The sequence below is a fragment of the Butyrivibrio sp. WCD2001 genome (genome assembly GCF_000424485.1).
In the GTDB taxonomy this organism is placed as follows: domain Bacteria; phylum Bacillota; class Clostridia; order Lachnospirales; family Lachnospiraceae; genus Butyrivibrio.
Genome location: NZ_AUJZ01000016.1, coordinates 1 through 57,671, shown reverse-complemented (window position 1 = coordinate 57,671; position 57,671 = coordinate 1). Strand labels below are relative to the sequence as shown.

Sequence of the window (57,671 nt, the reverse complement as noted above, 5' to 3'; positions counted from 1 at the left end):
GTGTAGCTCTTGCAGTCAGCATTGCAGTTGTCTCTGAAAGGCTTATTCCGAGAGTCTCCTGAACGATATTCTCGGACACTGCGGATGAAGCAGCGATAAGCTGTGAGTCTGCGGTGGACATTGTTGAAGCAAGAATACCTGCAATTATCATACCTGCGATAAGAGCAAATACGAAGTTATGCTCACTAATCTGATTGGCAAGTACAACTATAAGTGTCTCTGCCTTGGAAGCACTTGTAGGATCCTCAATAAGAGATTCCAGAACTCCTGACTGAGTCATTGCACGACCTACAATACCAAGAACTACTGCAATACCGAGTGAAAATACAACCCATACGGATGCAATTCTTCTTGAGAGCTTAAGCTCCGAGGATTTACGGACTGCCATGAATCTGAGAAGGATATGCGGCATTCCGAAGTATCCGAGTCCCCAACAGAAGGTTGTAATCTTACTGAAAACACCGTAAGAATCGGCTGAACCCGTCGCATTATTATAAGTGGCATTTACATCAAGGAAGCCCTTCATATTCTCAAGATTGGATGCAACAGCTGACATTCCGCCCGCTGCCACAACTCCGTATCCAACTACGAAAACCAGCGCAGCCGTCATTACGATTGACTGGATAAAGTCAGTCTTGGATGCAGCCAGGAAACCACCGGTTGTCGTATATCCGACGATGATAACAGCTGCAACGATCATTGCCAGCTGATAGTTTACACCAAAAAGTGATGAAAACAGTTTGCCGCAGGCTGAAAAGCCGGAAGCGGTATATGGTACAAAGAAGATCAGAATAAAAGCGGCTCCGATACACAGGATTACATTACTGTCATCCTTGTAACGCTTCTTAAAATAATCCGGAATCGTGATCGCATCCAGCGCCTCTGTGTAATTTCTTAGTCTCTTTGCTGTAAGAAGCCAGTTGAGATAAGTACCTACAATAAGACCGAACGCTGTCCATCCGGCATCAGCGATACCTGAGAAATATGCAACTCCGGGAACACCCATGAGCAGGTAAGAACTCATGTCAGATGCCTCAGCACTCATAGCTGTTACGAAGGGTCCGAGCTTTCTTCCGCCAAGATAAAAATCCTTGACGTCATTGGTATCCTTTGAACTTACAAAACCTACGAGCAGCATTCCGGACAGATAGACCAGAATCGAAATGATAATTCCAATTTGTGAGAGTGTCATTTTCCAATCCCCTTTTCCTTTTTTCATAATGATAAAACGCTTTATCATTTTAACACATTAAAGGATTAAAGAAAACTATTTTATAACACAATCCTTTCAGATCAGCTTGCAAGGTCTCTTCTGTTATAATTCCAAAAAGCAAATACCACACAAAGTACAAGAACTACAGCAGCAGTTACCAGCGCCTTAGCCGGCGTTTCCGTCTCAGTAAAAATCTCTGCGGCATTACAATAAGAATACGGTCCCACAAAGAGGTAATCCTTAAGATCCGGCACAACTCTTCCCATCACATCATAGCTGTAGCAAAGAAGCGCGATTCCAAGCCCAAGGCCTATCCTATTCTTCCCTGCAAGTGATGATAATCCAAAGCAGATTCCCGCAATCTCAGCATTCATGAGAAGCTGCGTCCCCATAAAGGTAAAGAACTGGTCCATAGGCATCTCCTCGCCGAGTATATTAAAACCAATGACATAAAAACCGGTGCATACAGCTGTGAAAATAATGATCATAATGGCAACGCAAAGCCCCTTCGCAGCTATTATCCTTGACCTTGAAAGAGGAAGTGAAAACAGGAACTCGCCGCTATGTCCATCCTCTTCCTTTGATATGATGCTTATTGCTGTAATCGCTGCAAACATTCCGCTTCCAAGTCCGTGAACCGCACCGATCTCTGTTGAAAAATATCCCTTCAGGGTTGCAATACTTAAGGTACTCATTCCAAAGGCGTCCGAAAATGCCCCCATGTTGGAAAAGGCATCAGCCATTTCCTTCATATCTCCCTGCATTGAATCGTAAAGCAGTATGCAGAAAAGCCCGAGTATTCCAACCGAAAGGCTCCATATAAGCAGATTCTTAAAATTCTGAATCAATTCTCTTTTTAAAACCGTTCTCATGATTCTTCCTCCTCGTCCTCGTAAAAACTCAAAAATGTCTCATCATCAATATGCGGCGACTCAAGCATGGTTAGTCTCCCCTCCCGCATTATTGCTGCATGCCTGCAGTACTTATCTACCTCTGACAGCACATGGGTGGAAAGAAGACAGGTGGCTCCCTTATCAACGTACTCATTTATAAGTGAGAAAAAATGCTTCTGGATAAGAGGGTCAAGTCCGCTCGTTGGCTCATCGAATACGAAGAGCTTGGGCTTATGCTGCATGGCACAGGTGATGCTGACCTTTTTCCGATTTCCAAGTGAAAGCTGTTTAATTCTCTTTGTTGTATCGAGCTTTAATCTCTCGCAGATTTTTCCTGCTTCTTCCGAGTAATCACCGCCTCTAACATCAGCGGCATATTTTATAACATCGGACACCCTCATTGAATCGTAGAACCATGCTTCAGATGGCATGTAACCTACTTCCCGGAGGATCTTTTCATGATCACGGACGCTGTCCATTCCAAGTATATTTATGCTTCCGGACTGAAATTTAAGAAACCCGAGCATGGAACGTATCGTGGTGGATTTCCCCGCTCCGTTTGGTCCGATGAACCCGAAAATATCCCCTTCTTCCACGCTGAGTGAAACATCTATAACGCCCCTGCTTTTTCCGTAGCTCTTTGTAAGATTATTTATCTCTATTACTTTCTTACTCATAACGCACCCCTTCCTTTTTTACTGTTTTTCCTCTCTATAATTAACAAATATCAGAAATAAAAAACGGGAACAATATCTGTTCCCGTAAGGTGCACAATTTCGCCGCTATCATTCACTTTTTTTATGTCTGGTCTGGAATAATTTAAGATCTTCGTTGAGCTTTTTATCATCAATCCGGCGCTTTGATCTGTAGATCAGGAAGACACAGAAGTAAGTGAAAAGGATGTATGCCGCAAAGATTAAGGTGACAATGATGTTCCTGTCAAACCAGTTTCCAAACCAGGAAACCACTGAGTAGAGCGCCGTACATATGATCATTCCGGCCACTTTTTTTACCCCCATACTATCGGCCTCATCGAAGTTCCAGAGCACGTACACCTGAATGTAACCTATGATGTAGCAGGTAAAGATGAGCACGGTCATATGCAGAATACTTGCATCAAAGATGCCGTTCAGCATCCTGTAGCAGCAATAGTAAAAGAGAATCGCAAAAAAATACAGGCAGGCCTTGAACTCTATTCCGATTTCCTTTGTAAGATACAGTTCCCAGAGGGTGATTTTTTTTTCGTCCTTCATACTACCGTTCTCCCTTCAATAGTCTTCTGAAATCCGATGCATAACGCCTTGAAATAATAATGTGCTCACCGCCCTCCATAGTTGCATCGATGCGATTTGAGGACAGACTCTTTAGCGCCGTAACTCTGTTGACATTCAGAACCATCGACTTGCTGCATCTGAAAAAACTCCCATCGTCCATATCTGTCATAAATGAGTTTAATGAACCATCGATTTTCAGGACCTTGTCCCCGGAATAGGCAAATAATTTGTCATCGACAGATTCAAGGTATAAGAGCTCTTCGATGTTAATACATTCCGTTCCGGTCTCGGTTTTGCCCCACAGTCTGCTGCCGGTACCTTCAAGAATCCCTATTATTTTGTTTAGATCAGGAGTAAGCTCTTTGTATCTTATAACGATACTTTCCTCGCCCTCGCTGATTTTTTGGATGTCTGTTTTCATGTCACCGCTTGTCCATATCAATAAATTCCAGAATAATCACCGCAAGAGCTGCATATATTATTGTCCAGATTATCAGCCATATCCAGCACTTAACGACTACCCCTCTGTCAAAATTAAAGTCAGGATTCTGATTCAGCGAACCTGATTCCTTAAGAATTGCATCGCGCTGATCGTTTTCCTCAATCATCTTGAAGGCTTCCAAAAGAGGCTTTTCTCCCTCTACCTCGTAGTCCTTCATTTTCAGAGCGTTATTCCATACAGAAACCATCGGGAGGGAGTTGTAATTTCCCTGCGCACATAGGGCTGTAAGCCCCCACTTTGTAACAGTGATATTGGTAAAGGGCATAGCCTGCTCCGGAAGATTAAAAAAGCTGCCTGAAAACAAGAGCTGTACAATCAGCATAAATGGCATTATCGTCATGGCAGTTGTCGTAGTTCTTGCAAAGGATGATATAAGAAGTGCCAGCATATCGGCAGCATAGGTTATAAGAAAAAGTGTTATTCCTATATCAACAAGAGGCCACGCTGTGAAGAGGCTCTCTGAAGGCATCTTAACTTTCATAAAGATGCATACGTTTATGGTTATCACAACCTGCGCAAGACATAACAGTGCCTGATAGATCATGTGCGCCGCCACATAGGAACTGATGTGCATTCCCGATCTATGTTCTCTTTTTACAATTGCCCGCTCTCTGCATATCATCTGGATTGAGTTGAAAAAGCCGTTCCATACACATATACATGCGAGGGCGAACGTGCCCATAAGAGTACCTTCCATGGTAACAAAGATATTATTTCCCACCGCAAAGGAAACAAGTCCTGCTATAACCGCTGACATCGGTAGCACCTTCCAGTCATTCTGGAAAAGAAACATTCTGAAAAGCTTTCCAAGATAAATAAAGGTCTGTATAAAACGTCCGGTGTGTCTTAATCTCACTTTTCTCATACCATCACCCCACATTTTCCTTTACTCTGTCAGCATACTTTTCAACAAACTCATCTGCTTTTCCTTCTCCGCCTTCATCCTTCTGGTTTATGGTAAGAAGGATATCCTCCATGGAATCCTTACCGAAAAATTCATAAGCTTCATTTACAGGTCCGTACCAGGCAAGGCGGCCTGTCCTCGTCTGATCCTTGGCAAGAACTATTACATCATCAAAAAGATCTATTACTCTGTCGGGAGTATGAGTAATTACTACCACAATTTTCCCCTCGTCGGCAATCTGCCTAAGTTTCTCAAAAAGATTCCTCGCCACAACACCGTCAAGTCCCGAATCCGGCTCATCAAGAATAAACAGCGTGGGATCGGATATAAACTCCATTGCAATGGAAAGTCTCTTGCGCTGTCCGCCGGAGAGCTTCTCGACAAGATTGTTCTTAACCGAGGCAAGGCCAAACTGTTCAAGAACCTCTTCCACTCTCTTCATCCTGTCCTGAAACGATATATTTGAAGGTAATCTCAGCGTTGCTGCATCACTAAGAGTCATAAGAACCGTATCATTCCCCCTCATCAAATCCTGCTGCGGAACAAAGCCGATATCATACTTCATACTTGTATAGTCTTTATAAACATCCTCAGAATCAAGCTTTATTTCAGCATCGGCCTGCTCATAACCGGTAACTGCATTCAGGTAAGTTGTTTTTCCTGCTCCGGAACCGCCAAGAAGAAGTACCATATGTCCCTTGGGAATAGTCATATGGATATCTTTTAAAAGGACTTTTCTCTTGAAGAAATCGATTACCGATCTGTTCCTGATATTAACCGTAAGTCCCTCATCAGCTACTGTAATATCTTCGCCAAACTCCTTTGCTCCTTCAATATCCCTAAGATCCTGTACTTTTCGAGTCGGTACAAGTTTTTTCGAAAAGCCCCAATAAAGAACAGTAAACCATTCCAAAAATATGAATAGCCATATCCATCTTTTTCTTCTGCCAAAGACATCAATAAGTCCCAGATATATCTTTATCTCAAAAATAACCTGAGCTACCGCAATCCCGACTAAGGGTATTGCGAGTAGTGCCAGGAGCATGTCATGTCCATTTAGTAAAGCAATAGCTATTCCAATCACATATATCAGGCATGACAGAATAGTATATGTTCTGCCCTCTTTCTCTTTATCTGCGCACAGGCTTAAATGATATTCTCTGAGCACAGGGATAAACGCCCATCGCTTTTGCACTCCGCACTTCTCGAATATTTTCATATATCCGATGCTGACTAATATGAAAGAGACTCCATCTCTGACACAATTCAATACTGTATTCATAGTATCTATATTTATATTCATATAGAGCACGCTCCTTTTCATACTGATATATATCAAATATACCATAAAGCGTTTATATTATTACCACTATACGTTCTGAATTTTATATAAATTTTTTCCGTTCTCAATTTCATTAAAAACGCCTGACAGCAGACATTTTACCGCTGTCAGGCATATATAAGAGAAAAGATATGGAAAAGCTTATTTAATCCAGAGTGCTGTAAAAGCTGTCAATATTCTCCTCAGGGAGCTTTACCGGCTCCCAGCCGTAATCCTTATACTGGGTAATCTCAAGGTTATTGGCTGCTACATAATTGGCAATGATCTGTGCTCTTGTCTTCTCTTTAGCCTCTGTATCTTCATTCATTTTTGTGAACTCATCATAGTGCTTACCGAATATCTTCTTTGCTGTAGGTGTATAATCGGATCCATCTTCAACCATCTCAAACTCGGTAACCTCATAGCCTTCATCTGTGCTCTTGATGTGAATACATCCGGGGAAGGATCCGCCGGATACCATCTCCAACGTATCTCCATTCAGTTCATAGTTGTAATACCAGAAATCACCCCATACCTTTATATCATTCTTGTCGCTCTCATCCTCAGCCACAATGTTCAGACAAGGAATTCCGACATCCGCTTTTTCAAAATGCTGACCGCACTCATCGATGATGTACTGATAAAGGACTGAATAAAAAAGTTCAGGTCCCGGATACTCGTATGCCGGAAGTACTGATGCCTTTGCCATATCAGCTTCGGGATCTTCCGTATTCTCATCCATAGTCTCTACAGAAGCCTGCGCTGTAGCTGCTTCTGCCACCTCTTCCTCATCTATTGTTTCAATGTTTTCAGTATTCTCTTCCACGTTATTATCTTGTGTAAAAGGGTTCTCTGCGCTTCCGCAGCCTGCAACCAAAACCATTGAACATATTAAAGCTATCGCTGTTTTCTTCATCATTACTTTTTTCCTCCTGGATCTGTTGAATGAACGGAAATGTGTTTTACTGATTACACAATACCAAAATAATTATCACACAACTTGCACACTGCCGGTTATAAACATTTTCATAAAAATCTTAAAAGAATCTTCAGAATTTAATTGAACAAAAATGACCAATTTAATGGTATATTTATATCTGTGTATTTAAAACACATATTTATTTGAGGGGACAATAAAATGGGGGTATTTATTTACGGACATGGATGAAGAAGTTAAAAAGGGGTATTTTTCTGTACTACGGCTGGGATTTCTAATAGCAGCTGTAATTTTCGTTGCACTTACAGGTGTTCTGTTTTTTATTTCAAGCAGATATCAAAAATATGAAACAGTTCAGGCTTATATCACAGATGTAAGCTCCAGATACAGAACTACCGATAAGGGGCTCTGCACTGAATATACTTATATGGTTCATTGGTTCTATGATGGGAAATGGCATGTTTCCAAAGAATTATCAGAAGAAATTGAGCCTGATATCAATCTTTCCCAAGTCAAGGTGAATCCTGCAACTCAGAAAATAATGATGAAGGATACCGGGGCGTTTTTAGTAGGCGCTATCGCAGCATTGATTGTTGCTATATTATGTCTTATCGCTTTTATATCACTCACTGTAATCACAAAAACACGTGAAAAAGAGTTCACCGGCGAAAACGGACTCCTTGGCGAGAAAGCAGCATTAACTGAATAAGTATTAAAAAAATGTTAAAAATGGCAGTTTTAATCAACTGCCATTTTTTTACGTTGTATAATTAAAAGTAGTGTGCAATTTTGTTATTGTACTTATGCAGCCTTTCGACGCGGAGGATTATGCTATGACGATGGTACCGATAGAGGTTCAGATTAAACCTTTTATTTTTTTAATACTGTTCATAAGCTTTTTGTCATTAAACATTATATATTCCAAGACCAATGAAAACATTGGTAACAAAAGAGAGATACATGCGTTTAAGGGCATGCTTGTGTCTTTTATGGTCTATATTTTGGAAGATTTAAGGCTTCTTTTCGGGGATAGCTTTTACTCTGCATTGCCAAGGCCTGTTGTGCTTTTTATTATGTCTACGGGTTTTACCTCCATGTCGTTTGCATGCTTTTTCTGGTTCCTTCATGTACGCGCCAATCTGAACAGGCCATCAAATTTCACAAAAATATGCTCTCTGAACTTTTGGTCTGTTCTGATACACATTCCTTTATTTCTGGTTCTTATACTGCTTTATACTCCCCTGCACGTATTTGTCTATGAGCTTTCAGGAAACGGCCCTGTCTTCAAACCCATGCTTTCTTTTATATTGTTGATGGATTATGTCTATCTGATTGCTGCTACCGGCATCTCCATTCACAACAGAAGGCTTGCCAAAACCAGGCATGAGAAAAAGAAATATAACAGCCAGATTATTTTCATACTGTTTTTTACCATCAATGGCATTCTGATAGCATTCTTAATGAATCTCCCTGCCATAGAATTATGTGTTATTCCGGTCGTTTTGAAACTTTTTGTAGAATTACAGGATTCGCAGATTTATACAGATGCTCTTACCAAGCTGTATAATCGCAGGCGTATGGCTGATATCATAAATGAAGAACTCGCCACCTGCAGTGCGGATGATCCGCTAACCATTATCATGGTTGATCTGGATTATTTTAAGAGTATTAACGATATTCTTGGACACGACGAAGGAGACAAGGCTCTGGTTGCCATATCCAAAGCCATGCGCAAAATCCTCCTGCCAAGAAATGCCGTTGCTGCAAGATGGGGTGGAGATGAATTTGTCATCGCTGGGAAAGATGCAGAGCTTGCTTCCGAATTCAGGAATCTACTCTCAAATGCCCTTGAAGATGATAAAACTCTAAGCTACACCCCAATATTCAGCACAGGTACTTATATATGTACTTCCCCTGCCACACCCTTCGAGCAGGCTCTGTCCAATGCGGATTCTGCCCTGTACAAGGACAAGGAAGAACGTCATAAGACCTCCGGCGACTTTATAACGAGACTGAATGAAATTAAAAAAGGATCATGAATCAAAGAACTGACGTCCATCGTCAGTAACAGCTCTATCTGACTGAGGATACTCAAAGATTGCCTGATTATCCGCATTCTTCTCAAGATAGTCAGCAAACTTTTCAGCATGCAGCTTGGCAAGCCAGAGATTGTGCATAAGGTAATTGCCGCAGTTTTCCTCATTGGTTCCCGGAACACTGTCAAAATCCGCACAAGATTTAAACGCTCTGAGAAGAAGGTCGTGTATCTCCTTAGGCGCACGACCACCCTTTAAAATGAGATAAAATCCTGTGAGGCAACCCATCGGTCCCCAGTAGATTACTTCATTTTTCCAATCAGGGTCGTTTCGAAGATATGTTGCAATAAGATGCTCAAGTGTGTGCATTGCAGCTACATCTACAAAAGGCTCCCTATTAGGTCTTGTAACCCTTATATCATATGTTGTAATAACATTTCCACCGATCTCATCCTGTCTGCTGATGAAAATACCGGGGACTATTTTTGTGTGATCAACTGAAAAACTCGGTATTAAATCCATTTTGTTCCTCCAAAATAATAAAAAATCGTTACGATTGAATTATATGAAATTATGGTATCGGTTACAACATATTAGTTGCCTTTTATCATTTTTCGAATAAGCATCTTTATTCGATATACTTATATCTTTTCATGAACTGACCTGAAATCAGGCAAAGTGATGCTCCAAATACTCCAAGTATAAACATCATAAGTGCTGCTCCCGAGCCTTTTCCTTCTCCGAAAAGAGTTGTCAGGAAAGGGTTGCTGCCGTTAAATGCCATAAACGGTTCGCAGATACTGTCCACGAAGAATCCTCCAAGGAATAATCCAATGGGAATAGTAAAAAACTGAAGCGTATTTCTGCACGCATACACTCTTCCCTGAAGTTCCACAGGAATGTTGTTACGCATGATAACATTCTGGTTTGCCGCCATCAGAGGAACAAACACCCAGCCGATAAATTGAGCGACACACCAAATAATCGGATTTCTTGTAAACGCCAAAACTAAGTTTTCTATTCCAAGAGAAAAGAGCATTGTAAGATAGATAACTCTTACTCTGTCCTTAGGTTTTGGAAGTACTGTAGGCAAAAAGCTTCCTATTACCATTGCTATTCCGGAGCATGCCGTCACAATTCCAAGGGCATTATTCCCGGCCCGTGGAATCACAAGTGCAGGCAGTACCGCATCAAAGGCTGATGCTGTAAGATTCACTCCCGACATAAAAAGGATTACACAGAGTATAAGCGGATTATGCTTCAGGAAGGATAATCCCTCTTTTGCGAGTGCAAGTACGTTACCATCATTCTTACCGTTTCCTGAAATCTCAGGCAGTTTAATGAAGAATAAAAGTGCTGCAAACGCAATCGCAAATGTCAAAAGGTCAACAGCTATAACCAGGTCAAGGCCTGCGAGTCCATAAAGAGCTGCAGCAATCAGCGGATTCCCGATAGAGATAAGGGATCTGGATAACTGCTGTAGTCCACTGGTTTTCTGATACTCGTCCTTAGGTATAATCAGTGTATATGCCACTTCCGAGGCAGGCTGCTGAACTGTATTCATAAGTCCTGACACCATGTTTATGGCATACAGATGCCACATAGTCAGAAGATCTGTCTTATAGAGCACGAATACCAGTACCGTAGTCATGGCTGCCATCAAATCGCATACAAGCATCGTCTTCTTTTTATCGAACTTATCTGTGAGCGCCCCTGCAAAAATGCTCATGATAACGTAAGGCGCATAGGTACAGATGGTAAGCGTTGCCGTACTCAAAGCAGACCCTGTTTTTTCATAGAGCCATAAGGTCAGCGCAAAACTTGTTATAGCGCTTCCAAGCTGTGACAGACTCTGTGTGCTCCAAAGTATATAAAAATCACGTAATTTATTTATTCTGTTTTTCATTGTATTTAGCTCCTTTTTCTTAATCTTACTTTAGTGAAAAAGGAGCACCTGCACCGCAGATGACCATAGCATGCCTCCTTTAGATTAAATATATTTTCTATAAAGCTTTTATGAAAACATTCTGAAAACCCACATAATCATTCTATTAAGGTGCACATACTGTTATAAAAATTTCATTTGATAATGTCAAATGATATCAAAAATGAGGGTGAGGTGGTTTTTTGCTATCAGTTCTCTGCACTGGCATCAAACATCTCCAGAGTCTTCTTCATGTTTTCTTCGAACTGCTCTGCGGGAACAATCGCCATTCCCACCTCATCGGTGAGAACGATAAGTCTCTGTCCGCCGCTAAGTCCAAACATATCCCTTACGCCTTTTGGAATAACTATCTGACCTCTGTCACTAATAGTCACAGTTCCCCATATATTCTTACCCTTGGGCGGCGGAGGAATCATTCCGATTCCGTCTTCGCTACTGGTTTTTAAAAGATTATCAACTGTTGTCTCATAGACCTCCGCAAGGAGAGCACATTTCTCCACATCAGGAATAGTAAGTCCCTTTTCCCACTTGGCATAGGCCTGCCTGGAAATCCCGATTTTTTCTGCAATCTCCTCCTGCGAATAGCCATGAATTCTTCTAAGCATAATGAGATTATCTTTTAGCATAATTCTCCCCTCTTAAATATCTACACGTTCAAAATCCCTACAAGCCTTATGATACGCCAGAATAGTGATTATCACAAATAAATGTCAATGCCCTTTATGCTTCTCTATCTTTTTTAGCTGCTTTAATTCAAATTGCCTTTGTTTTTCCTCTTCTACTTGCTGCCTGCTTTTGATTTTTCGCGCAATCTTCATTTCCTCCCGCTGTAGTTGCAACGCTTGCTGTGATTTAGTACCAATTCCTGTGCATCTCATTTGCTTCGCAGCATCTCTCTGCCTGCGCTTTGGATTATCTTTTATCTCTTTAATTGTTGCATCTACTGCAGGGCTGAACTCAAGATCATAGTAGTGTCGTAGCACAAACTCCCATATATCATAATCCTTTGGTTCAGCACCAAATGTAACTTTACAAACAGATAGTTTTCCCTCATAAAAGCGTTCAAAAACCCCAACCCAGAAAGGATCATCGAAGTATACTGTGAGATTCACACTGGTTCTACTCATCCTCTGTGACAGAGCTCCTTACTTTCATTTTTCATAGCTATATTTCTCATCCTCTCTACAAAGTCGAAGTACATTTCTCTTACCGGTCTATCTGAATATATCCTATCATTTCCATAAAAAAGCAGGCCCAAATACACTTATTTGAGCCTGTTCTGCACTTATATTTTTATATTCAGATAGAAGGCGCTAACACATTATCTCTACAAATTCTTTAGGTTAGAATCGCTGTAAGGTCAAACGAAAAAGCAGCTTGAATTATAACAATAACTGCCCTTTCGTTTGATCTTATTGCGATTTAACCTAAAGAATTTCTAAAGCTCACATACCATGATGAATTCCTCATCATTTTCATTCATGATCCTCGTCCAGACAGCCCCAACTATTTTTCCGTCGTGGATCGCGACGAGGCAGTTGTCTCCAGACTTTGTACCGAAACCATCAGTGTATACGCGCAGCTCCGGTTTCTCTACAATATCTCTCGAAGGCGGCTCCACACCTTCCGGAATGAATATGGCTTCATATAAAAAGTCTTTGAGAAGGCCGAGTTCGTTTTCCCGAATACAACGGAACTCTATTGCGTTCTTCATACCATCTTTACACCTTATTTGGAATAGTTCTCAAAGCACCATTTTGCGATCCTTATGATCAGTGCTTCCGGTAAAGGCTGATCATAGGGGATCCGTATCGTGCCCTTGCTTACGTCATAATCGGAGAGTTCCTCCGTAAATACAGCTGTAGCCTCATCACCGGGATAAATGCCCAGATGTTTCTTTGATGCTGCGAAATGAATGATATTACGACCTTTCCAATAAGTGGGCATCGACCAGGATATCCGCTCCTCCGCGTCCGGCAGTGCATCACGAAGGATCTCCCGGATCTCCATTAATCTGGGCTTATATTTCTCATCCTGGGCAGCAATGTATTCATCAATATTCTGCGGTTTCACACAGTAATGGTCCTGGTTTTGTCTGCTGAACTCTCTGCCGCATTTCGGACATTTCCATGCCATGGCTTCACCTCTTCAAATCTCGATTCTTAATTTCACTGCCTTTAATTATACAGAATCCTTAGTCTTCACGAAATACCCTGGATCCGTCCAGCCATCTATGTCCCTCCTCTCCGTTCCACTTCGGTCGGCGCAAAGCCGATGTCCACTGGACATCGTGCGCCCTGATTTTGGGTAAAAGAAAAGAGCCGATTTCTCGACTCTCTCATTTCAGATATTAATCTTATTAAATTCAGTATTTCAAAAGATCCTCTGTTGTATTTGTCACTCCCAGAAGTTTTACCCCTTTTGGAGTAAACTTCAGATCAACATTCCAGCACTCCACGCCTTTTCCAAGCGCCTCACGCATCACCGCTGATACTTCTTCAAAATTTGTGCTGTGAAGATGCGGCTTTATTTCAGTAGGCTCATACTGATGCACTGTCAGCAGGATTGCCCTCTCATGATCTTTAAGTGACATTGAATACCGGCACCTGTTCTGTAGAAAAATGAACAGAATAAAGATGAGACTCCCCGCGATCTCATGGAACAACTCTCCTATCAGAGAATATGCCATAAGCAGGGACATCATGACCGTCATAGAGATATCAATTATGATCCTGATCTTCTTTTTCAAACAGCTCACTCCTCTAATATCCCAGTCCTGCTATCCATTCGCTGACTTTTTTCCTTACACTCTCCTGATCTTTCTGACAGTCGTTTCCTCTTATGGCAAGTCCGTCTGAAACCGTTGCATCCGGGCATGCTGATGAGAGCTTCTTATCAAAGCCTGACAGTCCCGATCCTTCATGCGTAGAGAACGGGACCAATGTTTTGCCTGCAAGACCGTCTGCGTTATTTTCAAAGAAAGTGTACATGATCATCGGCCAGTCGCCCCACCAGACAGGCGCACCAATAAATATGGTGAAATACTGTGACAGATCAGGTACCTCCCCTGCATATGCAGGTCTGGCATTATCGTTCTGTTCCTGCTTTGCTCGTTTGCAACTGAATTATCCTGTTTTGCACCATCTTCTACACGGTTATCTGCGCTTCCACATGCGCTAAGACTTATTACCATAAGCGCTGTAAGAAACAGACTTAAGATTCTCACTTTTTTCTTCATATCATTATGCCTTTTCAAAATCAGGTTTCCATCCTGCAAACTGGACCAGCTGCTCATCTGTCCTGTGATAATATCTCTCATTCTTATCAAGTTTAGCGATCTTTCTCACCTCTTCGTCTGTCAGCTTAAAATCGAGAATGTTGAGATTATCCTTAATATGATCCACATTCTTGCTTCCGGGGATCACCACAAATCCCATCTGTGTATGCCAGCGGAGAATGATCTGCGCAGGAGTTTTTCCGTACTTCTTTCCAAGTTCGGCAAAAACCGGCTCATTTATCAGGCTCTTATCGCCGTGTCCTAACGGATACCAGCTCATAAGCTTGATCCCATACTTATCAAGAGTCTTTCGCAGTTCCTTCTGGGTAAAATAAGGATGCGCCTCCACCTGGATAAACTGCGGTGCGATTTCCCACTTCGTCTCAAGTTCTTCGATATACTTTCCTTCAAAGTTAGAGATACCGATGCTCTTTGCCTTGCCTTCCTTATAAGCCTTCTCAATCAGTCTGTATCCTGCGAGCCAGTTGCCGGCCGGCTGATGGATATAAAGAAGATCTACGTAGTCTACCCCAAGGCGTTCCAGAGTCTCATCCACAGCATTTGGATTTTCATATTCACTGGGCCAGAGTTTGGTGGAAAGAAAGATCTCATCTCTCTTTACTCCGCTATCCTTCACGCCTCTTCCAACAGCCCGCTCGTTTACATATGCATTGGCAGTATCAATTAGGCGATATCCCATCTTAAGTGCTTCTCTTACACTATTCTCTGCATCGACAGGCGAAAGCATAAAGGTTCCGATCCCGACTGCGGGACATTCCAGTTTATTATTAAGTGTTACATATTCCATTGCATAATCCTCCATTCATTAATATGTTGACGCCTTTGAACTCGTCAATTTCCATGTTCCATTTTCTTTTCTTAAGGTAAAATCTCCCTGCAGTCTCCAGCTTCCCTTTCCTCCACCATAAACCTCTGCGATCACTGTGCTGCATCCGATCATCCTTGCTGTATCTCCATCTATCATGTATTTCCAATAGAGCCTGTATAATTCTCTGATCTGTTCTTCCTCATTCATCGGCTCATTCCCTCTGCTCAGATGGATCCTGCATCCTTCTTCTTAAAGCAGTCCGTTTGCTGCAAACCATTTTTTTACGGCATCTTTGGAATCTGCGGCTTTTGAACCCGTGATCGCAAGACCACTCTTTACTGTTGCACCTTTAGCACATTTCTTTATATCACTCTCACTGGAACCCATACCGCTTCCCTCATTTGTGCAAAGCGGAAGGATGATCTTTCCTGTAAAGTCATATCTCTCAAGGAAAGTTGCGACTGCCATCGGGAAGGTCCCCCAGTAGTTCGGGTAGCCAAGTACTATGGTGTCATACTCATCAATACTATCAAGATAATTTGTAAGCTCAGGTCGTGCATTGTTCTGCTTGTCTTTCTTTGCTTCATCGATGCAGGACATGTATACCGGTGAATATGGATCCTTCATCTCGATCTTGAATGTATCCGCGTCGATCAGCTCTTTCATAAGACCTGCAACGATCTCTGTATTTCCGACCTTTACGTATCTCATTGCTCCGCCGAAATAGTTTTCATCCGCTCTTGAAAAGAATGTAATCAATGTTTTTGCCATCTTAATCTCCTCCGTTTATCTACAGGTGTTTACATTTATTTTTGTTTCTATGACTTGATTATCACGCAAAACACTTGAATAATCCAATTCAAATATCCTATAATTGATTTAATTTTTAAATAGCTGACTTTCAAGGAGATTTATCGATGACAACCAAACAGATAGATTACTGCATAGAACTGGCTCATACCCTTAACTTCAGCCGGGCGGCTGAGAACACATTTGTAAGTCAGCCAACATTTTCTTATCAGCTAAAGCTTTTGGAGGATGAGGTAGGCTTTAAGATATTTGAAAGAAACGGCAAAGGAGCCACACTCACTCCGGCCGGGGCGCAGTTCGTAACCTATCTTTCCGGTATGCGTGAGGATATGAAACGCGCCATCGAACAGGGACAGAATTTCAGTGCCAGATACAGGGACAACATAACTGTTTCCATGATGGTCAGACAAGCCATATACTTTCTGCCCGAAGCTATCCGCATATTTGAAAAGGAGCAACCCGGTGTCCAGGTTACTCCTCTGTTTCAGTACGATAACGGTGTGGAAAGCTTTTTAAATGATGAGTCCGACATCCTCTTTGCACTTATAGAACAGACTAAACATATCCCGGGAATCAACATCCACAAACTCTTTGATTCTGGTATCTACCTTATTACCGATAAAAACGATCCTCTGGCTAAAAAGAACATCATCACGGATGAAGACATCTACGGACGCACCCTCATGGTAGGCGGCGGCTCTCCGAACGCTTTACGATCCGTCCAGCAAAAACTAATCTCCTCCGGGAAGATCGAGTATTTTAACAGTCCCGATCACGACTCTACTCTTGTAAATGTCGCATCCGGCAAAGGTATCTGCCTTGCTCCCGGATTCTTAAACGACCATAGCGGACAATTTGCGTGGATCCCTTATGACTGCAGGGAATGTTTTCACTGCGTCCTATGCACCCACAAGACGGATAGTCGTGAGAGCCTTGCCTCATTTATCAAGACGCTTCAAAAGCTGTACAAAGATGCAGTGGCTTTTCCGCTTTAACGTTCCGATATAACGCGCTTCCACTTATGACTCATTAACCAACTTTCCAGTCATATGTTCAGGTACAAACTCCAGGCATTGAACACGCGGTAATGCGTTCTTTAGCTCCTTTTCCAGATATTCTTCATCATCGGTAAACTTTCTGACCAAAGCTGTGCATATTTCTCGCGCCTTTTCTTCATCTTCTACAAGGCCGATCTTGCCAAAAGTGATAACGCTCTTTATATTAAGAGCCCAGTCACCTTCTTTACGATAGCCTTCATCATAAACGCAGTAGCTGGCCTTATCACACGCTTTGATGGAGTCAATCTTATGTCCCTCTTTGGCTCCGTGAAAATAGATTTTCCCATCATCTTCGCAGTACCAGTGATCTATAGGAAGTCCGTATGGGTACCCATCATCACCTATCAATGAAAGTACGCCCCTCTTAGTATTCTTCAGTATTTCTATACACTCTGAATCAGAAATCTGTTGATTAAATCTTCTCATTTTTCTAAACATGGTAAACCTCACTCTTTCGCTAAAATCTTAAGTCCAGCAATTCCAACTACAATCAGAATAACACATATTGTGGCAGTTGTTTCAGCGCTATCGAAAGAAAAACTGCACTGGCTATATATCCTACGCCGGTAATGATCGAAGGTATCAGCAATGAGAAACCGTTCGACATCTTCATGGTTACAGCCCACGTAATCTCAAGAGCACCTGCAATAAACAAATAAATCCACTTCATAGAAACCTCCATATAATAAAATACGCCATTTCCTTACCTGCTAAGACCTAACGGTAAAGAAATGACGTCAATCCCACTACTCGGTAGCAATGGGCGTCTGTTTATTTTGTTTCATCAACTATACTTGGTAACAAGCTATTTTGTCAATAATACTGTAATTGATGCTGTTTTATTTCCATAGCTTTTACCTATTACCTTGAATGCTTTTTTCATGTATATCTCCCTTGAATGTTATCATTTTTGTTTCCAACGCCCACAACCAATGAGCCAGGCTGCAAATGCCAATATGCTAATGATCATCAATCCAAAACTATAGGGCATCCAAACAAACATGAACCTGTAGCTAATATGCGAGATTATAGGAATCAAAATCAGCAAGGTCAAAATAAATAATCCACCGCATATGCATAATTTCTTTCTTTTATATTGCAGCAATAACGCGATGTACAAAATCAAAAGTATTCCCATTACAAATAAGAAGTCTTGAAGCTCGTGACCTGACACACAAAGTCCAATCTTTGCATTCATTCCCATGTGCATCCCAAAAATGCCGTCAGCTATTCTTGTGGCGATATCACCGGCAGAAGCAGATAAGACAAAAACCCCAAGATCACGCTCTCTCGAAATAATGACCTGCGTACTGTAATTAGGATTGTTTCCCCCATGGTGTACAGTCTCCGGATATAGATTCCAACCTACATAGTAATTGTTCGTGTCTGTTATCGGAAAAGAGCCAAAATCAATATTTCCCCTGACATATCTCATCCATTTGACCAGATCAGTAGTATCCGACACAAGGTAACCCGCTGCAGTATTTCCATAATAAGTTGGAGCATCATATTTCCATGTTCTAAAAAAGCCTGCCTTACGCCCAGCAAAAATACGCTGTCTGTCAGAATCGGTAATCCTGAAAAATGACTCATTCATTCCTACATCTTTAAGAACAGTCTCGGTAATATAATCCTCATATTTTTGCCCAGTAACCTTCTCGATAATAAGTGCAAGCACATCATAATTGATTGTTGCGTATTCATGAACTTCGCCGGGTGCGTGAGCAAGTTTAACATCAGCGATTTTTCTAACTGTCTCCTCTATGGTTATCTCACCTTCGCTGCCCTCCGGGATAAGTGATATTGTCCACACCGGAATCCCGCTTGAATGATCCATAAGATGTCTGACTGTGACTACAGCATCGGAGCCTTTATACTGTGGTCTGAACCAGTCTATATAGTCTGTGACAGGCGAATCCGAATCAATCAAACCTTCTTCCTCAAGATTAAGGATTCCAAGCCCTGTGAATGCTTTTGTTGTAGACCCCAATTCAAAAAGCGTATGCTCATCCACAGTTTTCCCATCAATGTCACAATGTTCCAGAAATACATCTTCATCGCCGTCAATTATTCCTACAGCAACAGCCCTGTTATGTGTCATACTGCAAATTCTGTTTATATATTCCTGTTCATTTTGCTGGGTATATTCTTTTGAATCGTAATGTAAAATAAAAAAGATAGCCGTCGTAGCTAACATAATTATCAGAAGTATTCTTCTGAGTATTATTTTGATTCTTTTCATATATTTTCTCAATTTAATGTATCGAACAGATCCTCATCTTCTTGTTTATCGTTAGAACGCCCCACGCCTTTCTATTTGCCGGAGATGCCGGCGGAATGAATACGCCCTCTCTTATTACGCTGCTCTCTACCCTGCCAAGGTTCGTGATGCAATGGCCGTCACGCTTTTCATAGCCGAACATCTTGCTGCCGACAAATCTGCCGGCTTTGCTATCAAAGCTTCCAAGAGTCGATATAGCTATGGCATCGAGAAGCTCCGGATCCATATTGAAATAGCACGAGAGAACGAGCATCTCTCTATCGGGCTTACTGATGATGTTCCTGACTTCATGATCTACGGCTTTGGCGAGTTCCATGATCTCAGAACTTCTCTTCTTAACCACCACTCCAAATGCAGTAGCATAATTTCCAAGAGCACCTTCTTTATAGTTTTTAATCTTATTCCTTATGTCGGAAGCTATGATCACCTTATCTGTACCCTCATCGATCATCATCTTGGCGATAAGATAGTCGTTGAGCGATACGCCATTTCCCCTGCATAAATCAAGGAGCGTATCAAGCTCTTCTCCGTCTACATTCTTTATCTCGCGCTTTATATCCTGCTTTGAATCATATTCACGCTCAAACTTAAGGTACTCATCGTAGCTAACCTTATGAGCTTCTTTACGCCACTTTTTATTGGAATTCTCTATCAGCATCTTGCTGATAAGCCCAAGGTCACTGCCGCTTGGAAGATCATCAAGACTTTCCATAAGCTTCTCGAAGGCGTATTGCGGCCGAGCACCGTTCGAATAATAATCCGCAAACTCCTGCACCAACTGGAGAAGTCCTCTTCCATCGCAAAGAAGATGATGAGTTATAAAAAGAACCCTCGCTCCGCTCTCAGAAGGATAAGCAAAGACCTTGAGCAGTGCCTCCTTTTGAACGTTCCACCCGGCTGTAGATACCGCATCATAATCGGTCTGCCAGTTCTCGCCTGCCTCTTTTATGGTTACCGGAATCTCAAGTTCCGGATGCTCCTCATAATATATCCCGGAACTTCCCTGCTCCTCTGCTATCAGACTTGTCATAAGCGGATGAGCTGATTTAAGAACACCTATACCCTCGATGATCCTGTTCGCATCAAACCCCGCCCCAATCTCTGCCATGATGCCAAAATGCATATTCGGACACATATAGTGCGCCCTTTCCGTATATAAGTATTTCCTATCTGCCATGAGTCTGTCTTTCCTCTTATTAAAAATTCATTTCCAGTTCCAGGCAATCCCAGGTTTCGCCGTTTATCTCATAGGTATCGGTATCCGGAAGATCTTTAAATCCAACTGCTTTGTAACAATAATATGCCGGCTCGTTGTTCTTAAATACACCCAAAGACACCTTTTTTGCACCATATATTTCTTTTGCAAAAACAAGCCCCAGCTGAAGCATCCTTTTGCCATAGCCTTTGCCTCTGATTTCAGGATTTACAATTACAAAACCAAACCTTAATTCATCATGAGACTTACTCGGCCTTCTCATTGTGAAAAAACCGACTATCTCATCATCGTCTACTGCCGTAAATGCCATCAGATTGCTTACTTCATTAAACTGTTTCGCTGTAAGAGGGAAGCTTCCAAGTACTCCTGCTGTCCACTTGTAAAATGCAGTTTCATCACTTGTCCAACTTAAAATTGTTTCCGCATCATTTTTATTATATGGTCTTAGTCTTAGCATGCATTTTTCCTCCATTCCAATCCTCATAGACATATAAGTGCCATAACGGAGCATGAATATCAGGCCACACAAATCTCCAATGGGCCATGTTTTCCCATTCGCTGTCAATATAACCCATTTTTCATTCTCCTCTCATTCACCCTGCTTTTGCCGGTTCCAGATCAGAGTGCTCCACGGTAAGATTTTTGAGCCAGCGCTCTTTTTTCAGCCAAAGATGGAATATTCCAATCTTTACAATGTCCAGGATTTTTACACAAAGATACATCTGCACGGGACCGATATTAGTGTATCTGCCGAGCAAAAGCAGCATGGGCAGCATTACCATTATCGTTATTCCGGCATCTGCATAGGCGCCCATCTTTGTATCGCCGCCTGCTCTTGCAACTGCCTGCTGAGCGTTAATGAATACCCATACAGGCATGAAGAACGACATAAGTATTACCATGTTTCTGGAAATTGTAATTGCGTTGGGACTAAGCCTTACATAAACAATCGGTACAATAAACGTAGTTGCAAAACCCACAAAAGTCATGGCAAATCCAAAAACAGCAGAACCTGACAAAAGCCATGTCTTTTCCCTGCGTGCCTTATTTAGATTGCCCTCGCCGAGTGTCTTGCCGATTATGACACTTGTTGCTGAGTATATTCCGCTAAATGCAACAAAGAAAAGATTGCCTATTGCAAAGCTTGAAGCCATTCCGGAAACCACATCTGCGCCGCCCCTACCATTGTAGATAGCTGTAGTTAAGGTCTCCGAAAGAACCCAGGTCATCTCGCAGAACAGCATCAAAGCGCCCTTTTTAAATATATCTCTAAATATACTACCATCAATTCTAAAGTCTCTGCCAACATTAACAGCAAACTCCGGACTGGCCTTAAAATATATAATAGCAAAAATTATAAACTCCAGGGTCCTTGCAATTACTGTGGCAAGAGCTGCTCCTCTTACTCCAAGTGCAGGAAATCCCAAGTGGCCATAAATAAGCAGGTAGTTGAGCACTGTGTTTGTGAGCGTTGCTATAACGGTCACGACAAGTGGGGTCTTCACTTTTCCCATATCTCTAAGTGAACTTGCAATACATACTGAAAGTGTCATCGGAGCTCCGATAAGTGACATAATCCTGATGTACTTTACAGCTTCATCAAGAATGAGCTCTGCCTGCGTATTTCCAATTAACATAAGAGAAAGTATTTCTCTGGGATATACCAGGCAAACCAAAAAGTACGGAATCATTGCCGCGAAGCTGATTATCACCTTAAAAAGAAAGGCCTGTTGCATTCCGGATTTGTCCTTCGCGCCAAAGAACTGAGTCAGGAAAATGCCTCCTGCCATGCTAATTGTGCTGACAAATACCATGAAAATAAAAAGTACCTGTCCGGCAACATTAACTCCTGACATGGATATATCGCCAAGTCCCGATACCATAAAATTATCTATCAGTGAAACCATGCTCTGTATGAGCTGCTGAAGCATTATCGGCACAGCTATAGCAAGAGCACTTATATAAAATTTTAAACTTCCAAATACTTTATTCTTTTCCCTCATTTTCTTATACCTCTTTAAATGAATATCTCATACCGGAAATATACAGCCAAAATAGAAACAGCCCCATCATTACACTGATTTGGGGCTGTTCTGCACTTATTTAATTTTCAAAAACAGTTTTATTATCTTACCTGCAACTGCGCAAATGAGACATAGTGTTTAACATCGAATTCTTCTATCAATGTCTGAAATTTGCATAGTTTTGGTTTCTCCGTTTTTATTTATACTGCATCCTCTTTAAGGGCTTCTATGATGTTGTCATCCTTGATCTTACTGATGCTGAGAGCCATACTGAGTCCCAGAATACCAAATACTGCGATCGTTGTGACAACGTACATAAGAATATCCGGATTGAAGGTGTGCAGCCTTGTGTCGAAAGTTGTAAACATAAGGTAGCTCAGCAAAAGAGATATACTAATTCCCCAAACAAGTGCCTTAATTCCGTAAAGAAGCGTTTCAAGCCTTATCATCTTCTTAAAGCCACTGTTTTCAAGGCCTACTGATTTGTACATTGCAAACTCTTTTCTCCTAAGGAGCACTCCTGTTGAGATCGTGTTCACAATATTTGCGATAGCGATCAGTGTAAGAAGAATTGTGAACCCATACATAGCGGTCTTAAGCATAAGTGTGATGGTATCCATAGCCTTTACTGCATCTGTAAGGTCTCCGCAGTAATAGCTGTGATATCCATCGCTTTCCAAAAGTGCGTAAATTCTGTCATGAACCACTTCATGATCAGCTGTTTCAACCCCCAGATCCATAGTGAGCTTATCTTCCGGCAGTACTTCTTTTGCCTTCTCATAATACATGGAAACAGGTACAAATGCAGCGATGTTGCCCTTAGGTGATAGATCAAAGGTCTTGTTATTTTCATCATATCTTACAAAAGCTGCAATCTCTATTGCAGGTGGATACCCCTGCACCTTGTCGTAATGAAGAACTTGTCCTAAGATTCCATCATTAAAGACTTCACTGGATTTCTTTTCCCTGAAATAATCGTTAAGCAAAACGCCCTTCAGAGTATCACCGTAGTATTCATTTTTGTCCAGCCCATTGTCTTCAAGGATCTTGTTAAAGTCTTCATCATCAACTATGACAACATCCATTCCGCTAAAATACAGATCTGCAAATCCGGGCAAAAGAAACTTCGAATCAGCAATATCAGTATTGGCCAGTTCTATCTGTGACTCAGGAGCTTTTTTAAACCTAAACTGGATCATGCTGGCGCTGTAAACATCATCTACGTCTTCCATCTCGCTTATGGCGCTTCGGAGTCTGTCACTTTCGGAAAACGAGCAGGATGCTACAAGCTGGTATGGAATGTTAATCTCATAATCATTGGCTCTTGCTATGGAATTGCAGAAATAGTTTATTGTGAGGAACAGGATCACTGAAACTGCAATAGTAGCGGTAATGACTTTTCCCTTCACACCATTTCTTTTTATGTTCTTATAAGCAAGCTCTCCTTCATATCCGAAGATTTTACGGATAATAGGATTTACACGAAGGCTCTTTGCTTTTACTTTTACCACATTGCTCTGCCTCAGCGCATCAATAGGCATAACCTTGGCTGCTCTGATAGCCGGAACAAAAGTTGAAATAAGAATAGTAAGTGCTGCAAAAAACACGATTGCTGCGATTACAGACGGTTCACAAACAACAGGTATGCTTCCTCTGAGTCCCTCTGCCCCTACAAACATGTCAGCTTCAAGGATCTTGCTTCCAAGGACTGACAGCGTGATCTTTGTTCCCAGATAGCCAAACAGTAGTCCCAAAGGAATACCGATCATTCCAAGAACAAATCCCTCATAGTATATCGAAAATCTCTTTTGCTTAGCTGTAGCTCCAACGCTGGCCAGCATCCCAAGGTATCTCATTCTCTCTGTGAGGGACATGCCTATGGAATTGAAGATCAGGATGACTGATGTGGCAATAACAATAGCAAGGGCAACAGCCATCATTACGAAAAATGATCTGTATGCACCGCCACTTCCCTCAAAAGCGAAACAGCTAAGGAGATACTCTGTGTTGTAATCGCACTTTGCTATTTCATAATCTGAGGCGATGCTCTTTAGCTGCTTAAGTGCAGTGTGATTGCAATTTTTCAGAGTGATAATTACCTGCGTCTTATCTTTTTCAGGGAAAAAGCCTTCATCTAAGCCGCGGAGAATGTCCCAGCTCCCGGTAGGTCTATTCCCGTGAAGAATTGCAGTCACTGTGCAGGTCTCGGTTGAAAGAGCTTTGAACTGTTCATCTGATCTGTAATTCCCACCAAGGTATATGAGCCCTTCCAGTTCATCGTATGTATATCTGTAGCCCTGTTCAAATGTAAGGGTATCACCAATCTTCAGGTTCTCCAGACCATTGTCGATCAGAAACTGCTCCTCAATTGCTATCTCTGAAGAGTTCTTTGGAAGCTGTCCATCATAGTCAGTTACCACCCTCATAGTCATATAGTCATAATCTGCATGCATGGTATTTCCTACGCAGAAGCGCTCATCCTTACCACTTAGTAGCCTTACTCCGGTTACTGTTTCCTCTATATCGCAGAGTCCTACGCTATCAATTCTGTCGTCCTCTTTAAGCTCATTGAATTGCTGCTGCGTGATCTCACTGAACTGGGCATGTGCATTTCCATCCGACTGTATGGATATAAATCCAAAAAACTTAAAGAAAGAAAATACGCCCAGTACGATAGCGCTTATAAGAGCTGTGGATGCGGCTATTCCAAGTATCGTTACTATTGATCTCTTTTTGTTTCCAATAAGATGTCTTAATGTGAGTGTTGATACAATATTCATGATGCCATCACCCCTTCCTGCTTACTGTCGCGGGTGATCTGTCCATCCTCAATTGTAATTACTCTGTCTGCAGAAAGAGCGATCCTTTCATCATGAGTAATAATGATAACCGTCTGATTGTTTTCCTTATTGAACTTACGTAGAAGAGCTATGATTTCCTTACTGTTCTCAGAATCGAGGTTACCTGTAGGCTCATCTGCAAGAAGCAGAGCCGGATGATTCATTAGTGCCCTTCCTATTGATACTCTCTGCTGCTGACCACCGGAGAGCTGATTGGGAAGATGTGATAATCTCTCTTTTAATCCAAGCTTCTCTACCAGGTCACTCAGCAGCTTCTTATCAGGCTTTTTCCCATCCAGCAAAATCGGAAGCGTCATGTTTTCTTCCACATTCAGGATTGGGATAAGATTGTAAAACTGATAGATAAGTCCGATGTTCCTTCTTCTAAAAATTGCCAGCTTGGTCTCATCAAGCTTTCCAATATCTGTTCCTGCGATATTACAGGTTCCTGATGTAGGTACGTCTACTCCGCCAAGGATATGAAGCAGCGTTGATTTACCTGAACCGGAAGGTCCCACTATTGCTACAAACTCTCCCTGTTCTATATCAAAAGAGACGTTCTTAAGCGCATCAACTCTTGTCTCTCCTGTTCCATATACTTTGCAAAGGTTTCTGATTTCCAAAATGTTCATTTCTTTTGTCTCCCTTCTCATTCATTTGTTGCTCATGAGAATAGGTTATTATTTTCAACTTACAATCAAGTGACTTTTTGATTACAGTTTTGTAATATTCCGAGTCTTGTCTCTTAAATAATCGTCTTATAGAATCTCACAGAGAACCTTGTTCCCTCGCCTTCAGTACTATCCACTATGATATCTCCGTGCTGACCGGTAATAATAGTTTTGGCTAGAGCAAGACCTATACCTACACTGTCTTTTCCTGCATTTTTTCCTTTATAGAATCTTTCAAAAATATGAGGAAGATCCTCTTCTGCTATTCCACAGCCGGAATCTTCAATGGATATTTCCTTGTAAATATTTGTGTCATTTACATTTATTGATAGTGCACCTCCGTCATCCATATGTTCAATGCAGTTTTTCACAATATTCTGAAGAGCTTCTACTGTCCAATTTATATCACACTTAATATCAATGCCGTTCGCAGGTGGATTATCATATCTTGAATCAGCTGAATATTTGCATAAATAGCTGATATTCTTAAGTTCCATCTGAATCTCAAAAGGCTTTATTACTTCCTGAATCAGAGCCTCTGCTTTTACTTCTTCCGGTTTCATGGTGACCGTGCCTGCATCAATCTTGGACAACTTCAAAAGTGTTTGAATAAGCCAGTTCATTCTGTTCAGCTGATTAGACTGTGTCTGCAAAAACTGCACTCGCTTTTCCTTATCATCCTCTGTCTTAAGAAGATCATTCATGACGATCATGGATGTCAGCGGAGTCTTAAGCTGATGACTGATATCTGCTATTGCACCCGCCAGAGCCACCTTATCTTTTGATAAAAGTTCTTTCTGATAATTCAAGGTTGAGGTGGCTTTATAGATGTTCGTCTTAAGAAGAGACAATTCACCCTCTTCCTGATCTAGTATGCCCGGAGCTTCATCTCCTGCAAGCACATTTACAAGATATGAATTAAGAGCATCTATATCGTCGTATCTGCGTTTGGTCAAAATGGTAAAAACGCATAGTAATCCAAATCCCAATAACATCAATAAAATAAATGCGGCTATGCCACAAATCACATATCCGCATACGGAAGCAGCAACTGTAAGTATAGCTGCTGCAATTATCAAAATTTTAAAATCTTTGTTTTTTAACATTCCACAATCCCCAGTCCATCTATTCCAGTTACTTTTTTGTTAAATGTCTAAAATGCACTTCTTTTCCTACTTCTCCACAATATATCCAAGTCCTCTGACTGTTTTTATAACCTGAGGATTTGTCGGATCTTTTTCAATCTTATCCCTTAGTCTTTTTATATAAACAGTAAGCGTATTATCATTTACAAAATCTCCGCTCACATCCCACATATCCTCAAGGAGCTGGCTTCTGGACATTACATTTCCTCTGTTGTTGCAGAAAGCAAGAAGAAGCCTGTATTCCAAAGCTGTAAGCTCGACCGTTTCCTCTTTTCCTGAAGACTCATCAAGCACACCAACCTTTGCTTCGTTTGTATGAATGCGAACATTTTTTATCTCAAGGATTCCGTTCTCCTCAGAGCCGGAAGAAGCCGCACTTTTTCTGCTCCTTCTAAGGACAGTCCTGATTCTGGCCATAAGCTCATTAATCCTGAAGGGCTTACACACATAATCATCTGCCCCCATCTCCAGGCCCATGACAACGTTTACTTCAGCATCACTTGCTGTCAAAAAGATTACCGGTGTATCTTCCTTTTCTTTGATATATTTGCAGACATCATACCCATTTCCATCCGGAAGATTGATATCCAAAATGCACATATCAAAATTGTTTGTTTTCCATGTTTTTAGCGCATCTGCCTTAGTTCTCACATGGATAACTTCATAGCCCTCTTTTTCCAGGGAATACTTTAGCCCCATTCCTATGGCATCATCATCTTCCAACAAAAACAGCTTCATTCTCATATACTCCTTTGTTTACTCCCGAAGCAGTATTATTCATTCTTCAACAAACATCCCCGGCGAAGGATTCATAATTTGCCTGTCATACATGCACTTAGCACAGCTATCACTGAATTTCATTATTGGTCTCCACTTTAATCCTTGCAAGATATATGCAATAGACTACCGCAACAACAATGGTAGTTACAATATAAATCTGATCCACAAGTGCGTTGTCTGCTCCAAACAATGAAAAAGCATCTATCATTGAATGAGCTATTATGCACGGCCATAGACTTCCGCTCTTATAAAAAACAAACGTAAGAATAAATCCCCAGGCAACAGCAAAGATCACCTGCAGGATAGTTTCAAAGCTTGTCTGTCCTGCAAACAGGTTAATAATGTGCCCCATACCAAATGTCAGTGCAGAAACAATTATAGCAACGGATGTCCTTTCCTCTGACAGCATTGCTTTAAAAAGAAATCCTCTAAATATCATCTCTTCCACGAATCCAACTAAAATCATGGACAGTACTGCGAAAACCATCTCTATTCCGCGGTAGGAAAGTGCAAAGCCATCCCATAGATTCCCGGTTGCCAGTATCCACATAGGGATAAAGAACAGAAATCTTCCGATGTCTCTTGGCCATGAGGCTATTCCACACTCTTTTTCAAGGTGATTCATCTTTACAAAAAGAGTAATTCCCACTGCAAAGGCATTTATGCCAAGAAGCATTGCTATGCTCTGATAGCCGAAATTCCCTTTTAGATTGGTCATAACTACGCAGTACAGAACAATCCACAATACAGCAAACCATACCCTATTCTTCTCATAAAATTTTCTCATTGCTACTCCTTTTCAATCAAATAGCTGTCCCGTTTTTGCCTCACCGGCTAAACAGCCTTTGTTATAACTATTATTATATGCTCAGAAAAGAAAGTCATTACTATGTTTCACTAATAATGCACTGTTTTTCACTGATTTATCATGAATAGATAAGCTCATTTACCTCAATATGAGGATTTCTTCTTCCACCGGGCAAAGTGATATTTTCATTCTGTTTTCTCCTTATATGTTTAGTTCTAAACTGTATAGCTGCTATACTCATTTGCTATAAAAAATGTGGTGACTAAAAAGCCACTCACATTTTATCCAGCGCTTCGTCAAATGCTTTTAGAAACTGCTTCATGCTCTCCAACGTTTCCTCCGGTATCTGATCAAGCATTTTCTCATACATAGTACCCATATTTTCATGGAGCTTTCGATGCTCGCTTCTCGCTTTTTTCCCTTTCTTTGTAAGGTAAAGGCTCACAGCTGCATCCGAATCCGGAGACACTCTCTTCTCTACAAGTCCCTTATCCACAAGCTTATAAATCATCTGAGATGCAGCCCCCTTGGTGATGCCACGCATCTTAGCCAGTTGAGTGATACCTATTCCTTCGTAGTCTCCGACTATAGCTATAGTGTGGATCTCAGGCTGTGTCAGGATTATATCCTTGCAGTATACTTGCGGTTTTTTCTCAAACTGATTGTACTTATGGATGATACGTTCCATTAACCAGGCTAATTCCTTATAGTCCTTCATATAGCGGTCCCCTTATGGTGTCGTGTTTTTTATTCAATAATTGTACCATAATGGTCGCAACAATAAACGCCAAGATATGACTTAGCAGGAACGCAAACCAGATGCCATGAAGTCCAAAGACACTTCTTAAAATGACCGCCGCCGGTATTCTGATTACTACATAGTAGAGAACGAGAAGCACCATCGCCATTGAGGGATTCCCAAGTCCGGTAAGATATCCCTGTATGCAGCTTGTAAGCATATATAACACATAGCCAATGCTTATTATCTTAAAGAACACAGCTACGACTTCTGCTGTACCACGACCCTGCCCGAAAAGAGCTGTGAGCTGTCCGGAAAAGATAATTACCAAAACGCTGATTGCTGCAATAAGGCTGCCTCCAAGAACAAGCCCCGCCTTAAGATAATCTCCTGCCCTGTCATATCGCTTAGCTCCGACGCATTGTCCAACTATGGCTGTTATAGCCATGCACATTCCTGTTGTAGGCATGGACATGATAAGCTCAAGATTCCTGGCAACTCCGAATCCTGCTATTGCATCGATTCCAAAGGGTGTGATACTGTAGATCATTGTAAGTGTCATCGCTGCAAACAGCGGCATAAACATTTTCATCAGTGACTTGTATGTTTTTCCATTTATAAAGTCTATTTTGCTGTTCATCGTTTTTCTCTCCTTTGCTTCGTTACGAGTAGAGCCATATTATGTATAGTTTATATACTGTATAGTAACTATACTCTATAGATGAGAAAAAAACTTGGTTTACACTTGTTTAGTCTATTTTTACACTGATTTTATCTTATCGCTATCTGTTTTGATTCAGATCTTAACCATCTCTCAGAAGTTTTTTTGCCTTGGCGCACCACTTAAGATACGCCTCGTAGGTGTCAATTCCAAAAGTCACTGTTAGATAATAGAAAATGTGATCCTCTTCATCCAGCACTTTTTCCAGATTATCTTTATACATGTTTAGTACTGTCAGGTTGCGCTTAACATCCTCCTCAAAAATTTGGATATTCCTGATTGCAAGACTCCTATCTGCAGCCCCACCAAAATATAGTTTCAAGAGAGTTTCATATCGAAGTTCATTGGAAGTCTGCTCCTCCTGTAGCCATGTCTGAAGAGCCTTGATTCCCTGCTTGGTGATATGATAAGGTATTTTCTCCCTGCCCCCGGTCTTAGAGTTCTTCTTTTTTGAAACAAGTCCTTCTTTCTCCATTGCAGTCAGCGCGGGATAGATATTTCCAAAGCTGCCTTTCCAGAAAAAGCCTATCGCTCCATCCAGCCTCTTTTTAATATCATATCCGGTAAGGTCTTCGTGGGATAAAAGACCTAATATTACAACATCTATCTTCCTGTCTTTTGCCATGTCTTTTCTCCTGATTTTTTTCGTGACGATTTACTTCAAAAGCAGTTATTACCTCTAAGAGCAATTATTTCCAAAGCAGCTTATATTTCAGAACTGCTTTAGGGCACTCGTCAACACAGGCGCCGCACTGAATACACTCGCTGCATTTGGCATTCTTTCCCTCTGCCACAAGTTTTTTGACATCAAGTCCCATAGGGCAAGCTCTGCTGCACTTTCCACAGGAAATGCATTTGTCCTTGTCTGCTTCAATATGGAGCTGTGGCAGATGCAGGAATCTGCCTATACTGCTGCCTATCACCATAAATGGCGCCATCCAACAGATGTAATGGCAGGCTGCTCTTCTGCCATGGATCAGCGCAGGCAACAGTAATAAAAATATAACGCCGTAATAAATAACATAGTTGTATATGCTTGCAATTGATATGCCATGATCCGTCATGTAGAAAGGGTTAATGGTCACATCATTCTTCCCCATCACAAATGTAGCAATCACTGTACATATCCAGATAATCCATATCACATATTTGATTTTATCACGTTTCCCCTGTTTTGCAGGCTTATCATTTATCCGCTGCGCGCATTCCTGAAGCCCTCCCGCGGGGCATAGATATCCGCACCAGACTCTTCCGAAAAACATTGAAAAAATAAGCATCGCTACAAACACAATGAAGCTGCCGTTTATAATATGTTCCATCGCCGCATTTATGATTATGTAGGGCGAGAAATACCACATTGTAATCGGGAAAAGAAGTAGTGATATTAGTAGAGTCGTTTTTCTTATTCTTTGTCGCATGACTGTAATCTCCTTTTGATTTGCACTAATAGATATATCCAAATGATATATCTAATTGATATATTAGATTTATTATCATTTTATGTCAACAAAGAAAAAACAGACCCTATTCACTTATTTGGGTCTGTTTTACACTGATTTATGTGCTCTTACTTTTTCCTTTACATCAGCAATTACCACGATAATAAAGTCTATATTTTATGCCATAATTTCAAGTAATACTCTTTGCGGCATACTATTTTAGCCGCAATTTTCTGCCTCTATTTCTATTTTGAGAATTTGCAGCAGTCGCTTTGGGAATTATATGACTACCGTTTTCTCTATTTCTCTAATTTGTAGCAGTCGCTTTATGTCTATATCCCACTGCCGCATATTTTTCTTTTCTAATTTGTGGCAGAAGATATATTCCAAAAACAACTGCTGCAATCAACCATTTTCATATTTGTAGAAGGCATTGTATCCAAATTTCAACTGCCCCTATTCTCATTTTCTTCTCTTGTAGCAGTAAAATCTTCTCCAAATATTATGTTTCTATCACTAAAGCTAACCTTTATTGCCCAAGAACATAAAACTGAAATATAAACCTATACAGTACATTCTATAGCCGGCAAAACCTTTTGTTCTATGAATTCCACTCTGTCAAAGATCCTGGGCTTAAATGTGCCTGTCATTCCCACAGATACATTTTTTTCTTTGTTTACATAGATGATATTCCCGCTGTCACCAATAGCAGCATAAACCTCTCTGTCATCATATGGCTTGTACCATAAGTAGCCGTAGTTCATGTAACCAAATCGCTCACCCAGCTTAATGTGAGGTGCCAGCATGTCTTCTAAGTATTCTTCAGAGATTATTCTTTTCCCGTTATACAGGCCTCTATCAAGAACCATCGCGCCGATAACGGCCATATCTTTTGCTGACATACATAATCCCCAGCCTGCGGTAACGCTGCCCTGAGGATCAGAGTACCACTCGTATTTTCTGGGATTCTTGTTCATAAAAAAATCAAACTGATCTTCTTTGGAACTGTCTCCGTGCGGTATTCGCTTTGGAAGTCCCAGCGGCTCAAACAGGTTTCTGTTGGCAAAATCAATGCATTTCTCTCCGGATGCTCTCTCAATTATTCCTGCCAGGATCTGAATGCCAAGCGTCGCATACTTGAACTCTCCGGTAATTCCCTTACGTCCTCCAAGATAATCAAGTATAGCAAGCGTAAAGTCCTGTGAAGTACACACCTTCTTCCAGGGCTCTGACTTACCTTTATACGGAGCTGTCATTGTTAGCAGATGCCTTATGGTAACATCGTAGATAGTTTTCTCTCCTCGCTTTACAGTATAATCCGGGAAAAAATCCATCACCTTCTGATCCAGGCTCTTGATATAGCCCGCATCCAGTGCAATTCCGGCAAGCAGCCCCATCACACCTTTGGTCACAGAGTTTACATTCATCGCATCCAGAGTCTTAAACCCATGCCAACAATCGTCATATACTTTATCACCATCTTTTATCGCAAAAATCTGACAGATGTTGCTCTCATTACCGGTGCTCCCTGAAATGTATGTGTATAGTTGTTCTTTATTCACTATAAAAGCCTCCTCTTAGAAAGATTTGGACGTCCTAAGAAAAGGCTAATATGATTAAAAATTGTTTTCAAGAAAAATCTTAAAAAGTTTTTTATGTCAGATATAACTCAGCCAAATATACCCATACTCATATCAACGCACCCATGCATAACCGTTGCTCCAAAGATATTTCCATAACGTCTGTAAAGCCATGTACACACGTAGTGCCATAAAAGTTGAAATGGCGCACTTGCAATAAACTCAGGCCAGTATTCCACAAACGACATTCCTCTTGCAGCCATCTGAAATGGATAATGCATTAAAACAAACAAAAGCCCGGCTACTAAAATAGTGATCCACTCCCGCTTAAAAACAGGAAACAGCCTTGGCTGAATAAATCCTCTGAAAGAGATTTCTTCGCTAAATCCTATAATAACGAAGAAGTAGAAAATGTAATATGCAATCTGACTGACCGTCAAAAACTCCGCATGTGCGATAATCCCCGGAATAATTGAAATAGCCAGTAACACAGCCATTCCCAATATGAATGAAACAATGAGCGACTTTTTAAGGTTCCTTGCACTCAGGCCGGTCTTTGACAAATTGCGAAAGCAAAGAACTACCGGCAGTAATATAAAGGCCAGATTGACAATAGTTACGTAATACGCACCACTTTGATAATAGATTTTCCCAACAATATAGTAAACAATCATAAAGATTGCATAGAATGCTATGGCTAACAAAGTATCGCCGATAGTATAGGATTCAAGCTGGTTTTTGTACTCCTCATCTGCCACGAAAAAATTATCCAAAACCTTATTCATATTGATCTCCTGCCGTACTTCTGAATGTGAAAACCGTCCCACTAATGTTGCGTAATCATTATGCGTGTGTTATTGCCTGAAGCATGTATTCTTGATCTCGGTTTTCTTCGAAGAACTTTCCTTTTACAAAAAATGTTGTATCTTCCTCATGAAGTTCACTCTTCTCAAAGCCGCTGACATCCTTTGGAGTAAAGCAAAGGACAACCTTTTTTACCTGAGAGCCAAATGAAGTAATAACCTCATCAACCGATCCTTCGCCAATAATTGTATGAAGAATCAGCGTATCATCCTCTAATTCCGCAACTGCGTAGCTGTCACAGTCCTCAATATAGAACAGGTTCTCCGTCATAAACTGCGACAGATAGAACATGTATAATCCGGTATTCCCGATCATATACAGCTCTGCATTCTGGCTCCTGGTGTCGAGAATTCGAACAGCCTTGTCAAAATCATCCTTCCCATTCAGAGCAATCATCTTGGCTTTATTTTCTCCTATTATACTTACTTCTTTTGAATACTGATATTCCTTTGCCTCATGAAAGCCAAATCTAGGGTAAAAATTCAGAACAGAGTCATTGGCAAAAAGATAGATTCCGTCTACCTTTTCTTCATAATCCTTCATAACCTCTTCCATCAGCATTCGGGCATAGCCCTTTCCCCTGTGATCAGGGTCAGTCATAATTGTTCCGAGCTGAATCAGTTTCACGGTTTTGCCCTTATAATTCATGTTGCAGGCATTTACTGAAACATTGGATACTACCTCTCCGTCATTCACAATAGAATACGGAATATAATTATCCTGCCAAAAACCGTTTTGATACCAGTTTTCAAAATTAAGACCAAAAGTCTTTTCCGCAAGTTTATTGAACGATGCTCTAAGAGCCTCGTTATTTCTGTAATTCTTTTCTATACAAACACTCATATTATTTCTTCACCTTTAAATTAGTAATTCCTATTCCGGTTATGCCAGCTCGGAATAAATTCCGGCTCCCTTCGTACAGAGCCATACAATAATCAAAATCGATAAAACAGCAAATAACACACTCCAGGCTATCAGATACATAACGATTCCAAAACAGAAGCCCGCAAGCATGTAAACTGCTACAAACAGAATTGAAAGTCCCCAGAATGAAAGGATTGCCAAAAATGCTCCTCCGCTTTGTTTAATTGGCGCCATCTCATTAGTCCAGTTAAGTAGAGGGGCCTTTACAGCAATTGCAGTATCTATTGCAGCAGAGAACAGGGCAAACATCATAGGCATGATCACTATAAGCAATTTACAGATAAATGATTCATCTACAATCATACTGGTACATAAAGCCGCAATCAATGTAGGAATAGCTGCCAGAACAATCTGCAAAGTCATTTTTGAAAGAAGTACCTGCCGCGGCTTTACCGGCAATGAATGCGAAATCCATATACTTTTTCCCTCCAGAGATACAGAGGGAACTGCAGTATCTATCATGGATCCCATAAAGATCAGTCCTGTACATAGAAATGCTGTTGCCGATCCCGGATAATCTGAAAAAACACGCTCCACTGCTTCTATGATCACCTGTCCTTTGAAAAGCAGCAGTATTCCTGCAGCAGGCATCAGGATAATGCCGAGACCGCAGTTAAGCATATATGTAGGGCTTGAAGTGAACTTTTGCAGTTCTTTCCATATAAGTGCTTCAAACGGAGATTTTTCTTTTACTGTCTTTTCGACGTATTGAATTTTTTCAACCTTGCTTGAAGCTGTAGCTATAGAGATAAAGCTCTTTAACATGTGGTGCCACAACAGGAAACATGCTCCTGCAAATAAAGCTGTAAAAACAAAGCACCACACAATATTTCCTTCTCCGATCAGTCCAAACAAATACAGCGGATATGCGTATCTTCTTACATTTTCAGCATATATGGACGCATTAACCAAGAGATCTCTGATAAAATCGCCGGCCTTAAAATAAAAGAAATAGTATGCTGCAACTGCTGCCAGTGTCACAAAAACCGTGATAAAGCTCTTATTCTTCAGCCTTAAGCTGATCTTTGCTATCACATACCCAAGGCCGCAGGATATCAGCATAACAATCGCTGAAATAATAAAGAAAAATAATATCCCACATAGTACCTTGGCTCCTGTAATACCGGTCTGCATAAAGTAAACTATCTCGGTAGGAATCGTAACGGTTAAAATATACATTACTCCAAGAAGGTACACGTTTATAAGCCTTGAGCCAACTATATTCCTCACAGGTATCGGCAATGATAACAAAAGATCATTATCTTTGGAAAGATAGAGTGCCGTATATGAATTGTATACACTTCCAAAACTACCAAGAAGCACTGCTACAGTTCCCATAAGAACGAAGTAAAACCATCCGGCATTGCAGCTTATCAAAGGTCCGCATAATGTCAAAGACAGTGCCAGAAACATTCCGCCAATAACCCCCACCATGATGACCGCAAAAAAAACAAACCATGCAGCTATCACAAATTTAGAGCGCATTTTGTTTCTCTTGGCATCATAAAAATATCCTTTGAAAACTTCAAATAACTGTTTCTTAACCAGCGTTTTCAGCATTTATACCGCCTCCAGTTCAAGAAATACTTCTTCTAAGCTGTCATCACCTTTAACGTCATCCATGGTTCCGACTTTTACCAGTTTTCCATGATTGATAATTGCAACCTTGTCACAGAGTTTCTCCGCAACCTCAAGCACATGTGTGGAAAAGAAAATTGCTCCACCATTATCGCAGTGCTCTCTCATCATCTCTTTAAGTAAATGTGAAGCCTTGGGGTCAAGTCCCACAAAGGGTTCATCCATTATTATGAGCTTAGGTTCATGCATCCATGCGCTGATGAGAGCAAGTTTTTGCTTCATTCCATGTGAATAAGACGAAATAGGCATTCCAAGATCCTGAGTTATTTCAAAAATATCAGCATATTTATGAATCTTTTCATTTCTCTCCGATGATGAAATTCCATATACATCCGCAATAAAATTAAGGTACTTTATCCCGCTCATGAATTCATACATATCAGGATTATCCGGGATATATGCCATCTCCTTCTTACAACCGATCGGATCATCCATTATGGATTTTCCGTCTATAAAAATCTTACCTTCATCAAATCTCAGAATTCCTACTGCACTTTTAAGCGTAGTACTTTTTCCTGCACCGTTATGACCTATAAAGCCAAATATCTCTCCGACCTTAATGTGAAGTGTCACATCATCTACAGCTTTCTTATCCCCGTATGTTTTTGTCAAATGCTCTATTTTCAACATATTTTAATTCCTCCTTTTTCATACATATAAGTTATCACACCGAACTACTGCCTACGGCATTTGCACTTATAACAATATATTTTACACTGATTTAAGTATATTCATACCCAAAATAAAAAAGGACAGAGAGTTTTATCCCTGTCCTTAGCTATATACTATTATAAAATGCTTAAGCTAAATCAGCCTAAATTCGCTATCCATTTTTGTAATCTTGCAAGCACCTCGGCGCTTTCCGGTAATAGCGGTGCAAACGACACGAAGGCATGCAGTAAATGATTTGATTTTTTATAATAAATCAGTTCATGATCATGTCCTTCTTTTTCCAAAGCCTTTGCAAACTTTAGTGTATAGCTTCTTAAAAAATCGCCACTGCTGCTAACCAGAAACACCGGTGGAAGCTTTGATATAATGTCAGGATTATTTGGATTAGTCAGCTTCATAAACGCTTTGTCCTTAGTCCTTTTGCCAAACATATCCTTTTTGTACACCATCCCTATGGGATCATTTCGCGTAACATAAAACATTCCACTAGAACAACACAGTCCCTTTACTTTGCATAACGTTTCAGGTTTCTCGATCACACCATCCAAAATATCCGAATTTGCAACCACAGCTGCATACAATGCAAGGTAAGCTCCTGCACTTTCCCCCATAAGAATTACTTTGTCCGGATCTCCACCATAGTCTTCGGCGAAAGCTGTAACAAACTCCAGACCACTGCAGACATCTGATATCCCACCAATCCCATCTGTTTCGCTTAAAAGGCGATAATCTATGGAAAAGACAAGATATCCAAGTCTTGCAATTACTTCACAAAAAATACGATTTACCTTTCTGTTCCCTACAAATAATCCTCCGCCATGAGCAAACACGATAATGGGAAGTTTCTTCTCATTATTCTTTTGTTTGAAAATATCTGCGCAAAGTGTATTCCCGTCTTTTCCTCTATATTCTATGTCAAAAAATATATCCAGATCTTCAGGGATTTTACTGTTTTCCTCTAATACCAAAGTAATCTTGCCAGCATGTTTTTTAGCATTTTTACTCAGGTGTTCAAGAATCGGATTCATAATCAATTCCTCGTATGAAGGCGCTCATTATGGTTGTCTTATATCACTTTTTTTATTAAAGAAAGTCACAAGCAAGACCGTTATTATAGCCTGTATAATGAGAGGGAAATAAAGAAAGAAAAATGAAATTGCATCCAATACTGCAGTTGGCTGAGCAATTCCATTCATTGCATCAAACCCAGCCCCGGACATCGTAAATCCAAAAACCACTGTCCCGAGACCAATTCCTAATTTATTAGCAGCGGATAATCCCGCATTTCCCATTCCCGCTGAAAGAATACCCTCTTTTTTCTCTGTATACTTTATAATGTCTGCAACGGCTCCCATCCATGCTGAAGCTGCAATTCCCGAAGCAGCCCCATTTATACAAAGAAAAACAGCTATTCCAACAATATTCGGAGCGACAATGGCAAGTCCTATACTTCCAATCAACAATATTATATTTCCAAATAAATATATCCCAAAATTATCTATCTTTTTTATAAAGAATGGAACGGAAAACCTTACAAGAACGCCCGGTACCTGCATGCATAACATAATTAAGCCAACAAACGCAGGATCTTTTAAAACATAGGTTGCATAATACACATTCACATTAGCATTACAGCCCATAAGAAGGAAACTAAATACTGTTAAAAATATGGATACCACCCAGTATTTATTCCTAAGAAGTGCCCTTAGTGTAACACTCCATTTCATGCCTTTCTTTTCTTCATGGAAAACATAGTTATAAGTCACCCTCTCTTTTGTTCCACAAAAACAGATAAGACTACTTATCACAATAACCACGCCAAATATAGCGATTAAATAATAAAAAGCGGTCTGTGTATATGGATTTGCGGAATCTTTAGAAAAAAAAGTCAGAAGCGGAACAATGGATACACTAATAAGGAGCATACTCACTGAGTCAAAAATTGAGCCGACTACGCTCAACATTCCATGCTCAACACTGCTTTGGGACATTAAAGGCAAGAGCGCATAATGCGCAAGCTGAGCAATTGTAAAAACACAGGTGCTTACCAGGTTATACATAACGAAAAAATAGACATATTTTGCTATGTCAGGAAGCACTGCCGGAACTGAAAACAATAAAATCAAAGACAAAGACAATGGAATACATGTCCTTAAAATCCAAACTCTGGCCTTTCCATACTTAGTATCTGTATTATCAATAATATTTCCGGCTATAACATCCGATATTCCATCAAATCCTTTTGATACTGCCATAAGGATAGACAAGACTGCAATGTCTAGAAATGCCACATTTGTCATGTAGATCATGACAAATGTAGCCAATAAAGTACCTACTATCATTGATGGGATTTTTCCTATTCCAAAGCAGACTCTCTCGCCCCAGCCTAAAGCAGCGTCACTGTTTTGAATTTTATTGTCAACCACTGTAATGTCCATTCCCCCTCTTTCCTGTACCATTTGTACCTCATTTTAAGAGCAATCAGTCTTCATAATATTCATCTTCATTAGATGCATTAAAAAGCATCGCCATGATATCGCAGATTGAAATATTATTCATAATATTTCCCCCCTGCATATCAAATCCGTTCTGTGGCATGCCACTTTGTTGACTATAGTTTTGCCCATTCATCTGATTAATATTCTGACTCTGCTGCATGGCCATATTCTGAAACATGTTCATGATTGGCCGAAGATCAAAGGGCAACGGCATAAACTGGCCTGGCATTCCCTGTCCCGGCATAAATTGCCCCGACATTCCCTGGCCTGGCATAAATTGCCCCGGCATTCCCTGGCCTGGCATATTATCTCGATTCATTTCCCTTTCCCTTTCAACGAATTCTTTTAAGAGCTTTGCATCACCTCTCAATTCTTCAGGAGCGGTATCGACCTTCCCGAACATAGGAATTGAAAGTTTAAGTTTAACATCTACTACGTTTCCGCCACGTCTTACCGGCTTAACAGAATACTTCTGATCATTAATAACATTTAGAGCAATCTGATAAATGTCAACCTTACCGGCTGAATTAGTCGGCAAATTATCCGCAATTACACAAAGGCCGGGCATATTTGTGTCCTTGATCTTTTGATCCTTAAAGAACACATTGAAAATTGCATTTTTCACCACTTCAAGGCTCTTTTCTCCCTTGGCATTCGTCTGTACGTATAACACAGGAACTGTATCATGCAGCATTTTGTCATACATAGGTACAAGGCCGCATGCTACGATACCTTTTTGAGCCTCAATTGCAGTTTCTACAAGACCGGCATCAAAACGAATACCCTCATTGTTAACAAAGTATTTGTTCATCCTGCCCACATAATTAAGACTGCCATCTTCATTTACTCTTACACGGTCAAAGGTATTAATATATTTTTCTCCATCAACAACTTCAGTCTTGAAAAATTCTATTCCATTGAGGACTCCGCCACTGACGGAAGCAGAAGAAATCATAAGTCCGCCTTCTCTTGGTCCATCATTTATGTCATAATATTTTTCTTCCTGATCGTCATATATCTTGACCTTTACCCCCGGAAGAGGGAATCCTATTGCATCATCAGCTCTATCCGGAGTCGAAAGAATACATGCTCCGCCTACTTCAGTTGCTCCATACCCAATAGTAACTTTGGCTTTACAGCCATTTCTTTTTAGGAATTTATTGACCATCTTTTTGGAATGGGCAGATAAATATCCACCTCCTGAGAATATAAACTCGATTCCGGAGAGATCTATCTGAATCGGTAATTTACTAAGCATTTCCAATCCAACGGTTCCTACGATCATTAGGCTAATATCATATTTTTCAAACAAATTAAAAAGTGCTGGTCCCATGACCGGAGCGTTGTTCGGTATTACTACTCCGCCACCGAATGAAAATGGCAAATGAATCATATCAAGTAACGCATATGACCCTATTGGCTCCATTTCAAGATAAGACACCATTCGCTTTTTGAACTTCTTAAACTGTTCACAGCGCATAAGTCTTGCAACTGATTCATTAACACCTCTGTCCGAAAGCGGAACCGGTTTATGAATACCGTTTGTTGTACCTGATGTATGCAGTACAATAGCATCCTCTTTTGATTTTTTTGAGCCATACTTTATAGGCATACCCTCATACTGGTCCAAAAGTTCCGGCATAAAAAGCACACCCCTTACCTGCTTAAGGAGCTTATAATTAGCCTTTTCTTTCGCATTATGCCCTTCCATATCCATGGAATTTCTACTGCGACTATGAAGAATAATAATATTCCTTATTCCCAGCCTTTTCTTTGTGGCAACAACTCTTCTCAAAAAATCAGGAGTAATTTTCCTGTCGGAAATAATAAGGTCTGTTATTCCCTCTTTTTCAATTAAACTGTCCCAACGAGCAGCATCCATAATATCGATAAAATGAAGCATTGAAACAGATGCCCCTGTCATATTAAGGGCATAGAGGGCAAAAATAGCCTCCGGGGCGAACCCCGGCAAGATTCCGACGCAGGTCTTATTTTTCTCCGTCATGTCAAGGGCAGAAAATACCTCAGCATACAGGTCCCATTTCCTGAACATCTGTCTGTAAGTATAATCCCTATATCCGCTATAGATTGCTACCGCATCAAGATGCTCATCATCGAAGGAATTCAATTCCTTTATATAACTCCATACCTTCTGCTCAATTATTGTTCCACTGTCTACGCGCTTTTTAATTTTATCCGGAAACTTTAATTCATATGCCATTTTTCTCTTCTCCATATGTTTGTTCAGATCAAATTACATCATGAAACAACCTCTTCCCTGTGCAGGCATAGGACGATGGTTCCTTCTTGGCTTTCCGGGTCCGGGAGCCGGTCCTCCCATAGGCATTGGAGCAAAAGGAATCACTCCGCATCCCCTGCCCTGAATCATTTTAGGTCCGTGAGGTTTTCTTCTACCAAACATCATAATTCCACACTCCTTTCGACTTAATCATCATCGTCATCATCGTCATCGTCATCATCGTCGTCATCGTCTTGCTGATTTCCGGGCATCATGTTGCAGCCTCTTGACTGCATTCCGCCACCTTGCATCTGAGACATACCCATCTGGGACATTCCGCCACCTTGCATTTGGGGCATTCCCATCTGAGGCATCATTCCGCAGCCTCTTCCCTGTACAGGCATCTGAGGCATGCCCATCTGGGGCATTCGTGGCATCATGTTACATCCTCTTCCCTGCATCGGCATATTAAACATTCCAGGTTTCATTACTCTTTGCCTCCTTTTTTATTGTTGGCTGCTTTTGCAGCATTACTGTTCTTTCTTACTGTTTTCTTTCTTACTGTTTTCTTTACACCCGTATCCGTCGCTTTCTTTATTTCCTCTTCCCTCTCCTTTGACATAAGCTCAAACCAGTCAAGCATCTTATCTATTGCGTCTTTACTCTTCTTCTTCCAGGGCTGCATAGTCACAAATGCATGACCAAGGCTCTTCTCGCCGTAATAGATCATCTTTGTTTTCTTTCCGGACTTTTTCAATTTATCGTGATACATCAGTGTATAATTATTTAAGAAGTCGCCCCTGCTTGTTATAAAAAATGCCGGTGGCAAATTATCAACTATTTCCTTATGTTCCGGATCCATATATTTCAGGAACTTTTTGTCAGTCCCCTTATCTCCGAAGAACTGCTCGGAAAGAAGGAGTCCCAAAGGATCAGGTTTGGTCGTATAAAACATTCCCGATATAAGTCCAAGGGCTGTGAATCTCATTCTGGTTGGCTCATAGCCAATGGCCTCCTGTAACTTTTTGGATTCCTTCATAGCTGCTACATATATAGCCAGATAAGCTCCTGCACTCTCCGCCACAAGATATATACGTCCAAAATCCACATCGAAATCAACCAGTCTTCTGCCGACAAGATCAAGTCCCGCGCATACATCATCCAGCTGCTGCGCAGAATTGGCTCTCGGGGCAAGTCTGTATTCTACTGAGAATACCAGATACCCCTTACCGGCAAGTACTCTTGCAAAGTTTCTTGACATAGTTCTGTCGCCTATAACAAGGCCTCCACCATGAACAGTCACAATAACCGGAAGTTCCTGGTTTTCCGGTACAATCGGCTTGAAAATATCCATAGCAAGGGGAATTTCGCCTCTATTCATGTATGGATTATTAATCATTTCTTCGACTTCATATTTAGCATCTTTTGTAACATCAATATCCTTGGCTGAATCAACTGCCTGTTCCATTTGTTTACCCTGCATTTTCTCCAGAGCAATTCGAAGCAGTTCTCTTCTAATGGTTCCGAGGCATCCATCATCTCTATTTTGCATATATAAGTCCTCCATATACATGAATCATCAACAAACACTGATACCGGCAATTGTCGGAGATAATAAAAAAGCACCAGAGATACTACAACAGAAATGACAAATAAAATCTCCATAATCATACTGAAAGTACGATTCACAAGATCTTTTTTTGCCATCCCCGTGTATCTGGTGCAAACAACTCCAAGCCCCCTCATAAAAAAATCTATTACTCGCCTATTATTTCACTGTTACCTAAAATTATACCTTCTATACCGGGCCAAACCTATTTATGCAATCTAAATAATGTATAAATTTATCGTAAATATGTATTAATCAACATGCCTACTCTTGCAAATCGTGGCTACTTTTGATATAGGGCAAACTCCAGATTGTTTCCATATTCTTTACTGTCGTCCCATGAATATTTCTCATCACTCACAATCTTTTTAAGAATTGAAACCGAAATCTCGTCACCATCCTTAAATACATCAAACGGCTGTCCACCATAAGTAAGAACAAATGCAGCATTCTCTTTTTCCTGTGAGTATTCAATGGAAAGATGTACCCTGGGCTTATCCATTGTGCTTACAATGCACTGATGCACAGCCTCTTCGAATGCAAGATGTATATGTTTTGCCAGTGAATAGGGCACCTGATTCCTGACACAATAATCCTCTATGAGTGTCTGCGTACCGAGGTAATCGTAAGTCTTACTATCTATATCAATCTCTATTACTTTCAGCCGTCTTACAAAGCGTCTTGTCTTCTCTTTTTGCGGATTGTCAAAAATCTCCTCGGGCGTTCCGTCATCATATATTCCGCCTTCATCCAGGAAAAATATCCTGTTGCTTATAGCCCTTGCAAAAGACATTTCATGGGTCACGATCATCATTGTTTTCCCCGAGGAAGCAAGATCTTTTATAACAGCCTGAACTTCTCCCACCATGGTCGGATCAAGAGCACTTGTGGGCTCATCCAAGAGAATCACATCCGGGTCCATGGCAAGGGTTCTTGCGATAGCCGCCCTCTGCTTTTGTCCACCGGATAGTTCATCAGGCCAGGACATAGCTTTGTCGTAAAGGCCTACACGCTGCAGAAGTCTCATGGCCTCATCATATGCCTCCTGTGCGTCTTTTCCCAGAATATCCATTGCAGGAGCCATGATGTTTTCCACCACGGTCATATGTCCAAAGAGGTTAAAGGACTGAAACACCATTCCCATTTTTTTGTGGACTTCCTGCAGATCGCACCCGGGATCTGTTATCTCCGTATCATCCAAAAATATCTTGCCGGATGTTGGCTTTTCAAGCAGATTTATGCAGCGGATCAGAGTACTTTTTCCTGTTCCCGAAGGTCCGATTATTGATATAACATCACCATCATTTATCGTGACACTGACATCCTGAAGTGGTGTTGTATCCGGGTATTCTTTTCTCAGATTCTCAATCCTTATCATTCAGTCTTACCCCCTTAAGTATTTTAGGGATCTTTCTGTTTCTGTAATCAAGCCGTAAATCTATCCTGCTGATTATCATGCCAAGGAGCCCCTCAAGCACAAAGTATATTACTGCTATCGCTATAAGCGGGAAGAAGGCATCATAAGTGCGGCTTCTGACGATATCTCCTACTTTGGTCAGGTCCTGTACAGCTATGTAGCCGACTATGGCAGTGGCTTTTATAAGTCCTACGATTTCACCCTTATAGGAATTCATCACATGCGGCAGCGCCTGTGGAAGGATTATCCTGAAAAAGATCTTTAGGTCCGGATACCCCAGAGAATATGCTGCTTCGTACTGTCCTTTGTCTACGGCACCTACTCCAAGCCGCAGAAGTCCTATGACCGAAGAAGCAAAGGTCAGTGTGAAACCTATGATTGAAATAATGATGCCGCTGACAGATACTTTTCCGAAGATTATGTAATAAAGTATCATCAGCAGAACAACCATGGGCATACCCTGAACAAGCCACATAACTGCCCCCGTAATGCCGTTTGCAATCCTGTTATCATGTCTGCATAGCATATAAACAAGAAATCCCAGGGCTGTTCCAAATATTACAGTCATCACTGTTATGAGCAGTGTTGTCAAAACTCCTCTTACAAAGAGTTTCCATCTGTTTTCCCGGATGAAGGTTTTCTCAAAGCTTGATTTTACACTGTTCCAAAAAGATGTGGCTGAACTACCGGCCTTTGCTCTCCTGACCACCAGCACAAATGCTGCAGGGTAATATTCTATAAAGTCAACTGCTTCTCTTCGCTCATCCGTAACTATGATGGATCCGATTCCCATCTTTGCCTTACCGGACTGCACATATGAGAGAATCGCAGCAAACTCCATCGGAACAAACTCAACTTTGACATCCATCTCTTTTGCCATAAGCAGAACTATATCTGCATCAAAGCCTATAACTTTACCTGACTGTCCCAGATAACTCATAGGCTCAAGGCTGTCACATGCCGCAACCTTGACAGTGCCTGCTTCTCCCGCCCAGTCCTGTTCGATCGGTACTTTTTTCTCATTATCCGATCCGGTCCATTTTTGCCATAGTTCTTCTAAAGTCTCCTTAGGTATGGCGTCATAAGCCTGTTGCCACTGATCAATGTCATCATCTTCTTTGGCAAACGCTATGCCAAAGGTGCTTTCCTTTAATATTTCAGGGAAGTGTGCCAGCTCATTGTCACGATTTACCGCCAGATCTGCAAGGGCATTGTTTTGCAATATTGCATCTGTTTTTCCCTGCTTAAGGGCCAGCAGTATATCCGGCATGTTGTTGTAATACGAAAACTCTGCCACATCCGGAGCAAAACTCCTTACAAGCTCCTCAAATGGAGCACCGGTTAGCATCGATACTCTTTTTCCGCCTAGGTCTTCAAAGCTTTTCAGTTCAGGTCCCCCTCCTGTACCTTTAACTGCAATTCCAATATCCTCTGTGTATAGATCATGTGAAAAGGTCAACGCCTGAGCGCGTTCAGGGGTAACGTTGAGATTAGCTAAAATGCAGTCTACATCCCCCGATGCTGCCGCATTAATGATAGAACCGTAATCATAAACCTTAAATTCAAGGCTGGCATCCAGATACAAAGCAAATCGTTTTGCAAGTTCAATATCATATCCGTAAAGCTCGTCCCCTTTATAGAAACTGTAGGGTGTAACTATACCGGTAGTACCGACTATGAGCTTTGTTTTGGGATTCTGCGGCTTTGAAATCTCAGGCATATCATAATCATTTTTCAGTACCCACCTGGAAAACATATCATCAAGCGTTCCATCATCGTGCACAGTATCAATAAACTCATTCAGCGTATTTTCCAGACCATCGATCTTCGTCACAGGAGATATTCCCGCAGCGACATGAACCTTTTCATCCATGTTCTGATCCAAAAGCACTGCGTTTATATTACCGCTCTTAAGTGCCAGTGTCAGCTGACGACGGTCATAGATATAAGCATCTATCTTTCCCTGTTCCAGCGCCTGTAGTCCCTCATTCATCTCTATATACACAAGTTCTGCCTCGGGAAGCTCATTTTCCACAACGGCCATAGCTGCTGATCCCACGCCAACTCCAATCTTTTTACCCGGTTTGTTTAGCTGGTCTTTTGACGTGATTGGCTCTTTATCTCCGGCGGATACAGTCCTTCCGGGAATGCATATAATCAGTGACAATATCATGATAAATAGTAAAAGTCTTTTCATTGAATAATCTCTTTCCTCAATATCATGCTGATATCAAAAAATCGAAACAACGACTCAAATAACGACATCTAACCACCTTAAATTTTACTATATTCCGCTATGTAATAATCTTAAATAAGTATAAAAAATGCCAGTCATCCATATTGAATGACTGGCATATAATAAAGGTACTTTCCTTATTCATATCAAGGCCTATACAGCGATGCGTTCTTCCAGTAACCTGCATAATGAAGATGCATCCCCATTTACTCCATCATATCTGAAATCCACAGATTCCGCATCAAACATTCCATGCTTCTTCTCAAGCATTTGTTCAACCGGCGTAGGAAGATTGCCATGAAGCCTCTCCTTAAAACGTTCCTTTATGGTATCAAGATCTGCTGTGACCAGCACTTTTACTGCCTCATCCGGAAGCAGCTTAATGTGCTCAGCATCTGAGATCACATATACGATATTGTCACTGTGGGCAGCATTGCAAAGCTTTTCTTTAAACAGTGCTGTCGCTTCACTCTCACTTTTTGCCATTCTGAGATAATCCTTTCCTGTAATAACCTCAGCTCCTATTTTATTCTGAATTTCAGTTGCAAGTGTGGATTTCCCACTGCAATTTTCGCCTATAATTCCTATTACCATTGCACTTATCTCCCTATTATCAAATTCATCTTAGCGCCTCATTTACCGCTGCTGTTGCATGAATAATTGTCGTATCAAACGTCGGAAGTGCGCTGTCCTCATCCTTTATGAGCATGCCGATCTCGGTACATCCAAGAATCACACCTTCTGCTCCTTGTTGCTTCATTTTTTCAATAATACGCTTGTACTCATTTCTGGAGGTGTCCAATATTTTACCCAGACATAACTCATTAAAAATGACATTGTCGACAATCTCCATGTCCCTTTCATCAGGCACAAAAACTTCAAGCCCTGCGTCTTTAAGTCTTTCAATAACAAAGTCCTGTGTCATTGTGAATCTTGTTCCAAGAAGTCCAACCTTCTTTATTCCGTTTTGCTTTATTGCACCAGCGGCAGCATCCGCTATATGAAGGATCGGTATACTGATTTTCTTTTCAATATCAGAAACAAGCTTATGCATTGTATTTGTTGCAATTACAATAAAATCAGCTCCTGCCTTTTCAAGTCTTGCCGCAGCATCTGTCAGAATCTCAGCATTACCTTGCCAGTTGCCCTTCCCCATATTTTCCTCAAGCTCTGCAAAATCAACGCTGTACATAAGGATTTTTGCGCTGTGAAATCCTCCAAGCCTTCTGACTACCTCTTTGTTTATGATCTCATAATATGTAACAGTACTCTCCCAGCTCATACCGCCGATAATTCCGATAGTTTTCATCCTGTTCCTCCAATCTAAGTCCGTCAAATTGTATCTCTCTTAGTAAATATCAGCATTCCTAACATAGAGTATAGTACCAAACTAAAAACATCCTTGTCATTACACTTATTTGGGGCTGTTTTTCACTGATGTTTTATTTTAGTGTAAAGCCATGCAAAATCAGTGCGTCTCAAAATATCTCATATTCCACATGGTAGTTTATTTCCAATAACTAAAATAAATATTTGGGAGGTTTGCAATGTTCGAAAGTGACTACGCTAAAATTGAATACATCGAAAAGGACAACGTTGTTTTTCATACCTGGAAAAAAGAAGCACACTATAACGACTACCGCGTTCCGGTAATGGCATCTTTAGATTTACTCAGAGCACACAAAGAAAGCTACTTTGTCGTAGATGCAAGAAACGGATTCGAAGATGTAAAGGAAGATCTGGAATGGGGATTTGATTATTTTCTTCCAGAGCTTAAGAATACAGGCTGTAAGATTTGGGGATTTATTTTGCCTGAAGTATCCGACATAGAGGGTGAGATTGATCTGTGGACAAGTGAAATTGAGAAGAACTTTCAGGTTATAAGGGCTGAATCATATGATAAGATCATCAAAAATATTAGTTCCAATCAGTGACTGCAGATCACAATTCTGCCGCTATTTCAATTATCCTTCTTTGAGGCAGTCTATTTTAACCACAATATTCTGCTGCATTTTCCATTTTTCAAGTTTGCAGTAGTCGCTATGTATATCATATGACTACCGCACTTTCTATTTTGCCCATTTGTGGTAGTAGTTTTTATTCAATGACAACTGCCGCAATCAGATATTTCCTTATTAGCGGCAGATTCATCAGCACAATTTGCACTGCCGCTATTAAGCTTTCCTACTTTTGTAGCAGAGAATAGTATAAGACAACTACTTTCACTTCGATATGTCTGACATTGTTTTGATCAAACATTTTTTCCATTATTCACCGATAAACTCCCTGATATCTTCAGCTATCCTGTCCTGCATAAAGTTGTGCACATAGTGGCCGCAGTCTAATTCAATCACTTTTGCATCTGAAAGGTCTGAAGCATAATCATAATGGTTTTGGACCCAGTTGGTACCCTTAACTTCTTTTCCGTCGGAAATAAACATTATCATCGGCACATCCTGCTTAGGCTTGCTGTCAATCTCGCTGACAGCATCAGTAATCGAAAGACCTTCATTTATAACATCGATATTTACAGCTTTCCTGCACGCAATGGCCCTATACAGTTCCTTTTCCTCCTTCGAAAGTGCAGCTGGCAAAGAACTGTCTAAATAATAGAATCTGACAATACCCAACTTACGCGCAAGGGCAGCCAGCTTTTCCAATTTGAATACGCCATCAAAATCGAACTCGTCATAGGTACGCGGAAGAACCATGTCAAGGCCTATGATTGCTTCGACTTCATCAGGATAATCCTGAGCCCACATAATAGATTCAAGTCCGGACAAGGAATGCGGGCAAAGGACAAACGGCCCTTCGATTCCGGCCTTTTCAAGTGCTTCCCTGTCCTGCCTTAAGATCGTATCAAAAGATCTCTCGTCATCAACTACATCACTGAATCCATAACCAAACTTCTCTATAACGACTATATGGTACTCATCTATAAGAAGAGAATAAAGGCTCCTGAAATCTAGTATCGGCGAAGCAGTTCCCGAGCCTGACAAAAACAGCAATGTATGCTCACCTTCGCCTTCTTCATAGACGCACATCATATGTCCGTCCACATCTACCATTTGTCCCAAAGGTTTCTCTAACAACGATTCCTCCTGCTTCATCCTTATCCTGTTATAAACAAAAATCACTAATAAGGACATCACCGGAACAATGATGAGTACTAACAATACTTTTCCCAATAACTTTAATCTTTTCTTCATAATAACCTCATCGTCATATGTTTCAGAAGGATTTCTCCATCCTCTGCAGCCCTTTAAATCCGTTGAAGAGATACAATCCAAGAACCGCATTAAATCCTATCGCGGAATATATGCTGAATCTTTCTGCTATACCAAAGTACTGAGGTGGAAACGCCTGCATACCTATAGGTCCCATCAGCATCATGACGAAAAATATAGCCGCCCAGATTCCGATTCCCCTCACTTCTTTATTCCTGCATCCGGCAATTATAAGCACGACAAGTGATACTATGGAAAGAATTACCACTAATGCAGTAACCACCATGTGCATGATTTCCTGAAATGAATCAATCCCCTTGCCGGCATCATCTAATGCAAACATCGAATAGCCGACCTTTGAGATCCAGTTCATAACAGTAAAAAGATATATCCCAACACGGAACATTCTGGTTGAAATCTCTTTTTCCGAAACGTATATTGCTACGCATGTGGCACATACCACACTTCCGGCCGAATATACCGCAGCCAGCTTATCCCATAACTGTCTTGAAGGTGCGGACTCAGCCGAAAGATCACTGACTGCCTGTTCCATCCAGTTATATCCCGGAAAAGCGCCTCTGCAAAAGTATGCTGCAACTGCATACGATATCAATGCAGCAAGCCCAGTAAGTCCGACCCAGTTAATCAGTTTTCTGTTCATTATTTTCTCCTGTCTGGTGGCTGTACCAAATTGTTACTCATTTTAGGAAATCCATTCTTGTTAATGCCTTTCCATTAGGAAGGTGGACCCTTGATTGGAGTATGCCTTCATCCGACAAACAATTTTATCGTTCAATCCCTAATATGAGAGATTTCATTTTGAAACCGTACTTTTCATACAAATGAATCACCTTGTTACCGTCGACTACTTTTACTTCGATATGTCTGACATTGTTTTGATCAAACATTTGCATTGCCCAATCCATGAGTTCTTTGCCAAAACCTTTTCCTCTGAATTCTTCCTTTACCACCAAATAATCAAGTTTACCGATTTCTCCGTTAATATCAACTTTGCAGAAGCCGATGATCCGGTCTTTCATTTCGATGACCGCGATATAGGATTCATTTTTTAGCAATGCTGTTTCAAATAATTCCAAGGTCTTTTCGTATGGTTTTAAAGGATAACATCCTTTGAAATTCACAGATGTTGTATTATGATATTCTGATAACTCCCGAATACAGTCGTATAGTTTGCTTACCTCGTTATGTGTTATTTCTCTCATAGCTTTTTCCTTTATATCGTTGTTTGGAGTAATAGATGAAATCATTATCACGTCTTATTTCCGTATATCCCATTTTCGTATAAAATGAGCTTCAGTTGATTTTCACCAATGTCAGCGGATAACACTGCTTGATACCTTTTGTATCCGGCTGGCTGCTTCCTCCGGAGTAATATATGATAATGCCAGGTCTTCAAGTGCATCACATACGGCAAGGCTTAAGTCCTCGTATTTAATTCCTCTTGTTCCGGCGACATTTGTCTTTCCGTTCTCTATGATATAGTCAAGATTCTTTTTCCCATCTTCGCTTAGTCCCTGTATATTCAGCTCCATATCAGCGCGGGATGGCATATATTCAAGATATCGATTAACAAGAAGCTCCTGTCCCTCATTTACCAAATATGACATAAAACGGAAAGCCGCCTCCTTCTGGCGGGACTCCGGATTCAGGCAAAGGATTACATCTACATTAGCTGTTACCGGAGACACTTTTCCATCATCATTCCAGTCAATCAGAAAAGCCTCGTGTTCCGCTCCCTCAGCATCAAAGACTGCGCGGGTTTTTTCATCGCTTACCGTATACATGTTCATGGCCCATGAGCCATTTACTATCATGGGAGCACTTCCTTCACGCTGAAACATGTCATTAACAGTATTATAAAATGGCATTTTTATTGCTTTATCCTGAAATACTCCGTTGCTAAATGAGTCCTGCCATATTCTGAAGGATTCTATTATAGGTTCCGACTCGAAGGTCGTTCTGCCCTCAATCGCATCGTACAAGGCATCGCTTCCGCAGTCAGCTGCTATGGACATCCACAAATCAAGATTCATCCAGGAATCCTTTGCGCCTATAGCTAACGGATATTGCCCGTTTTCACGAAGTTTGCTGCATGTTTCCTGCATTTCTTTATATGAGGTTGGCACTTTAAGACCATAGTTTTTCAGCATGTTGACATCTGCCCACATATATCCGGCATAGGTCTGTCCAAGCGGAAGTCCATAAATCTTGCCGTCAACATCGCTAACACGCGAAAGGCATGAATCAAGGAATTTATCCTGCCACTCGGATCCCCAGCTGTTCTCACAAAAAGGAGTAAGATTCTCCTCAAATAGCCTGAATGCATCAAAAGCGGAACCCGAGCTTATGCCATATACATCGGGTCCATCACCGTCTATAAGTTCTACCCGCATATGCTCCTGATATGCATTTGCCTCGGTAAAAACATAATTAACTTTTATATCGGGATTCTCTTTTTCGAAAGAATCTATGATCTTGTAAATCGGACTGTCCGGCCCATAATCTGCAGGATTCCATGTCTGAAAGGTTATGACGGTTTTCCCTTCCTGCTCCTGGGGCTTATTACAGCCGGAAAGCGTACTCAAGCATATGATCATAGATAAAAGAAACAACGCACCTTTTTTCATAAACACATTTCCTCGAATTAACCTACTATCATGCGCACCTTAAATTTATTATCCTCGGCGACGTATCTGATCTCACTGTTTGTCTTTTTAACAAAATCAAGAACACTTCTGGTTCCGATGCCATGGCCGTCTTCTGATGTGACAGGATGCCCATCTTCATCCAGCTCCGCTCTTTCGTTACATGAATTAGATATCTCCAAAAGGAGCTGCTGCTTATATTTTGCAGTAACCTCAATAAAACGTTCACCTTCCGGCACTTTTTCGCAGGCGTGAATCGCATTCTCAAGCAAATTGCTTATCGCTATTGCAAGCTGCATCTCATCAACATCGGTTTTATAGGGAATATTTGTAGATACTGTAACCTTTATATCACTGCGCTCTGCAAGCGTCACATAATGCATAAGCGCAGCATTAACTGTGGTATTCTCGCAATAGCGGTGACTTCCGCGAGGTTCCTGAGATAATCTCTCCTCAAGGCATTTTCTGGCTTCATCCACCTTACCGTCCTGAATAAGTGCTAAAACAAGTGCCTCAAAGTGTCTCCTGTCATGACGCATAGCCCTGTCCTGACTGATGAGTTCTTCTGCAGCGTTAAGTCTGTCGCGCATACTGCCGGCAGCCATTTCCAGGATAGCTGCATCGGATTTTAGCTGATACTCCCTCTGCTTAAGTACAGTTGAATCGACAAGAGCATAGAGTTTTCCGATGACTTCACCATCTGCGAAAAGTTCTTTCTCCTCAGGAGTATAGTATTTATCACCAACCTTTATGGTATCGCCTCTTATGATAGCCTCACGAAGGGCATTAACAACATCCATCGGATCTTTAGTTATTTCCGGATAAAGCTCCTTGGCATGTTCGTTGTAATACTGCACACTTCCACTTTCATCCAATGCGATAACTCCTTCGGATAACCTGTCGACAATATAATCTCTTGCCATGTCGATAACCCCAAGCAGGTTGTATCTGAATATAGCTATAAACATAGAGATTGTGATTGCCACATTTCCAACAACGGAAATATCAAAATAGTATGTAATGAAAAATGCGTGTGCGATCTGCATAATATAAAGAGTTGCAGAAATGAAAAAGCCGCCAAGGATGATACATGCGCGCTTTCTGGCCGTACTTCCGCTATGATTCTTTACAGACCTTATCAGTAAGAAAAGCATAATTATTATTGCAATGGCCTGATACTGCATAAACACTTTATGGACAATGCCATTTCTGTGAAGCAGAACCGGAAACATTCCGGTCTTGTCAAACCATATTTTCGAATAATAGAGAGTATGCTCCTGCAGAGAAAAAATCAGCACATATACCGCAGCATCAATCAGTATAAATGCTCCCGATAAAGCTCTTGGAATATTGATATGAACAAGCTGCGCAGTAAACATAAACAGAGAAAAAACGATCCAGACTCTTCCTACATAAGAAAACTTCAGCGCAGCAATATAGGCATCTTCCGTTTTTGAAAGAAGCTGCAAAAGATATCCTGTATTACTTATGAGCATTGCTATACAGTTGAGGAAAAGATATGCATGAAGCTTATTTTTCAGGTTTCTGAATACAATAAAGCCTTCAAAAAACATGGAAAATATGCTGAATATAATTACTGCTAAAAGAACGGTGCGCACTGTCATTTCGATATTTATCCTTCATTAAATTCACTTATATTTCTTCATAGAATATTATACAAAATATCGTCAATAAGATGTATTTGAATTATATAGTGTTTATCTGATTTTCCACATAATAATATATCATCCACACAAAAAAACAGACTCGGATACACTTATCCGGGTCTGTTTTACACTTATTTACATAATCTCAAATAAAATTCATTCCATAAAAAAGTCGTATACTCTTTTCTTATAATCAGGTGCCGTGTCAAAGGTACCGGTTGTCATAACGGGACACCTGATTTCTTTGAGCTTATCAGTGATATTAAAATTCTGTGCGCCATTTGCAATGATGATGAATCTTCGAAGTTCATCATCTGTGACAGTCTTAGCAATCACGGAAGCTTAATTCGCGACATATATCTTGCCTTACTTCTTGTTTAAATGAAGCATTTCTGCCAGTGTTGATGCAAACTGAAGGAGCGGCTGAGTCTGAAGAATTACATGGCCGGGGCCTGTAACTACTGTATTGAAGAGACCTTCACCACCGAAGAGAACGTTGCCGATTCCTTTAATCATAACGATGTCTATAGATACAGTATCATCGCACATTACCAGGTAACCAGTGTCAATTGTCATCTTCTCGCCTGCAGCAAGATCATACTCTACAACGCCACCATCGATCTCAATAAGAGCCTTACCGTTTCCTGAAAGCTTGTTCATGATGAATCCTTCACCACCGAATAAGCCGGACCCGATCTTCTTCTGGAAGAAAATATCAAGGTTTACGCCTTCATCCATTGCAAGGAAGGAACCCTTCTGAACAACGATTGACTTACCTGTAACATCGATCTGTCGGATCTCACCGGGTGAGCATGCGCCAAGTGCAAGTATGCCGGGGCTATCAGCTACATAGCGGTTCATAAACAGAGACTCGCCTGAAAATGCACGGCCGATCATCTTGCCAAGTCCGCCACCGGTATTTGTTTCCATCTTAACGCCGCCACTGAGCCATGACATAGCGCCTGTTTCACACATGATAGCGTCTCCAGCTTCCATCTTGCAAATAGCTACCGGAAAGTTTCCACCTTTAATTTCACAATTCATTTAGTAACCTCCTTTTAAAATATATGTTTAAAAAAATTAGTTTCTTAAAATTATTCTTTTAGAACTCACCATTTTCATTGTAATTCATGATTGTGTTAGCTACAATCCCCGGTAACAAACTGCTGAATCCATTCCGGAGTGTAATCGCCTCTCTCTATGTGAATATGCCCGTCTATCATTCTTTTTTGTCCCCACAATTGGAATTTATATAAGCGTATAGCCTCTGAACCCGCGCACGGAATAGTACGAATCCGCCCCGTTATGGAATGTGAAAACCGTTCCGTAACGTCGTTCGCAGAACAATGCACCGCCCTTGTCGCGAATATCATCCGGCGTAGTGATCCAACTTGACGTTTTCAAATCAAATTCCCCGAGACTTTGCAGTCGGCGATAGAGTTCCTCCGTCATGATCAAAACATCCATGGAGCCCGGATGCTCAAGCAAACGTTTCTCCACGTCAAGCCAACTCAGTTCCATATGAAGATTCTTATTATCCTGAAACCTCGCTTTTAATATTTCTAACATGGTTTACCCCTCCAATCCCCCGATTTGCCTACATCTTTAGTAAATACATAACCAATGTTGTCATAATATCTTTTTCTTCTGGATTTGATTCTGCAATCATCATATGTGATTCGATAAACAGGCTTGTTCCCCTCTGGTTTATTTAATGCCTGATGATCGTATTGGTCTAAAAGAACTAATGAAAAGAGAATCAGTATATTGCTTTTACTCTCCGCCTTTTATAACAAGAACAATATAATCATCAGTTTTTATTTCTAGCATTTCGTCCTCTATTAAAGATGCCTCATCTTCCTCTATAAGAACTGCATCAGATATCAGAATCATCAATCAAAAACTTAATTATTCCTCATCATCTTCTTCGTCATCATCCTCATCATCCCAATCGTCGTCATTGTCGTCTTCATCTTCACCTGACATCATCTTTTCCAACTCTTCTTTTAAATCTTCATCATATTCTTCTGCCTTTTCCAAAAGTGTATCTATGGCCTCTTCAGGTGCATTTTAAGCAATGAAGTTACTCATAATTTCTTTGAAATCATCCTCATCAGCGTCCTCTAGTTGCCACTCCATTTTTTCCCAGAACTCCTCGGCAAAAAACTCATCATTAAACACTGATGCTAATATGTCTCCAACAAATCCATATGTTTTTGAGCTCAAATCTGTCTTTTCGGAGCTAATCTCCTCATTTACAACGTCACCGCCGTGCTGATCACTATACTCATAAGCTATCAAGCCTTCATATGAAATATCTGGATATTTCTCTTTCAGATTTTTTAGTGTATCTTTGAGAGCATTTGGACCATAGTCATTATCAGCTCTAGCGCCTTCATTTAGCATCAAGCTTAAAGGTTCAAATGTAGCCACAATCTGAGCACCTTCTTTTTTAACGGAAGCGGGATTTCCTATTTCTTCCTGTTTTCCAACACAAACTGCGTCATAATCTTTTTCCACATCATCCATAGCGGTATTCCACGCTTCTTCAAACATATTTTCAAAATCTGAAGAAACATCATCCACATTAGTATCAGTGCAATAAATATTTACTCCTGAAAACCCCTCGACATAAGAAGCTACAATTATGTCACTCAATTTCATAAAACAATTCCATCCTTCCTATAATTTCAAGCTCAAATTTCAGTATTTATGAGCTTTTTGTTTGTTGATATACCTCTTTAACAGGAGCCAGAGGTGATGAATAGTCA

64 protein-coding genes and 1 pseudogene (1 of these 65 running past the window's edge) are annotated in these 57,671 nt (G+C 40.8%); 4 read left to right on the top strand and 61 right to left on the bottom strand.

The window, feature by feature from the left end:
- From G630_RS0113540 to G630_RS0113505, 8 genes are all read right to left on the bottom strand, one after another.
- Positions 1-1,192 carry the 5' portion of a sodium/proline symporter gene (locus tag G630_RS0113540; RefSeq protein WP_026498896.1) on the bottom strand. The gene continues 356 nt to the left of window position 1, outside the view, so the window shows 1,192 of its 1,548 coding nt (coding positions 1-1,192); its start codon is at positions 1,190-1,192; the stop codon falls past the left edge of the window.
- 101 nt (positions 1,193-1,293) lie between these two features.
- Positions 1,294-2,085, bottom strand: coding sequence for an ABC transporter permease subunit (locus G630_RS0113535; RefSeq protein WP_022762573.1), 792 nt, complete (start codon positions 2,083-2,085; stop codon positions 1,294-1,296).
- Positions 2,082-2,783, bottom strand: a complete 702-nt coding sequence (locus G630_RS0113530; RefSeq protein WP_026498895.1) for an ABC transporter ATP-binding protein — start codon at positions 2,781-2,783, stop codon at positions 2,082-2,084. Before G630_RS0113530 ends, G630_RS0113535 begins: the two co-directional genes overlap by 4 nt.
- Positions 2,784-2,891: 108 nt before the next feature.
- Positions 2,892-3,359: a DUF3021 family protein gene (locus G630_RS0113525; RefSeq protein ID WP_026498894.1), complete on the bottom strand. Its 468-nt coding sequence runs from the start codon at positions 3,357-3,359 to the stop codon at positions 2,892-2,894.
- Between the two features lies 1 nt (position 3,360).
- On the bottom strand, positions 3,361-3,801 hold the full coding sequence (locus G630_RS0113520; RefSeq protein WP_044959344.1) for a LytTR family DNA-binding domain-containing protein: 441 nt from the start codon (positions 3,799-3,801) through the stop codon (positions 3,361-3,363).
- A gap of 1 nt (position 3,802) precedes the next feature.
- Positions 3,803-4,747, bottom strand: a complete 945-nt coding sequence (locus G630_RS0113515) for an ABC transporter permease (protein ID WP_026498892.1) — start codon at positions 4,745-4,747, stop codon at positions 3,803-3,805.
- Positions 4,748-4,751: 4 nt separating this feature from the next.
- A complete protein-coding gene (locus tag G630_RS0113510; RefSeq protein ID WP_242829936.1) occupies positions 4,752-6,089 on the bottom strand; it encodes an ABC transporter ATP-binding protein in 1,338 nt (445 codons plus the stop codon).
- A gap of 184 nt (positions 6,090-6,273) precedes the next feature.
- A complete protein-coding gene (locus tag G630_RS0113505) occupies positions 6,274-7,026 on the bottom strand; it encodes a hypothetical protein (protein WP_026498890.1) in 753 nt (250 codons plus the stop codon).
- A 241-nt stretch (positions 7,027-7,267) separates the two neighbouring features.
- Between G630_RS0113505 and G630_RS0113500 the strand changes: the two genes are divergently transcribed.
- Positions 7,268-7,753: a hypothetical protein gene (locus G630_RS0113500; RefSeq protein WP_026498889.1), complete on the top strand. Its 486-nt coding sequence runs from the start codon at positions 7,268-7,270 to the stop codon at positions 7,751-7,753.
- 124 nt (positions 7,754-7,877) lie between these two features.
- On the top strand, positions 7,878-9,083 hold the full coding sequence (locus G630_RS23725) for a GGDEF domain-containing protein (protein WP_049946217.1): 1,206 nt from the start codon (positions 7,878-7,880) through the stop codon (positions 9,081-9,083).
- Here G630_RS23725 and G630_RS0113490 read toward each other — a convergent pair.
- From G630_RS0113490 to G630_RS0113430, 12 genes are all read right to left on the bottom strand, one after another.
- Complete coding sequence (locus tag G630_RS0113490) at positions 9,078-9,602, bottom strand: S-ribosylhomocysteine lyase (protein WP_026498888.1); 525 nt, start codon at positions 9,600-9,602, stop codon at positions 9,078-9,080. The genes G630_RS23725 and G630_RS0113490 overlap by 6 nt on opposite strands.
- 106 nt (positions 9,603-9,708) lie before the next feature.
- The gene (locus G630_RS0113485; protein WP_026498887.1) at positions 9,709-10,986 is read right to left on the bottom strand and encodes an MFS transporter; all 1,278 of its coding nucleotides are present in this window, start codon (positions 10,984-10,986) and stop codon (positions 9,709-9,711) included.
- A 227-nt stretch (positions 10,987-11,213) separates the two neighbouring features.
- Positions 11,214-11,651, bottom strand: a complete 438-nt coding sequence (locus G630_RS0113480; RefSeq protein WP_022762562.1) for a helix-turn-helix domain-containing protein — start codon at positions 11,649-11,651, stop codon at positions 11,214-11,216.
- 84 nt (positions 11,652-11,735) lie between these two features.
- The gene (locus tag G630_RS0113475; RefSeq protein WP_026498886.1) at positions 11,736-12,152 is read right to left on the bottom strand and encodes a YjdF family protein; all 417 of its coding nucleotides are present in this window, start codon (positions 12,150-12,152) and stop codon (positions 11,736-11,738) included.
- Between the two features lie 311 nt (positions 12,153-12,463).
- On the bottom strand, positions 12,464-12,739 hold the full coding sequence (locus tag G630_RS21925) for a hypothetical protein (RefSeq protein WP_022762559.1): 276 nt from the start codon (positions 12,737-12,739) through the stop codon (positions 12,464-12,466).
- A 14-nt stretch (positions 12,740-12,753) separates the two neighbouring features.
- Positions 12,754-13,161 (bottom strand): iron chaperone, encoded by a 408-nt coding sequence (locus tag G630_RS0113460; RefSeq protein WP_022762558.1) that lies wholly within the window; start codon positions 13,159-13,161, stop codon positions 12,754-12,756.
- Positions 13,162-13,390: 229 nt separating this feature from the next.
- The gene (locus tag G630_RS0113455; RefSeq protein WP_026498885.1) at positions 13,391-13,774 is read right to left on the bottom strand and encodes a hypothetical protein; all 384 of its coding nucleotides are present in this window, start codon (positions 13,772-13,774) and stop codon (positions 13,391-13,393) included.
- Between the two features lie 13 nt (positions 13,775-13,787).
- A complete protein-coding gene (locus G630_RS21920) occupies positions 13,788-14,078 on the bottom strand; it encodes a flavodoxin (protein ID WP_081667942.1) in 291 nt (96 codons plus the stop codon).
- Complete coding sequence (locus tag G630_RS23720) at positions 14,018-14,263, bottom strand: hypothetical protein (protein ID WP_139176441.1); 246 nt, start codon at positions 14,261-14,263, stop codon at positions 14,018-14,020. Before G630_RS23720 ends, G630_RS21920 begins: the two co-directional genes overlap by 61 nt.
- Before the next feature lie 4 nt (positions 14,264-14,267).
- The gene (locus G630_RS0113440) at positions 14,268-15,110 is read right to left on the bottom strand and encodes an aldo/keto reductase (RefSeq protein ID WP_026498884.1); all 843 of its coding nucleotides are present in this window, start codon (positions 15,108-15,110) and stop codon (positions 14,268-14,270) included.
- A gap of 18 nt (positions 15,111-15,128) precedes the next feature.
- Positions 15,129-15,338, bottom strand: a complete 210-nt coding sequence (locus tag G630_RS21915) for a hypothetical protein (RefSeq protein WP_022762553.1) — start codon at positions 15,336-15,338, stop codon at positions 15,129-15,131.
- 42 nt (positions 15,339-15,380) lie between these two features.
- A complete protein-coding gene (locus G630_RS0113430) occupies positions 15,381-15,902 on the bottom strand; it encodes a flavodoxin (RefSeq protein WP_026498883.1) in 522 nt (173 codons plus the stop codon).
- 146 nt (positions 15,903-16,048) lie between these two features.
- On the opposite strand from G630_RS0113430, the gene G630_RS0113425 reads away from it, so the two are divergent.
- Positions 16,049-16,936: a LysR family transcriptional regulator gene (locus G630_RS0113425; protein ID WP_026498882.1), complete on the top strand. Its 888-nt coding sequence runs from the start codon at positions 16,049-16,051 to the stop codon at positions 16,934-16,936.
- A 24-nt stretch (positions 16,937-16,960) separates the two neighbouring features.
- On the opposite strand, the gene G630_RS0113420 is transcribed toward G630_RS0113425, so the two are convergent.
- From G630_RS0113420 to G630_RS0113265, 31 genes and pseudogenes are all read right to left on the bottom strand, one after another.
- Complete coding sequence (locus G630_RS0113420; RefSeq protein ID WP_026498881.1) at positions 16,961-17,437, bottom strand: pyridoxamine 5'-phosphate oxidase family protein; 477 nt, start codon at positions 17,435-17,437, stop codon at positions 16,961-16,963.
- 52 nt (positions 17,438-17,489) lie between these two features.
- Positions 17,490-17,669 carry a DMT family transporter gene (locus G630_RS21910; protein WP_049946215.1) on the bottom strand — a complete coding sequence of 60 codons (180 nt, stop codon included), beginning with the start codon at positions 17,667-17,669 and terminating at the stop codon, positions 17,490-17,492.
- A gap of 234 nt (positions 17,670-17,903) precedes the next feature.
- Complete coding sequence (locus G630_RS0113410) at positions 17,904-19,241, bottom strand: serine hydrolase domain-containing protein (protein ID WP_026498880.1); 1,338 nt, start codon at positions 19,239-19,241, stop codon at positions 17,904-17,906.
- A gap of 13 nt (positions 19,242-19,254) precedes the next feature.
- Positions 19,255-20,388 (bottom strand): hypothetical protein, encoded by a 1,134-nt coding sequence (locus G630_RS0113405; RefSeq protein ID WP_196805796.1) that lies wholly within the window; start codon positions 20,386-20,388, stop codon positions 19,255-19,257.
- Between the two features lie 88 nt (positions 20,389-20,476).
- Entirely contained in the window at positions 20,477-20,953 is a 477-nt protein-coding gene (locus G630_RS0113400; protein WP_022762546.1) for a GNAT family N-acetyltransferase, read from the bottom strand.
- On the bottom strand, positions 20,931-21,071 hold the full coding sequence (locus G630_RS24740) for a hypothetical protein (protein WP_155831989.1): 141 nt from the start codon (positions 21,069-21,071) through the stop codon (positions 20,931-20,933). The genes G630_RS0113400 and G630_RS24740 overlap by 23 nt, the downstream gene beginning before the upstream one ends.
- Before the next feature lie 18 nt (positions 21,072-21,089).
- Complete coding sequence (locus tag G630_RS21905; RefSeq protein ID WP_044959342.1) at positions 21,090-22,499, bottom strand: MATE family efflux transporter; 1,410 nt, start codon at positions 22,497-22,499, stop codon at positions 21,090-21,092.
- 221 nt (positions 22,500-22,720) lie between these two features.
- A complete protein-coding gene (locus tag G630_RS0113385) occupies positions 22,721-25,300 on the bottom strand; it encodes an ABC transporter permease (protein WP_026498878.1) in 2,580 nt (859 codons plus the stop codon).
- Positions 25,297-25,992 carry an ABC transporter ATP-binding protein gene (locus G630_RS0113380; protein WP_026498877.1) on the bottom strand — a complete coding sequence of 232 codons (696 nt, stop codon included), beginning with the start codon at positions 25,990-25,992 and terminating at the stop codon, positions 25,297-25,299. The genes G630_RS0113385 and G630_RS0113380 overlap by 4 nt, the downstream gene beginning before the upstream one ends.
- A gap of 113 nt (positions 25,993-26,105) precedes the next feature.
- Positions 26,106-27,137 (bottom strand): sensor histidine kinase, encoded by a 1,032-nt coding sequence (locus tag G630_RS0113375; protein ID WP_026498876.1) that lies wholly within the window; start codon positions 27,135-27,137, stop codon positions 26,106-26,108.
- A gap of 66 nt (positions 27,138-27,203) precedes the next feature.
- Positions 27,204-27,914: a response regulator transcription factor gene (locus G630_RS0113370; protein WP_026498875.1), complete on the bottom strand. Its 711-nt coding sequence runs from the start codon at positions 27,912-27,914 to the stop codon at positions 27,204-27,206.
- Between the two features lie 109 nt (positions 27,915-28,023).
- Entirely contained in the window at positions 28,024-28,743 is a 720-nt protein-coding gene (locus tag G630_RS0113360) for a CPBP family intramembrane glutamic endopeptidase (protein ID WP_026498874.1), read from the bottom strand.
- Between the two features lie 295 nt (positions 28,744-29,038).
- The gene (locus tag G630_RS21900) at positions 29,039-29,482 is read right to left on the bottom strand and encodes a MarR family winged helix-turn-helix transcriptional regulator (protein ID WP_022762539.1); all 444 of its coding nucleotides are present in this window, start codon (positions 29,480-29,482) and stop codon (positions 29,039-29,041) included.
- The gene (locus G630_RS21895; RefSeq protein ID WP_049946214.1) at positions 29,469-30,143 is read right to left on the bottom strand and encodes an MATE family efflux transporter; all 675 of its coding nucleotides are present in this window, start codon (positions 30,141-30,143) and stop codon (positions 29,469-29,471) included. The genes G630_RS21900 and G630_RS21895 overlap by 14 nt, the downstream gene beginning before the upstream one ends.
- Positions 30,144-30,306: 163 nt before the next feature.
- Positions 30,307-30,849 carry a PadR family transcriptional regulator gene (locus tag G630_RS0113345; protein ID WP_026498873.1) on the bottom strand — a complete coding sequence of 181 codons (543 nt, stop codon included), beginning with the start codon at positions 30,847-30,849 and terminating at the stop codon, positions 30,307-30,309.
- A gap of 64 nt (positions 30,850-30,913) precedes the next feature.
- The gene (locus tag G630_RS0113340; RefSeq protein ID WP_044959340.1) at positions 30,914-31,642 is read right to left on the bottom strand and encodes a 4Fe-4S binding protein; all 729 of its coding nucleotides are present in this window, start codon (positions 31,640-31,642) and stop codon (positions 30,914-30,916) included.
- 584 nt (positions 31,643-32,226) lie between these two features.
- Positions 32,227-33,225: a serine hydrolase domain-containing protein gene (locus tag G630_RS0113335; protein WP_026498871.1), complete on the bottom strand. Its 999-nt coding sequence runs from the start codon at positions 33,223-33,225 to the stop codon at positions 32,227-32,229.
- A gap of 107 nt (positions 33,226-33,332) precedes the next feature.
- Complete coding sequence (locus tag G630_RS0113330) at positions 33,333-34,028, bottom strand: CPBP family intramembrane glutamic endopeptidase (RefSeq protein ID WP_022762535.1); 696 nt, start codon at positions 34,026-34,028, stop codon at positions 33,333-33,335.
- Positions 34,029-34,086: 58 nt separating this feature from the next.
- Positions 34,087-34,950 (bottom strand): GNAT family N-acetyltransferase, encoded by an 864-nt coding sequence (locus G630_RS0113325; RefSeq protein ID WP_026498870.1) that lies wholly within the window; start codon positions 34,948-34,950, stop codon positions 34,087-34,089.
- A 39-nt stretch (positions 34,951-34,989) separates the two neighbouring features.
- A complete protein-coding gene (locus G630_RS0113320) occupies positions 34,990-36,591 on the bottom strand; it encodes a hypothetical protein (RefSeq protein WP_026498869.1) in 1,602 nt (533 codons plus the stop codon).
- Positions 36,592-37,299 (bottom strand): ABC transporter ATP-binding protein, encoded by a 708-nt coding sequence (locus G630_RS0113315; protein WP_026498868.1) that lies wholly within the window; start codon positions 37,297-37,299, stop codon positions 36,592-36,594. It lies immediately after the preceding gene.
- 179 nt (positions 37,300-37,478) lie between these two features.
- Positions 37,479-38,369: an alpha/beta hydrolase gene (locus G630_RS0113310; RefSeq protein ID WP_026498867.1), complete on the bottom strand. Its 891-nt coding sequence runs from the start codon at positions 38,367-38,369 to the stop codon at positions 37,479-37,481.
- 27 nt (positions 38,370-38,396) lie between these two features.
- Complete coding sequence (locus G630_RS0113305; RefSeq protein WP_022762530.1) at positions 38,397-39,800, bottom strand: MFS transporter; 1,404 nt, start codon at positions 39,798-39,800, stop codon at positions 38,397-38,399.
- Between the two features lie 22 nt (positions 39,801-39,822).
- The gene (locus tag G630_RS0113300) at positions 39,823-42,060 is read right to left on the bottom strand and encodes an AMP-binding protein (RefSeq protein WP_196805795.1); all 2,238 of its coding nucleotides are present in this window, start codon (positions 42,058-42,060) and stop codon (positions 39,823-39,825) included.
- A 33-nt stretch (positions 42,061-42,093) separates the two neighbouring features.
- Entirely contained in the window at positions 42,094-42,264 is a 171-nt protein-coding gene (locus G630_RS24735) for a hypothetical protein (RefSeq protein ID WP_155831988.1), read from the bottom strand.
- A gap of 20 nt (positions 42,265-42,284) precedes the next feature.
- Positions 42,285-42,566 (bottom strand): hypothetical protein, encoded by a 282-nt coding sequence (locus tag G630_RS0113290; protein WP_026498865.1) that lies wholly within the window; start codon positions 42,564-42,566, stop codon positions 42,285-42,287.
- The gene (locus G630_RS0113285) at positions 42,566-43,630 is read right to left on the bottom strand and encodes an alpha/beta hydrolase (RefSeq protein ID WP_026498864.1); all 1,065 of its coding nucleotides are present in this window, start codon (positions 43,628-43,630) and stop codon (positions 42,566-42,568) included. The genes G630_RS0113290 and G630_RS0113285 overlap by 1 nt, the downstream gene beginning before the upstream one ends.
- 718 nt (positions 43,631-44,348) lie before the next feature.
- Positions 44,349-45,065, bottom strand: a pseudogene (locus tag G630_RS0113280) (amino acid ABC transporter ATP-binding protein); the annotation flags it as partial.
- The gene (locus G630_RS0113275) at positions 45,052-47,301 is read right to left on the bottom strand and encodes a transporter substrate-binding domain-containing protein (protein WP_026498862.1); all 2,250 of its coding nucleotides are present in this window, start codon (positions 47,299-47,301) and stop codon (positions 45,052-45,054) included. The pseudogene G630_RS0113280 and the gene G630_RS0113275, both read right to left, overlap by 14 nt.
- A 192-nt stretch (positions 47,302-47,493) precedes the next feature.
- Positions 47,494-47,934 (bottom strand): hypothetical protein, encoded by a 441-nt coding sequence (locus G630_RS0113270; RefSeq protein ID WP_022761817.1) that lies wholly within the window; start codon positions 47,932-47,934, stop codon positions 47,494-47,496.
- Between the two features lie 25 nt (positions 47,935-47,959).
- Positions 47,960-48,649 carry an aspartate/glutamate racemase family protein gene (locus tag G630_RS0113265; protein WP_026498861.1) on the bottom strand — a complete coding sequence of 230 codons (690 nt, stop codon included), beginning with the start codon at positions 48,647-48,649 and terminating at the stop codon, positions 47,960-47,962.
- Between the two features lie 238 nt (positions 48,650-48,887).
- Between G630_RS0113265 and G630_RS0113260 the strand changes: the two genes are divergently transcribed.
- Positions 48,888-49,274: a hypothetical protein gene (locus tag G630_RS0113260; RefSeq protein WP_022761819.1), complete on the top strand. Its 387-nt coding sequence runs from the start codon at positions 48,888-48,890 to the stop codon at positions 49,272-49,274.
- A gap of 333 nt (positions 49,275-49,607) precedes the next feature.
- On the opposite strand, the gene G630_RS0113255 is transcribed toward G630_RS0113260, so the two are convergent.
- The 10 genes from G630_RS0113255 to G630_RS0113205 all read right to left on the bottom strand — a co-directional run bounded on the left by G630_RS0113255 (position 49,608) and on the right by G630_RS0113205 (position 57,564).
- Complete coding sequence (locus G630_RS0113255) at positions 49,608-50,549, bottom strand: alpha/beta fold hydrolase (protein ID WP_026498859.1); 942 nt, start codon at positions 50,547-50,549, stop codon at positions 49,608-49,610.
- Positions 50,550-50,571: 22 nt separating this feature from the next.
- A complete protein-coding gene (locus G630_RS24285) occupies positions 50,572-51,228 on the bottom strand; it encodes a DUF998 domain-containing protein (RefSeq protein ID WP_022761821.1) in 657 nt (218 codons plus the stop codon).
- A gap of 124 nt (positions 51,229-51,352) precedes the next feature.
- The gene (locus G630_RS23710; RefSeq protein WP_175475292.1) at positions 51,353-51,790 is read right to left on the bottom strand and encodes a GNAT family N-acetyltransferase; all 438 of its coding nucleotides are present in this window, start codon (positions 51,788-51,790) and stop codon (positions 51,353-51,355) included.
- A gap of 111 nt (positions 51,791-51,901) precedes the next feature.
- Positions 51,902-53,185 carry an ABC transporter substrate-binding protein gene (locus tag G630_RS0113240; RefSeq protein WP_196805794.1) on the bottom strand — a complete coding sequence of 428 codons (1,284 nt, stop codon included), beginning with the start codon at positions 53,183-53,185 and terminating at the stop codon, positions 51,902-51,904.
- Positions 53,186-53,232: 47 nt separating this feature from the next.
- Complete coding sequence (locus G630_RS23705; RefSeq protein WP_049946211.1) at positions 53,233-54,858, bottom strand: histidine kinase N-terminal 7TM domain-containing protein; 1,626 nt, start codon at positions 54,856-54,858, stop codon at positions 53,233-53,235.
- A 198-nt stretch (positions 54,859-55,056) separates the two neighbouring features.
- The gene (locus G630_RS0113230) at positions 55,057-55,236 is read right to left on the bottom strand and encodes a hypothetical protein (RefSeq protein WP_026498857.1); all 180 of its coding nucleotides are present in this window, start codon (positions 55,234-55,236) and stop codon (positions 55,057-55,059) included.
- A gap of 30 nt (positions 55,237-55,266) precedes the next feature.
- Positions 55,267-55,944: a TIGR00266 family protein gene (locus G630_RS0113225; protein ID WP_022761826.1), complete on the bottom strand. Its 678-nt coding sequence runs from the start codon at positions 55,942-55,944 to the stop codon at positions 55,267-55,269.
- 204 nt (positions 55,945-56,148) lie between these two features.
- Entirely contained in the window at positions 56,149-56,400 is a 252-nt protein-coding gene (locus tag G630_RS0113220; RefSeq protein ID WP_242829935.1) for a DUF4256 domain-containing protein, read from the bottom strand.
- Between the two features lie 408 nt (positions 56,401-56,808).
- Entirely contained in the window at positions 56,809-56,940 is a 132-nt protein-coding gene (locus G630_RS25615) for a hypothetical protein (protein ID WP_256379751.1), read from the bottom strand.
- A gap of 30 nt (positions 56,941-56,970) precedes the next feature.
- Positions 56,971-57,564 carry a hypothetical protein gene (locus G630_RS0113205; RefSeq protein WP_026498855.1) on the bottom strand — a complete coding sequence of 198 codons (594 nt, stop codon included), beginning with the start codon at positions 57,562-57,564 and terminating at the stop codon, positions 56,971-56,973.
- Between the last annotated feature and the right edge of the window lie 107 nt (positions 57,565-57,671).

What these genes read in the sequence shown, in the direction of transcription:
- G630_RS24735 (WP_155831988.1), bottom strand. Translation starts at nt 42,264, where the DNA reads ATGATGTTTGGTAGAAGAAAACCTCACGGACCTAAAATGATTCAGGGC.
- G630_RS0113485 (WP_026498887.1), bottom strand. Translation starts at nt 10,986, where the DNA reads ATGAAAAACAGAATAAATAAATTACGTGATTTTTATATACTTTGGAGC.
- G630_RS0113440 (WP_026498884.1), bottom strand. Translation starts at nt 15,110, where the DNA reads ATGGAATATGTAACACTTAATAATAAACTGGAATGTCCCGCAGTCGGG.
- G630_RS0113260 (WP_022761819.1), top strand. Translation starts at nt 48,888, where the DNA reads ATGTTCGAAAGTGACTACGCTAAAATTGAATACATCGAAAAGGACAAC.
- G630_RS0113515 (WP_026498892.1), bottom strand. Translation starts at nt 4,747, where the DNA reads ATGAGAAAAGTGAGATTAAGACACACCGGACGTTTTATACAGACCTTT.
- G630_RS0113385 (WP_026498878.1), bottom strand. Translation starts at nt 25,300, where the DNA reads ATGAATATTGTATCAACACTCACATTAAGACATCTTATTGGAAACAAA.
- G630_RS0113375 (WP_026498876.1), bottom strand. Translation starts at nt 27,137, where the DNA reads ATGTTAAAAAACAAAGATTTTAAAATTTTGATAATTGCAGCAGCTATA.
- G630_RS0113340 (WP_044959340.1), bottom strand. Translation starts at nt 31,642, where the DNA reads ATGCGACAAAGAATAAGAAAAACGACTCTACTAATATCACTACTTCTT.
- G630_RS23725 (WP_049946217.1), top strand. Translation starts at nt 7,878, where the DNA reads ATGACGATGGTACCGATAGAGGTTCAGATTAAACCTTTTATTTTTTTA.
- G630_RS0113475 (WP_026498886.1), bottom strand. Translation starts at nt 12,152, where the DNA reads ATGAGTAGAACCAGTGTGAATCTCACAGTATACTTCGATGATCCTTTC.
- G630_RS0113270 (WP_022761817.1), bottom strand. Translation starts at nt 47,934, where the DNA reads ATGGTAATAGGAATTATAGGCGAAAATTGCAGTGGGAAATCCACACTT.
- G630_RS0113345 (WP_026498873.1), bottom strand. Translation starts at nt 30,849, where the DNA reads ATGGCAAAAGACAGGAAGATAGATGTTGTAATATTAGGTCTTTTATCC.
- G630_RS23720 (WP_139176441.1), bottom strand. Translation starts at nt 14,263, where the DNA reads ATGAAGAAAAAAGTGAGAATCTTAAGTCTGTTTCTTACAGCGCTTATG.
- G630_RS0113380 (WP_026498877.1), bottom strand. Translation starts at nt 25,992, where the DNA reads ATGAACATTTTGGAAATCAGAAACCTTTGCAAAGTATATGGAACAGGA.
- G630_RS0113425 (WP_026498882.1), top strand. Translation starts at nt 16,049, where the DNA reads ATGACAACCAAACAGATAGATTACTGCATAGAACTGGCTCATACCCTT.
- G630_RS0113240 (WP_196805794.1), bottom strand. Translation starts at nt 53,185, where the DNA reads ATGATCATATGCTTGAGTACGCTTTCCGGCTGTAATAAGCCCCAGGAG.
- G630_RS0113420 (WP_026498881.1), bottom strand. Translation starts at nt 17,437, where the DNA reads ATGTTTAGAAAAATGAGAAGATTTAATCAACAGATTTCTGATTCAGAG.
- G630_RS0113500 (WP_026498889.1), top strand. Translation starts at nt 7,268, where the DNA reads ATGGATGAAGAAGTTAAAAAGGGGTATTTTTCTGTACTACGGCTGGGA.
- G630_RS0113225 (WP_022761826.1), bottom strand. Translation starts at nt 55,944, where the DNA reads ATGAATTGTGAAATTAAAGGTGGAAACTTTCCGGTAGCTATTTGCAAG.
- G630_RS21910 (WP_049946215.1), bottom strand. Translation starts at nt 17,669, where the DNA reads ATGAAGTGGATTTATTTGTTTATTGCAGGTGCTCTTGAGATTACGTGG.
- G630_RS0113505 (WP_026498890.1), bottom strand. Translation starts at nt 7,026, where the DNA reads ATGATGAAGAAAACAGCGATAGCTTTAATATGTTCAATGGTTTTGGTT.
- G630_RS0113490 (WP_026498888.1), bottom strand. Translation starts at nt 9,602, where the DNA reads ATGGATTTAATACCGAGTTTTTCAGTTGATCACACAAAAATAGTCCCC.
- G630_RS24740 (WP_155831989.1), bottom strand. Translation starts at nt 21,071, where the DNA reads ATGGGTTATATTGACAGCGAATGGGAAAACATGGCCCATTGGAGATTT.
- G630_RS0113290 (WP_026498865.1), bottom strand. Translation starts at nt 42,566, where the DNA reads ATGAAACCTGGAATGTTTAATATGCCGATGCAGGGAAGAGGATGTAAC.
- G630_RS0113265 (WP_026498861.1), bottom strand. Translation starts at nt 48,649, where the DNA reads ATGAAAACTATCGGAATTATCGGCGGTATGAGCTGGGAGAGTACTGTT.
- G630_RS21915 (WP_022762553.1), bottom strand. Translation starts at nt 15,338, where the DNA reads ATGAATGAGGAAGAACAGATCAGAGAATTATACAGGCTCTATTGGAAA.
- G630_RS0113300 (WP_196805795.1), bottom strand. Translation starts at nt 42,060, where the DNA reads ATGGCATATGAATTAAAGTTTCCGGATAAAATTAAAAAGCGCGTAGAC.
- G630_RS0113315 (WP_026498868.1), bottom strand. Translation starts at nt 37,299, where the DNA reads ATGTTGAAAATAGAGCATTTGACAAAAACATACGGGGATAAGAAAGCT.
- G630_RS0113480 (WP_022762562.1), bottom strand. Translation starts at nt 11,651, where the DNA reads ATGCTAAAAGATAATCTCATTATGCTTAGAAGAATTCATGGCTATTCG.
- G630_RS23705 (WP_049946211.1), bottom strand. Translation starts at nt 54,858, where the DNA reads ATGACAGTGCGCACCGTTCTTTTAGCAGTAATTATATTCAGCATATTT.
- G630_RS0113205 (WP_026498855.1), bottom strand. Translation starts at nt 57,564, where the DNA reads ATGAAATTGAGTGACATAATTGTAGCTTCTTATGTCGAGGGGTTTTCA.
- G630_RS21905 (WP_044959342.1), bottom strand. Translation starts at nt 22,499, where the DNA reads ATGAGGGAAAAGAATAAAGTATTTGGAAGTTTAAAATTTTATATAAGT.
- G630_RS0113360 (WP_026498874.1), bottom strand. Translation starts at nt 28,743, where the DNA reads ATGAGAAAATTTTATGAGAAGAATAGGGTATGGTTTGCTGTATTGTGG.
- G630_RS0113520 (WP_044959344.1), bottom strand. Translation starts at nt 3,801, where the DNA reads ATGAAAACAGACATCCAAAAAATCAGCGAGGGCGAGGAAAGTATCGTT.
- G630_RS0113320 (WP_026498869.1), bottom strand. Translation starts at nt 36,591, where the DNA reads ATGCTGAAAACGCTGGTTAAGAAACAGTTATTTGAAGTTTTCAAAGGA.
- G630_RS0113525 (WP_026498894.1), bottom strand. Translation starts at nt 3,359, where the DNA reads ATGAAGGACGAAAAAAAAATCACCCTCTGGGAACTGTATCTTACAAAG.
- G630_RS0113255 (WP_026498859.1), bottom strand. Translation starts at nt 50,549, where the DNA reads ATGAAGAAAAGATTAAAGTTATTGGGAAAAGTATTGTTAGTACTCATC.
- G630_RS0113305 (WP_022762530.1), bottom strand. Translation starts at nt 39,800, where the DNA reads ATGGTACAGGAAAGAGGGGGAATGGACATTACAGTGGTTGACAATAAA.
- G630_RS24285 (WP_022761821.1), bottom strand. Translation starts at nt 51,228, where the DNA reads ATGAACAGAAAACTGATTAACTGGGTCGGACTTACTGGGCTTGCTGCA.
- G630_RS0113310 (WP_026498867.1), bottom strand. Translation starts at nt 38,369, where the DNA reads ATGAATCCGATTCTTGAACACCTGAGTAAAAATGCTAAAAAACATGCT.
- G630_RS0113325 (WP_026498870.1), bottom strand. Translation starts at nt 34,950, where the DNA reads ATGAGTGTTTGTATAGAAAAGAATTACAGAAATAACGAGGCTCTTAGA.
- G630_RS0113430 (WP_026498883.1), bottom strand. Translation starts at nt 15,902, where the DNA reads ATGGCAAAAACATTGATTACATTCTTTTCAAGAGCGGATGAAAACTAT.
- G630_RS0113330 (WP_022762535.1), bottom strand. Translation starts at nt 34,028, where the DNA reads ATGAATAAGGTTTTGGATAATTTTTTCGTGGCAGATGAGGAGTACAAA.
- G630_RS0113400 (WP_022762546.1), bottom strand. Translation starts at nt 20,953, where the DNA reads ATGCTAAGACTAAGACCATATAATAAAAATGATGCGGAAACAATTTTA.
- G630_RS23710 (WP_175475292.1), bottom strand. Translation starts at nt 51,790, where the DNA reads ATGAGAGAAATAACACATAACGAGGTAAGCAAACTATACGACTGTATT.
- G630_RS0113510 (WP_242829936.1), bottom strand. Translation starts at nt 6,089, where the DNA reads ATGAATATAAATATAGATACTATGAATACAGTATTGAATTGTGTCAGA.
- G630_RS0113535 (WP_022762573.1), bottom strand. Translation starts at nt 2,085, where the DNA reads ATGAGAACGGTTTTAAAAAGAGAATTGATTCAGAATTTTAAGAATCTG.
- G630_RS0113410 (WP_026498880.1), bottom strand. Translation starts at nt 19,241, where the DNA reads ATGAAAAGAATCAAAATAATACTCAGAAGAATACTTCTGATAATTATG.
- G630_RS21895 (WP_049946214.1), bottom strand. Translation starts at nt 30,143, where the DNA reads ATGAACAGCAAAATAGACTTTATAAATGGAAAAACATACAAGTCACTG.
- G630_RS21925 (WP_022762559.1), bottom strand. Translation starts at nt 12,739, where the DNA reads ATGAAGAACGCAATAGAGTTCCGTTGTATTCGGGAAAACGAACTCGGC.
- G630_RS0113275 (WP_026498862.1), bottom strand. Translation starts at nt 47,301, where the DNA reads ATGAAAAGACTTTTACTATTTATCATGATATTGTCACTGATTATATGC.
- G630_RS0113530 (WP_026498895.1), bottom strand. Translation starts at nt 2,783, where the DNA reads ATGAGTAAGAAAGTAATAGAGATAAATAATCTTACAAAGAGCTACGGA.
- G630_RS0113405 (WP_196805796.1), bottom strand. Translation starts at nt 20,388, where the DNA reads ATGGCAGAGATTGGGGCGGGGTTTGATGCGAACAGGATCATCGAGGGT.
- G630_RS21900 (WP_022762539.1), bottom strand. Translation starts at nt 29,482, where the DNA reads ATGAAGGACTATAAGGAATTAGCCTGGTTAATGGAACGTATCATCCAT.
- G630_RS0113370 (WP_026498875.1), bottom strand. Translation starts at nt 27,914, where the DNA reads ATGAAGCTGTTTTTGTTGGAAGATGATGATGCCATAGGAATGGGGCTA.
- G630_RS0113460 (WP_022762558.1), bottom strand. Translation starts at nt 13,161, where the DNA reads ATGGCATGGAAATGTCCGAAATGCGGCAGAGAGTTCAGCAGACAAAAC.
- G630_RS0113285 (WP_026498864.1), bottom strand. Translation starts at nt 43,630, where the DNA reads ATGCAAAATAGAGATGATGGATGCCTCGGAACCATTAGAAGAGAACTG.